The sequence below is a fragment of the Gammaproteobacteria bacterium genome (assembly GCA_029882975.1).
Lineage (GTDB): Bacteria > Pseudomonadota > Gammaproteobacteria > SZUA-152 > SZUA-152 > JAJDNG01.
This window is the reverse complement of sequence record JAOUJW010000010.1, coordinates 1-57,671: the sequence shown is the minus strand read 5'-3', so window position 1 is coordinate 57,671 and position 57,671 is coordinate 1. Positions and strand designations below refer to the sequence as shown.

Below are 57,671 nucleotides of genomic sequence, written 5' to 3'. Positions count from 1 at the left end.
CACAACGGCGAAATCAATATTTATGTGACCAGCCAGGATAAATATACAACTTGCGCCATCACAGATACGGGTATCGGCATGACCGAAGAGCAGCTTTCCCGGGTGTTTGAGGCATTTACACAAGCCGATAAGAAAACCTCGGTTAAATACGGCGGCACCGGCCTGGGGCTCACGATTTCCCGACGTTTAAGCCACCTCATGGGGGGTGATATAACGGTTACAAGCGAACTCGGACACGGCTCTACGTTCACCTTGGTTTTACCTAACGGAACCCCACATTGCATGGTGGGTTAGCCCTCGCTTCGACACCCCTCACCCATTAGTGTGAATTTTCACATTATTTCAAATATCTCCCCGCTTGCCGTCTTTTCAGTATGGAAGAGAAACCAAGAGGGAATAACCATGATATTTCAAAAATTAAAATCCAAGCTAAACGGAATCAGCGTCGCGCCGGCGTTGGTATTGATACTTGCTTTGACCACTGGATGTGGTCCGCAGACAACCGAGGATTCGGATACAGGCCAAGTGGTTATCGGGCTAACGGACGCACCTGGAGATTTTGTCAGCTACAACGTGGATGTGGTCGCCCTGGAACTCACCAAAGCCAACGGGGCGGTCATTCAGACACTCCCGGTGGCAACCCGGGTGGATTTTGCTCAATACACCGAAATGACGGAATTTCTGACTGCCGCAACTATCCCAACCGGCACCTATGTGAATGCCAAAATCACGCTGGACTACCGCAACGCCGACATACAGATTGAAGACAATAGCGGCAATGCAGTGGCTGCAGGTACTTTACAGGACGAATCCGGAAATACAATCACCACACTGGAATTGAACGTTAAGCTGGAAGACCGCAACTCTCTGTTTATTGGCCCCGGCGTTCCGGCACATTTAACATTGGATTTTGACCTGAGTGCTTCTCATTCGGTAGATCTAAGCGGTGCCACGCCGGTGGTCACGGTACAGCCTTTCTTGCAGGCGGAAGTAGATCTGGAATCGCCCAAGATTCACCGAGCCCGGGGCGCTTTAAAATCGGTGGATGTTGCAGACTCGGGGTTTCGGCTGATCATACGTCCCTTCATCCACCTGATCAGTGGCGGTGACGAAAATTTCGGTACCTTAAAAGTAACAACGAACAACGAAACCGTATATGACATTAATGGTTCCCGCCTGCAAGGCGGCGCAGGTTTGGATCTTTTGAACCAACAAAATCCGCTGATCGGTGTCATTGTATTGGGGGACTTGAAATTTAATCCCGTGCGATTTGAAGCCCGCGCCGTCATGGCCGGCTCCAGTGTACCCGGCGGAGATATGGATGTGGTCAGCGGTAATGTCATTAGTCGTAGCGGCAATGTATTTACTGTGAAAGGTGCCACCTTAGTCCGTGCCGGTGGCAGCGTTATCTTTAATGATCAGGTTCAGGTAACGGTGGGCGACAATACCGTCGTACGCAGGCAAATGTCCATGGAAACAGCAACTGCAGCAGATATATCCATAGGACAACGTATTTCCGTTTTTGGAGCACTCACCAATGCTTCATCTCAAAACCTGGAACTGGATGCTACCGACGGCTACGCTCACATGCAGTTGACCACTTTGCGTGCTACCGTGGTCAGCACTTCACCTGCCTTGGTGGTAGAGCTGCAAAGCATCGATGGCAGACGCCTCACCTTGTTTGATTTCACCGGTAGCGGCGCCCAAATGGATGCCGATCCAACTGCCTACCAAATTGACAGCGGTACTCTGGATCTGACCAATATTAACACCGGAACGGTGGTGAAACTTCGCGGATTCGTCACTCCCTTTGGTACTGCCGCTGATCCGGATTTCAGCGCACTTACCATTATTGATTTATCCAAGGTACAAGGTGTTATGGCGGTGGGTTGGCCTGCCACGTCAACAACCGCATTATCCATTGACAGCGTTGCCAATACAGTCAGTCTGGATCTAAACGGTACGGGACTGTTTCACCATTATGCCCGCGGTGGAGTCGCCATCGACCTCAAGCAATTAACAACAGCACCCGTGCTTCGCTCCAATGTATTTGATCTGGGCCTGTACTACATTCGTGACAACGGAACTTGGCAGTTGCATCTTTCCTTCAGCAACTACCTCAATGATTTGCAGGCTCGTTTGAATAACGGCAGCGCAGTTCGAGGTGTTGTAGCAACCGGGTTACTGGATGAGGACACCGGAATGCTGACTTCCGGTTTTGTAATGGTGCAGTTAAATTAAGGTAACAACTGATTTGAAAACGGCTCCCATGGGGCCGTTTTTTTAATGTATTTTTATCAACAGTTCAGTGTCTACCACCAATGCGCTTCAAACTACCCCAAACACCTGCGCTCAACATTTCGTTCGCTGCTTTCAAGGTTTTTTGAATTACTTCCAGCAAATTGTCTTTTCCGGCCCAGTGTTTAATCAGCACGTCTTTTGATACATTATTAAGCAAGCCGTGTAATACATATGCGGCCAAGGCGGTGTCGTCCACATAACCGGCGGGACCCAGTAGAATTTCCGGAACCAAATCCAGCGGAAACACGAAGTAAGTAATCGCCAAGCCCAATTTGGCTTTTTCCTGGGTGGGCACATCCGGATCCAGCGACAGTTTACACAACAAGTGAAACAGGTCCGGTGCAAATAACAAATACTCTACCCAGGGATTGCCACTGCCCTTGCGGGATTGGGACCAGGCATTGAGTTTGCCGCGCAGTTTTAAGTAAAAATCCTGTTTGTTCTTATCCATGGAATCCATAGCCTTTCCTCTGGATGTGGTGTTACAAACTATGGCAGTCTAACGCAATAAAAGTTCCACTCCATGTGCATCGTTTAATTCTGATACTTTACTTTAGCTTGGAGATTTGGAATCGGTTCCACTGTTCCAAGCTGATGTCGTTTTGAACATAGCCCCGCAACGGTGCCCCTGGGCCCAGAGCGACACATCGAATCAACAATGGTTTAAGGTCGCCGCTTGCTGAACTATTCCCCTGCGACAGCAAAGATACACTGGGAACCTCCATGCGCAGCTGTGTGTCCACAATATAAGCCATGGCAGGCTCCGCTTTGTGGGGCAAATATTTGATCCCGGCGGCACGCCAAAACTGGTAACGCTCCGCTTCCGTGGGTAAAGCCCAGTAACCATGCGGATGGAGCCGGCGACAACGTTGCTTGGCGGAATCTAATGCCATCATCGGCTCGGTGCGGGAAAAGACCAGGGGCGTGCTCCAAACCAAGCCGCTTTGCCGTTCATACCAAGCGCTCTCTCCCCCGGACAATGTTACAAAGAACCAGCCTCCGCCCAAATCCGCTCCGGTTTTAAACGCAAGTATGCCTTTAAAACGTTGCTCCAATTGTTTTAAAAAATGTTTTCTTTTGCCATCTTCACCGGGATCAACTACGGGTTTCAACACAGAACGATAGAGGTCATCGATCAAAAGCTCACCCAGAAAACTAATACCGCCATGAGTGGGTATGGGACAAAGTGACGACAACACGACTACTGTACCGATAGCAACGGCAACAGCCGTCACCGGTTTGCCTCGCCTAAGCCGCAGATAAACCTTAATGCCAATTCCAACATTAACGACCAAAGCGGTAGCGATGATAAAAATTACAGTCATATCCCCATAATTTAGTTAGTATTAGGATATTTGGCAAGGTTCAAAGAAATCGTTGAACACGTCAGTCGACGTGTTACAGAACATTACCAATGAAAATAAGACAGGACCGTCAGTACCACTGCAGTCAGCGCCACATCCACTGCCACCGTTATTGGCGCCAGCAATTTTAAAATAGGTTTTGCCGATCGGGGGTGGTCAAACAGTCCACTGTAGGTTAAATCTATATTGTATTGATGTACATTTATCTGGCGTGCGCTGATGCGGTGTTTTACTGTAATAGCTTCTTTGCCCACATACCCCAATGCAAGCAACACCGGAGCTTCGTTCGTTTTTGTTGCATATCGTACATATATTGCGTGATTACTATCCTCCGGCAAGACGACGGTCTCCGAGCTTGTTACCTGTAGCATACTCAGTTTTTCTCCGCTTGGTACACAACTTTGTTGCACAACATCCTTTTTTGTTGCTCTATATGAAGGATAATCTGAATCGGAATGATAGGTAAAACGCATGTCCGGATTGGATGGCAACGGGACTCTCAATACGTAATCAAAACGGGCGTGTTTGGAATAATCCTCCGATACTTTGGTTTGCCGGATGCAAATATAAGCCGAACCATCCTTTTCATAAGCATCCAAAACTATTGTGGAACCGGGGTCCACTTTCTGTAAGCGTTTATCAGAATCCGCTTCATGTATCAATACGGCAGTACAAGAACAAAGCGTCAAAGAGCACAAAATCAGGAATACAGTTTTCATCGGCGTCATAGGAGAACTAACGGCCGATGATGGAGGGAGTAAATAGGATGTTGCGGCTATATAGATCTTTTGTGGGCTTTTGTGATTGACATCACAAGGCTTGTGTTGCGTTCGGACATCTTTGGAGGAGATTTTCGAGCCTCACAACACCTGAGGAATACGTAGAATCTGCCCCGGTAAAAGAGTATCGTTACTGAGTTGATTCACCTGACGCAGTCGCTGCTGATCCACTTTGTATCGTCGAGCGATGGCGCTTAAAGTGTCACCTTTGCGGATTTCATACATTTGGTGGCCTCCCGCTACCTGGCTACGACTAAAATAGGTTCCGGCAACGGGATTTTTGTGGAAAAAGCTTTTAATACCCTTTACCAACGCCAAGGCCACTTTGTGCTGGTAATGCCGGCTACGCAATTTGGATTCTTCTTTGGGATTGGAAATAAAGCCGGTTTCAACCAATATTGAGGGAATATCCGGCGACTTTAGCACCACGAACCCGGCATTTTCCACTTCATCCTTATGTAATTTAGTCACCCGTTGCAGTTGTCCTAATACGGTTTCGCCTACTGAGGTGCTTGCGGCTATCGTGGCATTTTGGGACAAATCCAATAACACGGATGCCAGCAATTCGTCTTTGTCATCCAGACTGACACCGCCCAACAAATCGGAATCGTTTTGCGAGGAGGCTAACCAGCGAGCTGCTTCACTACTGGCACCTTTTTGCGATAACACGTATACCGAAGCTCCCTCTGCCATTCCATTCTCCACTGCATCGGCATGGATGGAAATAAACAAATCGGCGCGCTTGTCTCTGGCTTTTTGCATGCGGCTGCGCAGACTCACATAATAATCATCGCTGCGCACCATAACGGCTTTAATACCTTTTTCCCGGTTAAGCATATCGTGCAGGCGTCGAGAAATAGACAACACCACATCTTTTTCCGAGGTGCCGTTTTTACCCACTGCACCGGGGTCATCACCGCCATGACCGGCATCGATGGCCACAACCAAAGGGCGCAGTTGGCGGTGAGGCTTGGGTTTGACGGTTTTCAGTGCTTTTCTATCCGAGGTAACATTGTCCAAGTCCAACACCAGACGATGACCGTAATTTTGATGCGGACGGAGTAAAAAGCTTTTGGCTTTGGCGGATTGTTTCATGTCCAAGACAATGCGCAACTCATCACCGTGGGCAGCACTGCGAATACTCTTTACAACACTGTTTTTGGCATTGGGCGTGGTAACACGGTCACCCATACGAGCCTGTTTCAGATCGATCACCACGCGTAGAGGATTATTTAGGACAAACACTTTGTGTTCGACCGGCGCGCTGATATCCAATACCAGACGACTGGACTCCGGCCCGGCCCACAAACGCAGCCCTTGGATCTCAGTCAGGGGGGCTGCGGTTACGACGGCTGTTACCAGGGCTGCCACCAGACCCAGAACACCCCAAACTATGGTTTTTTTACTAGCAAACATGCCGCCTCATCTTGTTCTTTCGTGTCATGCTTGTGTTCTCCGGGCCACATCAATCGTATTGATTCGCTCGGACCTGATTCACGAGCCAATATCCAGTAGTACGGTGTCATGCAATATTTACACCTTTAACCCTATAGCATCGACCAGGAGTGTCTCAAGTATACCAGCTCAAAGCTGTCTTGCCACTTACGCTTTTTTGGTAAAAATAACAAACTTACTCAGCGACGAGTGCAAGACGGTCAATGACTCGCTGCAATTCTGCCGAGGTGGATTCCAAGGTAAGACGTCTACCGCCATTTTCATACTCCAGATAGCAGTGCAAATCCGCAGAGGGTAAGACACCTTGGCCTTTTTCCGGCCATTCAATTAAATTCAGAGCATGGCTGCCGAAGTAATCTCGTATGCCCATATATTCCAACTCTTCGGGATCGGCGAGGCGATACAAATCAAAATGATTCAACGTGACTCCTTCCAATTCATAAGGCTCCACCAAAGTATAAGTGGGACTTTTCACAGCGCCTTGGTGACCCAAAGTCCGTAAAATACCACGAACCAGTGTTGTTTTTCCGGCGCCCAAATCACCGTGTAAATACACCGTCATGCCGTTCTTCAAAACCGGGGCCAGCAATCGAGCCAAATCCATCATGGCCGTCTCATCGGCCAAATGCCAAAGACGCACCCTTATTCTCCCCTGTTGACCAAATTGCGTAAGTGCACAAATAAATCTGTAGCGAGCAATCCACGTTCCCCGGCCTGTGACGCTAGATCCGCTGCTGCTGCATGCACAGCCACCCCCTCAAGAGCCGCAGTCATGGGATCCAAGCCCTGCCCCATTAATGCTGCAATCACACCGCTGAGTACATCACCCATGCCTCCAGCGGCCATGCCGGGATTTCCTGCGGGACACAAAACGGTCTCCTTACCGTCGCTTATCAATGTGCCACACCCTTTCAAAACACACACTCCCCCATAGCGTTGCTGGATTTCCTTAATGGCATAAAACCGATCATCCTGCACCTCGTGCGTGGGACAATTGAGTAAGCGAGACGCCTCACCGGGATGCGGGGTCAATACCCATTGGGCATTTTTGTGGCCCTTTGCCGCCAACAGAGTCAGGGCATCGGCATCCAACAATAAGGGTTTATTCGTTTGAATCACGGCATCGAAAAGCGGTACCGACCAATGGTCCAGCCCTAGTCCGGGGCCAATGGCTACCACATCTACTTTGCGCAGTAAGGGTAGCAATTCCGTCGAGCTGGCCACGGCATGACTCATAAGTTCAGGCCGGGCGATATTCAGAGTACCCGCAGTATCGGGATGAGCGGCCACACTCACCAAACCCGCGCCACAGCGCAACGCGGCCTCGCCCGCCATCCGTGCAGCACCGGAAAGACCTCGAAAACCACCCACCACTAAAACATGACCGCATTGGTTCTTGTATGTGGTTTTCTTTCTTGGAGTCAGCACCGCACCGTCTTCGACCCGAAAGGAGCGACAGGAACCGGGAACTTGCTCATAAACCTCGTGTGGTACCCGCAAATCATCAAACAGAATTTCACCACAACAGTCCGGGCCGGCACCAGTGAGTAAACCTTGCTTTAAACCAATAAAGGTCACGGTGAGGTCAGCCTCAACCGCGGCGCCCAACACTCGACCGGTATCGGCGTGTAAGCCCGTTGGTATGTCCACAGAAACTACAGCCGTGGCCTGTCCCGGAGTACTCAGATCCGTACCCCGAGCTTGATTGATGTTTTCTACGGCGCTGAGCCAATCTCCGCTGACCGCTCCTTGCAAACCCGTACCCAATAGAGCATCCACAATGACATCGTACATTTCAAAGCTGTCATTTTGGAACGGCCGAATCTCCACATGGCTGCCTTCCAAGCGTTCAAAAGCCGTCAGTGCGTCACCCTTGAGCTTGGCGCGATCACCCACTTGATACACACGAGTGCGCAGACCGGCGGCATCGGCTAATCGGGCAATCACATAGCCATCTCCTGCATTATTACCCACTCCACACAGCACAGCGATGTTACGCGCACGCGGCCAACGCCGGTGTAATGCATTAAACACCGCCGCACCGGCATGTTCCATTAAGGTCATACCGGGAATGCCTTGCTCCTCAATGGTGATTCGGTCCAATTCTCTAACCTGGGCCGCCGTGTACAAAATAGCTTCAATGTTGTTGCGCTTTTGGTTCATAATTTAGTTCATAATTTGATAGTTTAATTTACGATTGTTTTTTCACTGATCCAGAAACTAAAACCAATGACCTATTTATACATTATATACCGGGGTTTACCATGACAGACTCCGGGAAACCATACTCCAACATGGATTTTTTACAACTTGTAAAAAATATCAAGTCCTGGGGCATTGAATTGGGTTTTCAGCAACTGGGAATCAGTGACATCGACCTGCAAAACGCTGAGGTCCATTTACTCAACTGGTTGGAGCGAGGCTTTCACGGACAAATGGACTATATGCAGCGCCATGGGGTAAAACGCAGCCGGCCGCAGGCAATCGAACCCGGTACCATCAGCGTTATTTGTGCACGAATGGATTATTTGCCGGAAAACATGCATACCGCGGAGGAAGTACTGCATAACGATCAGCAAGCGTATATTTCCCGCTACGCCTTGGGCCGTGACTATCACAAGCTGCTGCGAAAACGTCTACAAGCCCTGGCAAAACGCATTCAAAACCATATCGGCCCCTTCGGCTACCGGGTATTTACTGATAGCGCACCGGTGTTAGAAAAAGCTCTGGCCGAAAAAGCCGGACTGGGGTGGATTGGCAAACACAGTAATTTGATCCAACAAAATGCCGGTTCCTGGTTTTTCCTCGGGGAGATTTACACTGACCTACCCCTACCTGCCGATGACGCGGCCAGTAACCATTGCGGTACTTGTCAACAATGCCTGGACGCGTGCCCCACCCAGGCGATTGTTGCTCCCTATCAGGTGGATGCACGGCGCTGTATCTCATATCTCACCATTGAATTGAAGCAATCCATACCACCGGAATTTCGTCCTTCCCTGGGTAACCGCATCTACGGATGCGATGACTGTCAACTGGTATGCCCCTGGAACCGTTTTGCCCATATCAGTCAGGAGATGGATTTTCATAGTCGTCACAGCCTGGATCAGGCTACCCTGGTGGATTTGTTTAGCTGGACTGAGTCTCAGTTCCGAACCCGGTTTGAAGGCAGTCCCATACGTCGTATCGGCTATGAATGTTGGCTCAGAAATCTAGCGGTAGCTTTAGGCAATGCCACCCCGACAAGCGCCATCCGGCACGCCTTACTGAATCGAAAATACCACCCTTCGATTTTGGTGCGAGAACACGTAGAGTGGGCACTGGATCAACAGTCCAGACTTTAAGAATTCCCGCTGTAGACGATACAGTTTCTGATGCAAACTGTAAAAAAAGCCGTGAGAATGATGATGAAACCCAAATACATCAAAAATATCAAACACATATCTTTTATTACTGTACTGATCAGTGCGGCATTTTGGCTCAGCGCCTGCGGGAGTCAGCCGCCGCGGGTTTTGGCACCTAGCGCCGGTGCGAATCCAATCCCGGACAAGTCACAAAACCAAGTCTTACACAAACTCAATACCGTCTATGCCTCTTGGGAAGGCGTACCCTATAAATACGGTGGTAATGACAAACGCGGTATCGACTGCTCCGGCTTTATTCACGCCGCATTGAAAACCGCATTAGGCCTGGATGTCCCCCGTTCGACCCAATTGCTGGCACAAAGTGGTAAACAAATCTCAGACAAGGAACTGCGCGCGGGTGATTTGGTATTTTTCAAGACCAGTAAAAAAGACCGTCACGCGGGCATTTACCTGGCGGATGGGCGCTTTATGCATGCATCAACTTCACGCGGTGTGATGATTTCACAGCTGCAAAACCCGTACTGGCGTGACGCTTACTGGAAATCCCGCCGCATACTATAACCCTCCTTTGTGTACGCCTTTGGCAAACCTGAAGTTAACCTTAACGGCTCAAATTAGACGTTAAGTTAGACATAAGTTGCGACGATAAAACGTCTAAGACACAGTCTTGCAACCTTTTTCTTGTTCTTTAAATTTTTAGTGGTTCAGCATGAAGCGATTAATCCTCAGCCTCAGTTTGCTCGCAGTATCCCTATCCTTACAGGCCGCTGTGCAAACCACTGTGGATACCGGTCACGGTCACACATTGGAACAAGCGGCTTTCGCCCTTGTGAGCCTGTTTCTGATTAGCCTGTTGATTTATACAGCATTTCTTTTACGCCAAATACGATCCAATAGAACCGAACTGGAAAGAACCGCAGCACAATGGACTTATGCCATGGACTTTCTGGAAGACCCCATGTATCTGGTGGACCTCAACGATATTGTCCTTCGTGCCAATAAAGCATTCTACCGCCAAGTTGGTAAACCTGAAGCAGAAGTGCTGGGTAAAGATGTGAAAACCCTGATCCACTTAAAACCGGAAAAAATCCCATGCCCCGGTTGCCAGGCCCGCCTGGATCGGCGTGATGCTTTTTTTACCAAAGAAGTGGACGATCCCACTAACCCCATTGGAAAACCCATCGAAGTGACTATTCGCGTGGTCAGAGATGAATCGGGAGAACCCACCAGTATTCTTTGTGGAATCCGGGATCTATCGCATTTGCGTCATACCGAAAATGCACTGCGTGATAACCGTAAAAAACTCAATCACGCACAACGCATTGCTCGCATGAGCAGTTGGACCTGGGATTTGCGTTCTGATCTGATCAGCGGATCGGACCCGTTTTACGAAATGTTTGGGATTGACCCAAGTGATCATGTTTCGATGGATAGCTTTATCCAAGGCATACCCACGGCAGAACAACAGCAGTTTAAACAAGCCATAGCCAAAGCCGTTGAATACAAAACCGCATTAAGTATTGACCACCCCATTATCACGGAGCAAAACAAAATCCACATCATCCACCAGGAAGGTGAAATTCAGTTCGATAGCAATGGCTCAGTCATTGGTCTCTCGGCAACGGCGCAGGATGTTACTCGGCAAAAACAGACGGAATCGGAACTGATTGAGGCGAAAGAACGTGCCCAGGTAACCTTGGCCGCGATTGGTGACGCTGTACTGACGGTCAGTCCGGATGGTGTGATCGAATATGTCAATGCAGCGGCAGAATCACTTATTGGGCTAAACAACGCAGAACTCTGTGGTAAGGATTACCACAATCGTATAAGCCTTGAAAATCAGGTGACTCGCTTACGTATCAAAGACCCCATAGAACGATGCCTGGCCGGAAATGGGCATACCGTGGTTGAAAAAAGTTGTGTTTTGGTCGCCCGAGACGGCTCGGAGTATATTATTGATGTTACCGCAGCGCCCATTCGACATTTTGACAACCAAATAATGGGTTGTGTGCTGGTTTTGCATGACGTTACTCAAATGCACAACCTCACGCGCATGTTAAACCATCAGGCCACTCACGACCCCCTCACCGGCTTGATCAATCGACGTGAATTTGATGTGCGTTTGCGCCGTGCCCTGGACAATGCCCGGGTAGATGATTTGGAACACAGCTTGGTTTACATTGACTTGGATAATTTTAAAATTATCAATGACAATTGCGGTCATTTGGCCGGCGACGAACTATTGAAGCAGTTCACGATGCTTGTCCATGAAAAACTCCGGAATAATGATACATTTGCCCGCCTGGGTGGTGATGAATTTGCCATATTGCTGCATGGATGCCCGGAAAGCAAAGCAATGGACATCGTGACTTCGACTCTGGAAGCATTGAAACAGTACAAATTTCAGTGGAGTCACAACCGTTTTGACATTGGTGCCAGTTTCGGCCTTACCGCCATCAGAGCCTCCAGCAACAATTCCAACGAAGTCCTCAATGAAGCCGATTCCGCCTGCTATCTGGCAAAACGCTTGGGGCGCAATCGCATCCAGGTTTATGATCAACATAACTTTCTACTGTTGCAACACCGCGGCGAAATGCAATGGGTGCAAAAGATCAATCAGGCGTTGGAGAAAAACCGCTTTCGGCTCTATTGTCAGAAAATCATGTCATTGACGCAGGAAAGTGAGCATGGGTTTTATGAGTTTCTTCTGCGTCTGAGTGACGATTCCGGGAAAATTATCGGACCCGGCGAGTTCATACCGGCTGCCGAACGCTTTCAACTGATGCCCCTGATCGACCGTTGGGTGGTGAAAAATGTATTTCAATTTATCGCTATGAATGGCTTAGTCAACTCGGATTTTAAATGCGCCATCAATCTGTCTGCACAATCCATTTGCGATCGCGAGTTTGTTGCGTACATTATCGAACAATTACATCACTGGAATTTACAAGCGTGGCAAATTTGTTTTGAAATTACCGAAACTGCTGCCATAGACAATCTGGTGGATGCCGAACATTTTATATTCCAGTTGCGCGACTTGGGTTTTGAATTCTCCTTGGATGATTTCGGCAGTGGCATGAGTTCTTTTGCCTACCTCAAACAGCTCAAGGTAGATTATCTGAAAATAGACGGCATGTTCATAAAAGAGATTTGCAAGAACCAAGTTGACCGTACTATGGTATCCTCCATTCACGCAGTTGCTGATTTGATGGGCATTCAAACCATCGCGGAATTTGTAGAAGACAAGGAAACGACCCTGTGCCTGAAGGAACTGGGCATCAGTTACGCCCAGGGCCATGCCATCAACAAACCGCAACCGGTTGACACTCTCACGACAACCCAGGTGAAACACAACTTTTCCGCCTAAGCCGCTACAGCACCGTTACGAACTCTTGGAGAACACGTCCACCAGCCGGTGTGCCTGCTCACCCCACTGGTACACACTGATCGCCAGAATAATACAGGCGGCCCCCAGCCATACACTGAGCAAAACCGGTTCATCATTTAGTAAATGCCCAATAAGCAAGGCTAGCACGGGGGTCACCAAAGTGATTAAGGCCACTTTGTTAGCCTCTATATTTTTAAGCACATAAAAATACAAAGAAAAACCAATGACTGTTCCGAACACGCCCAAGTACATCAAAGCAGCTCCGGTTTTCAACGCAGCTGTACTGGCCAAATAATCCATGTGCAGGGAACCGTCAACAATCCACCAAGTGAGCAAATACAAGGGCACCGCAAACAGCAGACCGCCGGCCGTGATGCTTAAGGCCGGTAGTTGGGCATCGATGTTTTTCATCCATACCGCACTACCCGCATGCAGAAAAACCGCCATCAAGATACCGCACACTCCTTTCCATACATCGTTACTCAAACTTATATCGGACTGGAAAATAATGAACAAGCCGGTAATCCCCAACAAGGCTCCCAGTAACTTCGTGACACCAAAGGACTCCTTCAAAATCAATGCCGCCAAAACACCGGTGACCACCGGTGTTAATCCAAATACGGTTGCCACCAACCCAGAGGGAATGTATTGTGCGCCCCAATAAACACACAGCATGGCGCCATAGATGCCTGAACCCGCCGCCACATAGGTCCAACGGGCCTGACGCTGCCAGGATAGTTTTTTGTTGATCAGCACCAGCAGACTCAGGCAGAAAACCATCCCAATCAACATACGGCCTGCGGCACCAAATACAAATCCCCAACCCTGACTGCTCCATTGAATGGCTAAGGGTGTTGTGGACCAAATTATAATCACCCCCAAATAGGCGGCAGGAACAGACATATCAGTATCCTCATGTTTTAAGGCTGGTTTTCCGGTCTGCATGTTTAAAACCATGCGTTGAAACCGGGTAAAAAAAAAGGCCGTGGATCTTTCGGTCCGCGGCCTTTTTGAAATTCATTGTTCACTGCAGTTAATGCTTCATGATTTCCTCACGCCACGCGAGCGGGCTCCACAGAATACGGCGGATCCGATTCGCTTTCTTAGTCAGCATAAGGGTGCTCAGAAATCTCATGGGCTAAGTGTGCGCTGAGTCTTTGAAACTGTCAAGTGGGAACAGTAAGAATCAAACAAGTTTTGCTCTGTTGCAAGGTTCAGGCGTATCTTTTACATTTTTACTCAGCCGCATCGATGCGGCAACTTGCAAAAATCGTGTTTACACTTTAATAAAGTTTTTGCGATAGTGCTGCAATTCTTCGATAGAATCGCGAATATCATCCAATGCCAGATGCGCACCTTTTTTGGTCAATGTTTTGGCGACATCGGGAGCCCAGCGACTGACCAACTCTTTCAAGGTGCTCACATCCAAATTACGATAATGAAAATACGCCTCCAGTTCGGGCATACAGCGCGCCAGAAAACGTCGGTCCTGACAAATGCTGTTACCGCACATAGGCGATTTACCTTTATCAATATGCTCACTCAGAAAAGCGATGGTTTGTGCCTCGGCTTCCGCCTCGTCAATAGCGCTGGTTTTAACCCGGTCAATCAGACCCGATTTACTGTGTTGGCGGGTGTTCCATTCATCCATGCCACCGAGTATGGCATCACTCTGATGAATGGCCAAAACCGGTCCTTCCGCCAGGATGTTGAGTTCACTGTCTGTAACAATGGTCGCAATTTCGATAATACTGTCCATTTGGGTATCCAGACCCGTCATTTCCAGGTCGATCCAAATGAGATTACTGTCCTGTTTCGCCATGCTTACCTCTGTTTGATATTAGACACTTTTGTTACAGACCCATTTACGGCACGTCACTGACTAACTATAGTAACAAAGTGAATAAAAACATTCAGTGTTTTGGAAAATCGAGTATTATATCAGGCACCATGCCTAAAACTATAGATCCCAAACTATTGACAACAAACCCCTTACTGCGCAATGGGAAACCTGCGATTATCAGGAGTTTCAAGTTGGCGTTATTGGTTAGGAGCTATCAGGAGTAACCACAGATGAAACACCGATATACCTTAATAAGTTTTGCTGTAATTCTCATCGTTTGGGCCGGTGGCACAGCAGCAGCCGGTGACACTCCGGATGGGGAAAAATTGTATCAGGAACATTGTATGGGTTGTCATGATACACGTATCCATAATCGTCCCAATCGTATCGTCCACGTTTATTCAGACCTCGCAAACAGAGTGAAATTCTGTGATGCACAGGTACAGTCCGGATTCAACGCCGCGCAATTAGCCGCTGTGACCGATTATCTGAACAAACAGTTTTATAAATTCATCAAGGATTGAGCATGAGTGAAACCCAAGTTTGTGATCTGACCCAAAAAAACTGTAAACCCTGCGAAGGCGGTGTGAAACCGCTGGACAGCACCGAGATCGACAACTTAATGCCACAAATTCCTGAGTGGGAATTTATCGCGGATAAACAGGAAATCCAACGGACCTTTAAATTCAAGAATTACTATCAGACCATGGCATTCGTCAATGCGGTGGCATGGATGGCTCACCAGCAGGACCATCACCCGGACTTGGAAGTCAGTTACAATCGCTGTCTGGTCCGTTACAGCACCCATGCCATTGGCGGTTTATCAGACAACGACTTTATTTGTGCAGCTAAAGTGGATGCACTATTACAGGCATAAGGCGACGGCATGTACAGGCTTTCGGTAGTATGAGTTCTAAAACCCCCGGCAGACGCGAACGCTGGCGACAAAAACAAGTAGAGCAGGACAAAGCCCGACGTGATGCCCGGGTACAGGAAAAAACCGAACAAATACTCAATAGCAGTGAATTGGGGCCGCAACAAACCGGCCTTATTGTAGCTCACTATGGCGCCAATTTTGATGTAGTGGACCAGGAACATAAACACCACCACTGCCTCAGTCGGAAGAACCTGCCTAAACTGGTGTGCGGCGACCGTGTCTTCTGGCAATCCAGCGGCCAGGACGTGGGCGTTATCACCGCTTTGCAGGAACGCCACACACTGCTGGCGCGACCGGCATACAATAAACAACTCAAGCCCATCGCCGCCAATGTGGATTTGATTGTGGTAGTGGCGGCACCGGTTCCCGAGTTTGACCTGGATCTGATTAATCGCTATCTCATTGCCGCTCGCTTAACCGACATTGAACCACTGCTTCTGTTTAACAAAATCGATCTTCTGAACCCATCGGAACAAGAGCATCTGCGCCAGGAACTGGCGCTGTACGTTGACATTGGTTATGACGTCTGTTTCGTCAGCACCAAACAAAAAGACGGCTTACAGGCCTTATGGGAAAGCTTGGCGGATAAAACCAGTATATTCGTCGGTCAATCGGGAGTGGGCAAATCGTCCTTGATCCAAACCCTATTACCGGATAATGATATACGCATTGGTGATTTATCTGTCGCCTCCGGATTGGGTAAACACACCACCTCCGTTACCCGCTTGTATCAATTACCCAGTGGTGGCTCCATCATAGATTCTCCCGGAATTCGCGAATTTGGCCTGGGCCATGTGGCACAGGACCGCATCAGCCTGGGCTTTATTGATTTCGAATCGTTTCTAGGACAGTGCAAATTTAACAACTGCACCCATCTTAATGAACCCGGTTGCGCTATCATGAATGCGGTGGACTGCGGGAAAATTCATAAGCAGCGCTATCAAAGCTATCGCCGAATTGTACAATCATTAAGCAAACGCTAAGACCCAGTTCTCAGTTTTTACAATTCCCCCCGGTTGATCCTCACTAAATAAAGCTGCCGGCCGATAGAAATCTTAAGCGAAATAGACTGTTGGGCATCGCTCTTGCAAATACGGTCTATACTAAACGTTACATTTCATACTCACGACATTGGCACAAACGAGTGCCGACTGAATAGGTAAGGAAAATCGCATGAAAAAATTACTGCCGATTGCTCTGTCATTCGCTTTTGTGTCATCGCCCTGCTTTGCCGGTAAAAGCACTATAGATTTGGCTGCAAACTTAGGTTTAATGGATCAAGCATTATTTCAGGACCTGGTTGAGGAGTTGGGTGCAGCCTTAAGTTATAAAGCCGTGGCTCCGGCGGAATCCATGGGGTTGTTAGGTATTGATGTGGCCATTGAATTTTCGCAAACCGAAATGGGTACTCAGGGTTTAAAACGTGCCACCGGTAATCAATTTGGTACCAACTTATACCTGGCCAAAGTCCATGCCCATAAAGGCCTGCCGTTTGGCCTGGATGTGGGTGCTTCATTGACCAAAGATCCCAGCGGTAATGTGCAAAACATGGGGGCAGAACTGCGATTTGAGCTGCTTGAAGGCGGTACCTTGATGCCGGCACTGGGCCTGCGTGGGACCTACTCTGTACTTAGCGGTGTGGATCATCTGGATCTGAGCTCTATGGGACTGGAAATCGCCATTTCCAAGGGCTTTCTCATGGCCACGCCGTTTGCCGGTGTGGGTAAAGTGCGCATCACCGGAGATTCTGATCTGTTTGCCAAGGAAACCGTTGATTTAACCAAAGTGTTTGTAGGTTTGAACTTCAATATGGGCCTGTTTAACCTGGCTGCGGAAATTGATAAAACCGGTGAAAATACCACCAGTACGGCAAAATTCGGATTTCGCTTCTAAGGTAATAAACAAAGAGCAAAAAAAAGCGCGCCTCGGCGCGCTTTTTTATTGAGTTTTTTATCGTCTTATTGAGTTAGTTCAAACGGCTCAAACGTACTCATCCACTCCCAGGGCCGTCGTGAACTGCATGCGTTCCTCGGCATATTGGGTGCTTTGGTAAGCGGATATGGCATTTTTGGCCTGTAAAGCCATCTCGCCTCCCAGGCGCTGGAACTGAGCACGATCCTGGGTATATTCCATTTGAGCCGTTTGCACATAGGCTTGGGTTCTTGTTCTTTGTTGGGAGCTTTGGGCGCGCGCCTGGGGTTTTTCCTGACCATAACCCACGGCAGCCGGCTGATTTACCCGACTGACGGCTAACTTGTGGGGACGGGAAGGAAAGTTTCTCCCGCCAATACCTGAAAATTCTGCACTCATCAACGTTATTCTAATGGAATGGGATATTGTTACATTATTATTAACATTCTACCTTTGTATCGGCCGTAATGTTAAAACATTGCAAACTTTAACTGCAAAAAATGCTATCCCTGTCACATTATCTCCGAGGTTATTGCGTTCAACCGTTTTTGCCGCTATCTCCAATCCTCTACGGAAAGCAGGGCCTTTTCCAAATTTATAGCCCTGTCCAGACCAATACTCTGGTTCATGTTTTTGGCGCCCTGAAGATTGGCTCCTTCAAGATTCGCACCACTTATGGTAGCCCGGGTAAACTCCACCCGACGCATGTCCGCTCCACGCAAATCCGCACTCAATAACACACAAAACCAGAAATTGGCCTTATACAAATCTGCATCTCTCAATTTGGCATGACTGAGATTACTGTTGGAAAAGTCGACTTCTCTCAAGTTGGCTTCGTTCAGAACGGACCATTCAAAATGGGCGTGTTTGGCACTGACACCTTGCATATTGCTCTTGCTCAAATCCGCTTCGAAAAAATTAGCCTCATCCACTGTGGCTCCCCGCATTTTTGCATGACGCAAATTGGCCTCGGTAAAGTTAGAAGCAAATACATTAGCCCCTCGCAAATCCACACGCTCCATATTGGCCCGAACCATAGTGGCATTGTACATGTGGGCCTGACGCATATCAGCTCCCACCAAAATCGCCTGACTCAATTTAGCCCGAGACAAATCGGCACTATTGAAAACCACCCCTCTGAGGTCGGTACCTTCCAGGTTAGTCCCTACCAGAATGGCGTTACTCAAATCGGATTTATGAAAATTGATACCGCGTAAATCCAAGTTGGAAAGATTACTCTCACCCAAAAAGACCTGGGTCATACTGACTTCACGCAAGTTAGCACCGGCCAAATTTATGTTTCTCAGGGTAGTTCTGTCCAGTTTAGCGCCCTGCAAATTGGCACCGCTTAAATCCGCTCCATCCAATACAGCCCCGGTTAAGTCCGCCCCACTCAGATTGGCGTTTTTCAAATTCACTCCGGCCAAACCGGCAGAGACTAATCTGGCATTGGTGAGATTCGCTGCTTCCAGATTGGCATATTCCAAATTGCTGCGTTCCAGAGTAGTACCCACTAAGTAGGATTGGGACAAATTGGCCTTACGCAATTGTATAAATGACAAGTCCAATTCAGACATGCTCTTACCGCTCAGGTCCACGTGTTCGGGTAATGCGGCTGAAGCAATCGAATCGGTGATGTCATTCTTGCTAAGCGGCGTGCCGAAACGACTTTGTTTCAAGGCATTTCCGCCGCAACCCAACTGAATAATACTCCCGATCAACAACAGCGCTATTGTTTTCCACGCTGGTTTCTTGCTCAATGGCATGATAATACTCACTTTCGTTGCGGTTTCGCGACTTGGTCACGTATATACACGGGTAATGCAGCTGCCGCATCTACCGTATGGCCTAAACGCACTTGGCCTATCGCCAGGGCAGCCACACTGGCTGCTCGAGGAAAAGCTTCAACCCAGAACTCAGTACCGGTTCGTGCTTGTAATTCATGCGAATAGCTTTGCCAGCCGGAACCTATGCCGAACCAATCCCGGTGCTCAGGCGGTAACGGCAGTTTCCCCGCAGGGCAAACACCCTCTTCGCTCAATGCCGTGGCACTGTCCTCCCCACAATGGTAGTAAGCGTAATAAACTTCCTCCATTCGAGCATCAATAGCCGCAATCACGTGAGTCCGGCCGCTGCCATGAGCCAGTGCTGCAAGAGAGGAAACCGGTACCACCGGTAAATCTGTAGCATATGCCATGCCTTGAATAATGCCTGTAGCAATACGCACGCCCACAAAAGAGCCGGGGCCGCGACCAAATGCCACTGCATCCAGCTGAGGCAAACGGATTTGGGCCTCAGCCAATAGCGCCTCACACATCCCCAAAACAAGCTGAGAATGTTCCCGCGGAGCCAATCGGTATTGCTCCAAAATTTCACCGTCAAGGTACAAAGCAGCCGAACAGGCTTCCGTTGACGTATCCAAGGCCAGTATTTTCATGATAACGCTAAGACTCCTGTGGATTTTCAGATTGTTCAGCAACGGTTTGCCGGGTTTTGCAATACTGAAAAAATCGCTCCAGCCGCTCCAGTTTGCGGGTTTTGGTCATGGCAGGCAGGCTGTCTAAGAACACGCGACCGTAACTTTTACTGATCATCCGCGGATCACATATAACCAGAGCACCGGTATCGCTTTGATCCCGAATCAAGCGCCCTACGCCTTGTTTTAAACCTATAACCGCACGGGGCAATTGAATTTCCATGAAAGGATTACGTCCTTGTTGCTGCAAGGTGTCAATTCGGGCCTGTAATACGGGGTCGTCCGGCGCAGCAAAGGGTAATTTATCAATGATAACACATGACAAAGCCTCACCTTTGACGTCCACACCTTCCCAAAAACTGGAGGTACCAATAAGCACAGCGTTTCCTTGGCGTCGAAAGGAATGCAACAACTCTCCCCGCGATTGTTCCCCTTGCACCAGTAAAGGGTAATCAATATCTTTCAGCTGCGCTGCAATCTGGTTCAAGGCTCTGTAGCTGGTCACTAGAATGAAAGCCCGACCTTGACTATACCCAATCACTTGGCGAGCCAGACAGGCCACTGCATCCAGGTGCTGCGGTGTATTGGGTTCGGGAAGTTCCTCGGGAATATACAGCAAAGCCTGTCGGGTAAAATCAAAAGGACTTTCCCAACTATGTACCTGTGATGATTCCAACCCCAGCGCTTGCTGAAAATGGCTGAAATTTCCGGCTACAGATAGCGTGGCCGAGGTAAAAATCCAGGCACCCGGCTGGCTTTGCATGTAGGCACTAAACTGTTCTGCCACCCGGGTCGGTGTTTTGTGCAGCGTAAAACTGCTTTGATGGGTTTCACACCACACCACTTCGTCGCTTGGATTTTCTTGCTCGGATTGAAACTGACTCAAGCCATACAGTAATTCCTGTGCCCGGCGGCGGCAATTATCAATGCCGCCACTGCGCACCGAGGCTTCCTTTAAGCAGTCTTCCAGCGCTTCGCAATGAAACAATAGCTGTTCAAAACACTCCTGGACTTCCTCATTCTGTTTCTGGGTCCAGGCAATACGCTGCCCCACATCTCCCAGACTGAGACGCAAATCTTTCACGGACTTATCTACCGCATCACAAATGTCATGAATCTCCGCGACATCGGCTGCTTCCTCTAACATTTCCGCCCGAGTGTCTTTGGTTAACTCCAGCAGTTGGCGACCACTGACATTACTGCCAAAAAACCGACTCGCTGTTTCCGGCAAATGATGGGCTTCGTCAAAAATAAACGCATTGGCACCCGGCAATACTTCGCCGAACCCCTCGTCTCGCAAAGCCATATCTGCAAAAAATAAATGATGATTAACCACGACCAAGTCCGCATCCTGCGCGCTGCGACGTGCCTTAGCCACAAAGCAGTCACTTAAATTGGGGCAGTCGGAGCCTAGACAATTATCAACGTTGGAGGTCACTAAGGGCCACACCGCCGCATCTTCAGGTACCCCACTGACCTCGGCTATGTCTCCGCGGACGGTTCGAGGCAACCACTGGGATATGGCTTTAAAATCCTGCAATTGTTGTAAACTCAGACGGCCCTGGCGCTGTTGCTGATCGTAACGATAATGACACAGGTAGTTGGCGCGACCTTTCAACAGCGCGGTTTTCACCCCAACCCCTAATGCTTTTTTCACTAAAGGTAAGTCACGATAATAGAGTTGATCCTGCAAATTGCGAGTGCCGGTAGAAATGATCACTTTGTACTCACCAGACTGGGCTTTCAACAAGGCGGGAACCAGATAGGCAAAAGTTTTGCCGGTCCCGGTACCCGCTTCGGCGACTAGAGTACCGTGAGTTTCCAGAATCTCATTGATGAGTTGGGCCATTTCCTGTTGTGCAGGCCGAGCTGCAAAATCGGATTGGCAGTTGGCAAACGGCCCTTGCGAACCCAGCAAATCATGTACGGATACCATAGCGTCGGGTTGATTTTCCGGCAAAACCGCTATTTTACACGGAAATGTACTGGAAAGTTTAGAAACTCAGGCAGACTTAACGGATTTTTCTGTGTCTTCGCCGCTGATCGCATCACAACTCCACACCAGGCTACCGATTTTCATAAAACGAGCGACAGACAGAGCACCGCGATTACGGCGTTTCGCACTACTGCTTTTCACCGCGTCTTCGATTTCAGCGCGATCAGCCTCATAAATTTGCAGGGGTTCATAGTTATCGTTCATCAGAATCAGCATGACAGAGTCCCAGTCCTGCTCCAGTTTGATTTGTCCCACGCGCTGATTGGGCTTGGGTTGACCGGATATTGAACGGCCTTTGATTTGGATTTTCTTACCCAGGCGGGTACCGGACCCGATAGCATCGAAACCGGTAGACTCACTGGCATCCACAACCGGCTGCAGATTCATCAGCCTGACTACATCATGGACGGCGATTTCATTGCTGATACCCAGGGGCTTACCGGTTGCCTGGCGATATTGCGTTGCCAACTTTCGCGCCTGCTGCATCAGTTTATCTACGTCATACACATCCATGAATATTTTCCTATATAAAACACGTAGTTACATGTAATTCTACCTTAGCGCCCTTGCAACATATTGACCTGGTTAATTATGGTTTGATTTTGGGTTTTTAACAAACGGTCATTGGGTGCCAATGCAGTGGATTTAGACGCTAAACTTCGGGCCATATCCAATTTCCCCTGTTGTAAGCGCAATAAAGCCAAGCGATACCACAACTGGGCATTGCGCGGCTCAATGCGCAAAGCCCGCTCCAGTACGGCGGCAGCGCGCTCAGAATTTCCCGCCCGTTCCTCGGTTTTTGCCTGGCTCAGTAAAGCCAGAACCGTACCACTGGTGGGGTTGGAAGAAATCTCCGGAGCCAAATCCACGTTTTGCTCCTGTCCTTCGTCTACACGGTAAAAAGGGTCTATGCTCACTCCCTCATCATCCACTCGAATGCCGTCATTTAAACCTGTGGTGCCATGCTCTGTGGTGGCTGTCATGGTACATGCTTGCAAACCAACCAAGGTAAGCCCAAGCAGAGAAATTCCTAGGGATTTAAAACATTTTTTCCGATTCATTGCTGTTCCTGCTGCTGTGATGCGGCCAGTGTTTCCTGGTCACGTGTTTCTTTGACCCTGTCACAGTCGGTAAATTCCTCGTTCACCGTATCTTTTATAAACGGTAAGCGTACAGTATGCCCACATCCACCCGATATGTATTCCACGTTTTCGGGGACTGTATGGATAGGTGACTCGGTATTAATGGACTTAAAAATATCGGCCCATACCCGCAGAGCACCCTGAGACCCGGTTAACCCGGCCGGCTGATTGTCATCCATCCCCATCCAGACCACTCCCAGCTTGTCTCCGGTAAAGCCAACAAACCAACTATCGCGCAAATCATTACTGGTGCCCGTTTTTGAGGCAATACTCACAGACTCCCTCACATATTTATAGACTGCCCTTCCGGTTCCTGCACGGGTGGTGTATTGCATGATGGAATTGAGCAAATAAACCGGCTGGGGTTCCAAAACTTTCTCCACAGACCAGGGATAACGTTGCAGTGGATTGCCTTTTGCAGTCAACACTTCACGTATTGCGCGCACCGGTGTTCGAAAACCGCCGGAGGCCAGTGTATGGTACATCTGCACCACTTCAATAGGCGATAAGGCCGCAGCCCCTAACAGCAGGGATGGATAATTGGGTAAGTCTCTTTGTACTCCCATCTTGTTCATGGTTTTGATGATATTAGGTATACCCAAATCCAAACCCAGGCGAGCCGTAGACAAATTGTATGAATGGGATAAAGCTTGATACACAGGCACCCAACCGTGAGTTTTCTTGTCAAAATTTTGCGGTTCCCAATAAGTACCGCCCCCCATATCCAGCTTCATTGGCCCATCATCCAACAAGGTGCCGGGGTTATATTTTTGCGATTGACTCAGCGCGGTCAAAAATACCGCGGGTTTTACCAGTGAACCTATAGGACGCACGGCATCCAAAGCTCGGTTAAAACCGGCAAACTGTGGGTTGCGCCCCCCTACGACCGCCAATACCTCACCACCATCCACACTAACGATCACACTGGCCGCCTGCAAACGGGAACCGGGAAGATCCTTCCATTTACCCAGTATTTCCGTTCGATGGGACAGAGCTTTTTCAGTTTCGAATTGAATCAAGGGGTCCAATGTGGTGAATATTTGCAGACCTTCAGAGTTAAGATCGGTCTCTTTATAGTCGCGCCGCAGTTGTCTGCGCACCAAATCCATAAATGCGGGATAGGAGGTAATATTACTCTTAGCCAGGGATACCACGTCCAACGGAAATTCTTTGGCCTCTTCGGCTGTGTCAGCACCAATAATTCCGCGTTGCATCATCAGATCCAAAACCAGATCACGGCGGGCCAGTGCCCGCTTTTCCTGCCTGCGGGGTGAGTAATAAGACGGCCCTTTGACCATAGCCACCATCAACGCTAACTGGTCCGGCCGTAATAAATGCAATGGCTTCTCAAAATAAAAATAGCTGGCCAGACCAAAACCGTGAATAGAACGACGTCCATCCTGCCCCAAAAATATTTCGTTGGCGTAGGCCTCGAGAATTTCGTCCTTGTCGTAATGTATTTCCAGTAACAAGGACATAATGGCCTCGTTAATTTTGCGAACCAGGGAACGCTCACTGCTCAAAAAAAAGTTTTTCACCAATTGTTGGGTTAATGTACTGCCGCCTTGGACCGTTGCACCGGCACGAATATTGGCCCACAACGCCCGCGCAATCCCTTTGGGAGAAATACCTAAATGACTATAAAAATCCCGGTCTTCCACCGCAATTAGTGTCTGCACTAAGACATCAGGCAATTCCTCGCGTTTGAGCAAAACGCGATCTTCTGTGTGGCTGGGGTAAATTCGACCGATAATACCGGGATCCAATCGGGCAATAGGTAAATCCAAACCCGAATTGGCGTTGTACAGACTTTCCAACTGGTTACGCCCAAAATTCAGACGCAGAGGCAAAGAAGGTTCACTGCCATCCCAAAAGGTGAATGCTCGCGTAATTACCCGAAAGTGATTGCCATTACGAAAATAACTGCCCGGCGCATCAGGGTTCATCGACGGACGATAAGCCAAAACCTTCAACTCAGTTTCAAACTGATCCGCATTTAAACTTACCTTGGGATACAATTCTAATGGCCGGGCATATACTTTAGCGGGAATCGCCCAGCGTTTACCTTCAAATTGAGTCCGGATCTGGAAATCCAGATAAGCGACATACATCACACCAACAACAAACGATAAACCAAATAATATCAATATCTTACGTTTGTGTTCCCGTAGCAGATTCAACATCCGGATTATTTAACCTCAATTTTATAAATCACGCCGTTATAGGCAATTACGTATAATTCGCCCTGTGTGTCTTCAGCAAAAGAGGCAATATTCAAATCGGTTTGCAACATCACTTGAGGTCCTCCATTCGCTGAGGGCGCATATTGGGATTTTTCTTTAGAATTCAAAGCCCAAATCGTGCCACTGCAAAAATCGCCAAAAATATACCATCCTTGCAAGGATGCAATTTCTTCGCCGCGATAGACATAACCACCGGTTATAGAACAACCAAATTTGTGGTTATACTCCCAAATCGGGGCCTGAAAACTGGGGCTTGCACAGTTTTCGTCCTTATAACACTGGTTCCCCTCCAATACATTCCAACCGTAGTTCCCCCCTTTGATGAGCCGATTGACTTCCTCCCAATGATTTTGTCCCACATCAGCAACCCAGAGATCACCGTTACTTTTATCGAAACTCCAACGCCAGGGATTACGCAAACCCCAAGCATAAATTTCCGGTCGTGCAACTTTGGAATTGGCAAAGGGATTATCCTTGGGAATGGTATAAGGTAATTGCCGCACATCCAGTCTGAGCATAGCTCCCAGCAATGTAGAAGTATTCTGCCCATGTCCCCTGGGGTCCCCCCCGGAACCGCCGTCCCCCAGTCCCAGCATCAAATAGCCGTCAGGTGAAAACCCGATTTGACCACCATTGTGATTGGAATAGGGTTGATCAACTTGCAGAATAATCTCTTCCCTATCCTTGTCCGCACTGACACTGTCGGAGGCAAGCCTGGATACGATGGAAACCAATTTGAAGTTATTATCAGACCCCGTATAAGATACATAGATATAACCGTTGTCATTAAACTTGGGGTCAAATGCCATGCCCAATAATCCGCTCTCATTGTAACTGGCATTTACTCGGTCCGTAATATCCAGATACAGGCTTTTTACATAGACATTGGCATCGTTTCGAGCCAAACGAACAATACGCCCCGGCTTTTCTACTACATACCAAACATCAAACTGCCCCGGATCCGGCAGTAAAGCCACGGGTTGTTCAAATCCGTCGAACACCTTTACCAATTTTAGGTGCAGCGATTCTCCATTAATTTGCAAATGCACCGTGCCTTTATCAAAGCAGGCAGCCAACGAAGCTACGCACACAGCCGCCACCACGACCAATCCAACCCTACTCCATTTCATCAGATAATCTCCGGTAATCCAGGGAAGTTCTGATTAATTCCTGGCTGAGGTATGACCTCGATTGTACAATTCGTGATACACTCAATTCGTTCAAACAAAACTACCATATGAGTTTCCCCCATTATGAATTCACGTTTTGAAGCACTAAGACAAATGGAATCTTTTACTGAAAGCATGTTCAACCGCATTATTGCCTTTCAGGAAAAACAACATCCGGCCTGGGATTCTACCCTTTCATTTGATCAACGCATCAAAGGGCTGCCGCTGCACTATCTCATTTTCAGTGCCCACGATCGAGATCCGCAACTGTATGGACCAACAATTGCGCATTATTATCCTTTACGAGAAGAAATTCAAAAAATTGCTTATTATTGGCAACAAACCGGTGCCAAGCGGCTGGCGGATTTTTATTGTGGCAATGGATTCATGGGGAGTTTAATTGCACGCGAGGGTGTAAACACCTTGGGCCTGTCACAATACACGGCCAAACCCAATCAAATAGAACGTTTCCACGATAGCGATTGCTATGAATTCAGTTCCAACACCTTGGAACAATCCCAATGTGATGCCGTGTTTGTGGCTTGGCCACCCGCAGATATCAACCCTACACCACATATTGTTACCGCGCGACCCAAATTGCTTATTTATGTTTATACGGATCATTGCCATCCTGAAACCAAACAACGTCAATGCGGTGCCAGTGATATGTTTGACCTACTGTCAGAACAGTATGTATTGTTGGATCAGTGGAGTATCACCCGACCGGAAAACCTGCTGCATGAAATTTGGCCGGATATGACGCCCAACCCGGAAGAACAACGCCATACCCGAATTTATGTTTTGCCACAGTTTCAGGATATCCCTCTCCCCACTGAACTGCCCGCCAAAACGGAGTACCCCTGGGAAACAGACCACAATATGGCCATGTTGGCTTTGGAAGCCAAACGCCAACTGCAAACACAAGGCATTTTGGCATAGCAATACACTATTAACTATCCCGCGATTGTGACTGACACACCTGACTTAGCCGCAGTTGAGCTTTTCATAACAGAAGAAGCTCTTGAACCTCAAGCACAGGTTCTGGCAAAGGAATGGCAACTATCCTATGGAGGCTGTCAAGCAGAGCACTCCGGGATTCCCGCCTTATGGCTGGTAGCAGATGCAGATACCGACTATCGTTTGGAACTCAGCCATAGCATCCAAGACGCCAAACCGCTGTGGGTCAACTTTAACTCGGGTCGCACCGCGTATCGTGTCAAACACGGCGGCGGCCGACACCAAGCCATCGCCAAAGCCATTGGTATTAAGGCGGACCTCAAGCCTCATGTCATTGACGCCACCGCCGGACTGGGGCGCGATGGGTTTATACTGGCAAAATTGGGCTGCCGGGTCGACTATGTGGAACGTTCTGCAATCACAGCTCTTTTGCTGCAGGATGGTTTGCGCCGAGCACTAATGGAGGCTGACTTGAGCTGGGTGCAACAACGCATCACACTGCATTGCCGGGATAGTATTGCCTACCTCCGGGAGCATTCGGCCGACGTGGTCTACATGGACCCCATGTATCCCGAGAAAACCAAAAGTGCACTGGTAAAAAAAGAGATGCGTATCCTGCGCACTTTAGTGGGTAAAGACACGGATTCCGCCGAACTGCTTAACGTGGCTCTAACCCGCGCACGAAAACGGGTGGTTGTAAAACGCCCCAAAGGTGCGGCCCCCATCACCGCGGCGCCATTCAGGCCCAGCCATTGTATAGAAACCAAATCTACTCGCTACGATGTGTATATGATTCACGCCGATAATAATCGACATAAACCATAACAACTTATTTCAAACGCACTTCGTAGCGTTGCTTAGCCCAGCCATGCACTTTGTCATGAGCCTCGACAAACACGGATTTCATTCCCGAGGGTATTATCACTTCCGGCAAGCCTCGGGTGAAAGGCTGCTCATCCACATGGGGATGATATAGTGTGCGCGTCCCCAACTCCTTGCCATCGGCCGTTACTATCCGCCAGGCATCCGCATAGTGGTTCCAGCCCTCATCATCATGCTTTAGGGTCACATTGAAATGCCAACCTGACGCCCGCTTCATAGCCTGTACTTTGACAATTTTAACTTCACCCGCTGTCACCGATGCGCTTAATAAAGCCAAAATAACGGTAACTATCGGCATTTTCCACATAAATTTCTCCAACGCGATTAACTCTTGTGCACACTGTACCGCAGCGGCTCCATTGAATCAAACCCTAATCAAACCCTAATCAAACCCTAAAGCAGGGCTGCGATGCGGGGTATCTGAGCCGGCATCACTCCATCGTCGGCGCCAAACCCAATATCCGACTCAACCATGCACCTCTTCTTATTCGGTAGCCTTGTTTTCCGACACTGGAGGCCTATAAATAATTTTTGCATCCACAAATGTAAATTATATTAAAGATCTTGACTACTGTACCGATTTTAGTGGGACTTGCAAATTCGGCAAGTGTGTTCTGACACAAACTGACTTCACGGTAATATCCACCCGGACTGTCTGAACCGGCTCCGGAAGAGCCCCAAGTATGATTCGTGCTTATTGTACGCCGCTCATAATGTGCATTACGCCAGGAACTGACTTTTTGCTTCATGTCTACGGCGCTTCAGACTCCTCCACCAGATGAGGAGAACATGATGCACAAAACTGATTATCGAACCTACGACGGAACCCTGAACAACCTTGAGAACCGGTGGTTGGGTAGCAGCTATTCGCAATTTTTTCGTCTGGGATATGCTGATTATGCAGACCGCATAGCACAACCGGCCGTGCGCGGTGAAACAAACCCCAACCCGCGTTTGATCAGTAATCGAGTTTGCAGAGAAAACTATATTAAATTCAATGCCAACGGTCTGACCGACTATATTTGGGCCTGGGGACAATTTCTACACCATGAAATCGAATGCACCGGAATCTCGAATTCAGAACATTGGAATATTCCGGTATTGCGCGGAGACCCAAAATTTCCACATGGCGGCCTGATAGAATTTGTACGCTCCGGTTTTGACCAAAATACGGGCAGCAGTCCTGAAAATCCCAGAGAACAACTCAATCTGGTTTCGTCTTTTATTGATGGTTCCAACATTTACGGATCGAACGACACCCATGCCCGCTACCTACGATGCCATGAAGGGAATGGAAAACTACTCACATCCAGCCACAAACATGGCATGTTGTTGCCTTTAGAGAGAAGCCGCAAGCAAGCATCTCGTTTTATTACCGGCGACCATCGCGCCAATCAAAATGCCATACTTAGCAGTTTACACACCCTATTTGTTTTGGAACATAACCGCCTATGTGACGAACTGCATATCCTCTACCCGGGCATACGCGGACAAGACGAACAACTTTATCAGCTGTCCCGGGCAATGGTCGTTGGCATGATGCAGCGGATAAGTTATGAGGAATTTTTACCTATCCTGCTTGGCAGGGATGCTCTGCCGGACTACCAGGGTTATTGCGCCGAAACGATCCCCACGATAAGTAACTTTTTTACCTCCGCTTGTTTTCGAGTGGCCCATAGCATGTTCTCCAGCATGATTCCATTGGGAAACAACGGCCACACCATCGCCTTGGGAAAGTTATATTACAATTCGCAAATACTGGTTGAAAATGGCATAGAACCCATATTATCCGGCCTCTATCAGCAAACGATGCGTGAAGTAGACGGTCAGTTGGTTGACGATGCCAGAAATTATATGCTCACGGGAATGGGTGACGAAAAACTCATCGACCTCGCCGCCTTAAATATACAAAGAGGTAGAGATTTTGGTTTGCCGGACTTTAACAGTTGTCGCAAGATAATGGGACTGACGCCCCATGAGGACTTTCAGTCCTTAAGCTCTAATACCTGGTTATCCAACCAGCTGGAAAAGCTCTATGGAACCATCGATTCGGTTGACCCATGGATTGGCTCATTAGTGGAAGATCACATTGATGGTGCCAATGTTGGTGAATTTACCCATAAAGTTCTTGTAGACCAGTTTCAGCGACTTCGGGACGGTGACCGTTTTTGGCACCAGGTCGACCCCATATTTTCGGAAAAACCGGAGCTGCTGTGGATAGTTCAAAACACCCGCTTGGCGGATGTCATCCGCCGAAATACCGGCTTGCAGCACATCCCGGACACGCTGTTCGTAAGACGCTGAGGTCAAGGTTCGATGAGGTTAACGATACTACAGAGCCGGCTCCATAACCGAGCCATCACCATAAACGGGTGTTTGCAGGCAGTCTTTCAATAATACAGTGAAACAACTGCCTTCACCTACCCGGCTGGTTATTGAAATATGGCCATTAAGCATTTGAGTAAATTTTTGCGAAATCGCCAACCCAAGCCCCGTACCCTCGTGCATGCGACTATCGCCGCTATCTCCTTGCTGGAAAGCGTCAAATATCAACGAGAGATGTTTCTCAGGTATTCCAATACCGGTATCCTTCACTTCGATGACCAGGTCCTTATTTCGAGTTTTACAGGAAACACTCACTCCACCCTGCTCAGTAAACTTCAATGCATTGCTCAACAGATTCAATAAAATTTGATATAGTTTTTGCCTATCGCTGCGGATTTCAATAATTTCCTGCCGCGATTCAGTTTGTAAATCCAAACCCTTTTCCACATACAAAACTTTTACCTGCTCCATGGTGTCATCTAACAACTCCCAGACGTTGAATCGAGACCATTCTACCTGACTCTTACCCGCCTCAATTTTAGATAGATCCAGTATATTGTTGATGAGTTCCAAAAGATGGCGGGCACTGTCATCCACCATTTTCAGTTGCTTGTTCTGGATTTCGTTAGTGGGACCGGCCATGCCGGAGCGAATAATTCCGGTAAATCCAATAATCGAATTTAGCGGGGTACGTAACTCATGACTCATATTAGATAGAAAATCCGATTTCGCCATATTGGCTTTTTCTGCGTCGTTTATCGCGATCAACAATCTCTCTTCGTTGTTTTTGCGCTCGGAAATATTGCTCAGCGTGCCTATGACACGCTGCGGTGTACCGTCAATGTTTCGTAAAATCACCTTACCACGACTCAGGACCCATAAATAATCACCATTTTTACAACGAAGTCGGTGTTCACTTTCGTAATAATCTGTTTCACCGCATAAATGCTTCTCAAATGCTTCCAGAGCAGTGGATTTGTCCTCCGGGTGCAAGCGCGATTGCCATTGCTGCATATCATTACCTATGCCATTCTTGGCATAACCTAACATGCGCTTCCACTGAGTGGAATAAAACACCTGATCGTTGACAATATCCCAATCCCAGACACCATCACCCGTACCTTCGAGGGCAAAACGCCAACGCTCCTGGCTTTCACGCAGCTCCCGGGTACGGTGTTTGACCTCCTCCTCCAAATCGCTATTCATAGTTTGCAGCTGGGTAAAACTTTGACTCAACTTTGAGGCCATATCCGTCAATGTGTTGCTTAGGTGTACATGTTCGTAAATTTTACCTGCGGGAATGTTGGGTTTTTCTCCGGCAAAGATTTTATCCGACATGTAGTGACCGGCAGCGGCCAATTTGCTCAGCGGCTGACTAAGCCAACGGCTCAAAGCTCGAGCCAATGCTGTGCCTGCAAAGGTCAACACCGCGAGTAAGGAAAATAGACTTAATCGCCCTTGCTCTAACTTTCGTACCAGGGGTACAGCTGAGTGTTCCAAAACCAAGCGTTGTTCGGTATTAACCGCAACACGAATAGTGTATCGCCCCTGCTTCCACCGCTGCATCTCGGGCATTTCACCGCCCGGCAACCAAATACTCAAACCGTTTTCCAATATTTCTACATCACCTTGTTCCCGCCCAAGACTAAACAAAGCACCTTGGCTCGCCAACACAGCATCGTCGGGTCCAAGCAAACCCACCGCCAGGCTTGAGTCGTGCTTGGGAATACTTATCCGTAAACGATCAGCTTCGGTAAGATTAGGGGATTGATCCTCTAAATTAGCCGCTATGGTGTTTGCCTGCCAATAGAGTTTGTCCGCCAAAAATCGCTCCTGCACTATCCGCTGTTGATAACTCTCGTATAATATGGGAGAAAAACCTGCTGCCAATACGGTCATTAGTAAAACTTGAAACAATAGTACAGATAATGTGGCCGGTGGTAACTTCCACTGACGCCCTTTGTCTGAAAGTTGTAGAGATAGAAAAATCAGACCTGCAATGATCGCATTAAAAACGCCATTTAAGGACTGTTTCAGGGCAATCAGCAGCGTCGATTCCCAACTCATCGCCAAAACCTGGCCATAACACACCAACACCAAAGGAACTCCCAACAATAACCAATAGGCCACATCTACCAACACCAGATTTCTATGGCCCCGCTGATAAAACCAGCCAACACACAGGGCCTCTGCGGTAAAAATGATCATGGCATATGGGTGTCCCCACAGAAACAAGGTGTACATTCCACCTGCCAATGCCGCCACGGTGGCATGACCGGTTCCGAACAGGGCAATACTCAACATCACTGCAATGGAACCGAAGATAAAATCCACGCCATAAAACAACGGCAAGTTCAGGACATTTCCCAAAACAGCCAGACTCGCCGGGATAATCAGATACAGAACAGAAAACCGATTGGCTGATTGCATCAATGCATTCACAAGACAATCCAATGTTGGAGTTATTGGATTGTATATAGACTAAAACCGGGGAAAGGTAAATTAGTGTGTATAAAATGAAACAATTTGTGAGTGGAATTGCTTAACAAGCCAAAACGCCCGGGGAATCGGGCGTTTTGCATTAAAGAACGCGTTGAATTAAGATTTTATCGAATCTATATAATCTGACAATTTGTTTGCATCGATAATATTGCTCCAACTTTTTGCACCCGCATCGTCTAATTTTTTCTTCCATTTTTCCATGCGACTGCGATAACGTTCCGGATCGGCACTATCTTTATTTAGCTTAATCACGTTCATTGCCGCAATATGAATACCGGAAAACTCATTGTCTTTGAACTTTCGGCGCACGCCACTGGGCAATTCTTCTTTCATATCACTGAAAATGAAAATGAGTTGAGTTCCGGATTTGGTATCCTTCAAATAGTCGGAGCACAACATCATGGCACCACTGATATCCGTATGCTTTGATCGCATGGTGTCTTTGGCAAATTTTTCCAATTTTTCTGAAAAAGCCAGTTTTTGTTTTTGCACCTCTGTCGGACGATAGTCCAACGTCATTTTGGTAACCAGATTTTTCTGTGTATAGCTATTACTATCAATTGCCACCAGGAAAATCCCATCTCCAGGCACCATTTTAGGAAGTAACCCGGCCTTAATGATCTTGACCATGCTTTTCTTCTCTTTGGCATAAGTCCCGGATATATCAGCCAAAGCACAGATGGAAGTCTCGTAAGCCTTGTTGTCGGAACAACCGGTAATCAATAACGAACCGGCCATCATCAAAGAAACAGTAATCTTTTTCATGCTGTGCGACTCACTGCTGATCCGTTTTTACCTTTCACCATTTCTGCAACCTTTGCAGGGACAATGGTATACACATCAAAAACATGCACGCTTACCTTGAACAAACCTTCAAATAAGTGTGCTAACGCGTTTGCAAGATGTCCCAACATAACAACAAGCATGGTATACATACGAGCAAAAGCATGCTGACTGGCCTCGATAAACATTTCCAAAGGAATAGCGATCATGGCTAATATCCATGGAAGAACAAAACCTAAAGTAGCCTGGCCGACAACGGTAATGCTCAAGCCACCGGATTCCGCACCCATACTGGGCTTAGCTTTAACACCGGCTAATGCTTGCTCCAGTAACATATTGGATTCAGCCAAATGCTCACGCAACACAGCTAAAGATGCTTCAACGGATGACAGAAAAAACAAACCCACCAAGGTACCCCAAAAAATAATCTTCTTTTTGCCGCTGGTCATCGCGCCGATTTGTGGAAAGGTATTGGTAACACCAATGGCTTCCATAAGGAAAATACCCAGAACCAACTCCAAAACAACGACAACCAATGCGGAAATTTCGGAAACCGCCATACCCGCCACACGAGTTCCCTGAGGAACCAGTTCTGACATGGGTAAGGCAATGAGATTAAAATTGATAAATGCACCCGCGATACCGGCACCGATAACAATGAGAGATACGATAAACAGTTTCGTTACCCGAGAAGACAGCATATCAACAGAATCAGGATCTCCCTTGTTTAATTTACTGTACTCGTTCATGTACTTATCAATGCGGCTATTGGTCTCAATAACCTGCTCAATTTTTGTACTGATGTCCTTGCCGATTTTTTCCATGCGTTTCCAAACCGGCGCCATAGTGCTCAAGATTTTGTGGCGTTTACCGGCAATATCACGATACTCCGCCAGTGCTTTCTTCTCACTGGCAACTGCGGACTTGTGAATCTCGCCAAGCATTTTCTCAATAATGCGATCACCGGCCGAAGATTGTGCTCGTGAAATGGTTTCAATCACATCACCCCATCCGGGTGCCTGCGGTGAAGACTGACCACAATCTTTATAGTCTTTTTCGATTTTGGTAATTTCTTCGTCAAGCTTCAATTGCAGCTTGGGATAATCGGCTAAGGTTTTTGTATTGGTGGATTCAATTTTAGCGAATTCCTGCAATATTTTGTTCTGGATATTGGCCACACCGGATTCCAACAAGACCTTACGATCTTTTTCCCGCATTTTCTCAGCAGCCCGTTTAGTCCACTCAGCGAAACGGCGAAATCCACCGGCCGTCCCATCCGACAAAGCTTGAAACATTTTATGCACCGGCTCTCTGGCAAAAAACAGAAATACCATGCTTAGGGCAACCCAAATAGCTATCGATAAAGCAGGCATACTCGGTATAATGTATAAACTTTGCATTGTCTTTATTTCCCGCGTCTGGTCTTAAAAATGAAAAACTTCCTCGAAGCCCTGCAGCCCTGTGGCTCATGGGGAGGATCTAAGAAAGGTGCGCGTAGGAAGCGATCTTGAACCCTGACCACCTGAAATCACAGCGCCGTTCTATTCCTAAACTTCAGAGGTTTTTCAGCGTACAAGCATTAGCGTCCCCGATTTTCAATTCTTAACCAAATCGCAGACATAATGATTTTCACAGGGAATCAATGCAAAAAAACATTAACGCTATCACACAAAAACTGGAAAGAGATCTCATATTACATATTCTAATATTCATATCTCAAACCGACATTTTGATCGTGTTGCAACATACCCTGATGAAGATCTTCAAAACTGCTGCAACCCAGTTGCCCCAAGGTCCGGTCAATTTCATTCATAATAATCTGTAAAGCATGATCCACACCGGCTTCACCCCCTGCCGCTAAACCATAGAGAGTGGCTCGACCTATCATTACTGCATTGGCACCCATAGCGAGAGCTTTCACTACGTCTGCGCCACGACGAAAGCCGCTGTCAACGATCACCGTCATGCGATCAGCCACGGCGTTAGCTATTTGAGGTAATACATCTATCGGCGCCACGCAGGAGTCCAACTGACGCCCACCGTGGTTAGTTAATATGATACCGTCACACCCAGCCTCTGCAGCCCGTCGGGCATCTTCCGCACTTAACACACCCTTGATCAGTAATTTGCGCGGCCATAAATCCCGTATCCATTTCACATCCTCCCAGGAAATATCCGGCGCAAACAATTTAGGAAAAAAAGCCACTCCTCCGGATGCGCTTCGGGCTTCCGGTGGCATGTATTCCACGATATTGTCAAACCAAGGAATACCATGTCGCAATACGTTTAAAACCCAGCGCGGATGCCGTGCCACATCCAGCATGTTCTGCCATTTGAGTTTTCCCGGATAACGGTAGTTACGTCGATCCCACTCACGATATCCAAACACATTGGCATCGCTGGTAAACACCAAGGCCTCATATCCCGCTTTATCTGCACGTTCAACAATATTTCGTGCAACGGCTCTGTCCTTCATCACGTACAGTTGCATCCACAATCGCCCGGCGGCCTCTTTTGCTACATTCTCCAAACTCACATTGGATACAGTGCTTAAAGTAAAGGGAATACCTACTCTGGCTGCGGCTCGAGCCAGATCCACGTCCCCGCGATAACGCAACATTCCATTTAAGCCTGTAGGCGCAATAACTAAAGGTGCATTACAAGACTTACCCAGTAAAGAAATTCGTTGATGGCGTTGACTGGTATCCACCAGGGTATTGGGTATAAACCGATAAGCCGCTAAAGCCTCGACATTGTGTTGCAATGCTTGTTCATCTTCGGCGCCGCCTTCGACATACTCAATGGCAAAACGAGGTACGCAGCGCAAGGCGATATTGCGTAACTCGGCAATGCTCAGTGCCCTCTGAAACGAGGAGCCGGAATACAGTTTTCTTTGCAATATTTTGTCTTCCGGCATTTTCTTTCCCCTAACTATTTGATGCTTAAACTCGAATTACAACGCTACCGCTCTTGTGCCCTTGTCCAACGTACTGATATGCCTCCACGATTTGTTCAAAAGGGTATTCTGCGCCAATGACGGCTTTGAATTTTGAACAAGCCATCAGTTGATGAATCAAATCCAGGCTTTCTTGAAGTTTAACAGGAACTGGAAAAACGGTCTTTTTTGATTGAAGCAATGGTTTTATTACGAATGTCACGGTGGGTAAAAACAAGTTCTGAGACCAATCACCCAGTTCAGAAGAAAGATAGACCCCTCCCGGCTTTAGCAGTCCATAGCACTGAAAAAAGGAACTTTTACCGGCTGTGTCGAATACGAAATCAAACCGGCGTCCGCATTGGGTGAAATCCTCTGCCGTATAATCGATAACATCTATAGCCCCCAAGGAAAGAGCCGCCTCTTTTTTTTCGGCCGAACAAACCGCCGTCACCAAAACCCCAAAATGTACCAATAACTGTAGCGCAGCCGATCCAATACCACCAACTGCACCAATTACAAGAACCCGTTGTCCTGCTTCGATAGTAACTTTGTTGATGAAATTATAGGCGTAGTGAACCCCCTCCAAACCAGCAACCGCATGACTGAAGCTTATTCCGTCAGGGATCAACCGGACAAATTCTTCCGGACTTGTTAAATATTGAGCATGAGCGTTGGTACCGGAATCACTAAATCCAAATACCCTGTCCCCGGGTTTGAACTGAGTCACCCGTTCACCCACACTGAGTACTTCTCCTGAAAACTCTGTTCCCGGTATGGGTCTTTTGGGTCCAAACACACCGGTGATCAATCGGGCGAAAAATGGAATGCCTTTTACTGTCGCATAATCGGTCCGATTGACCGTCGTGGCGACAACACGTATCAGAAGCTCAATATCCTTAGGGTGTGGCTCGTTTGTTTCAACAATGCTCAGTACTTGAGTCGGGTCTCCGTAGTGGGTATACCTTAAAGCCTTCAATTTGATCTCCTTATGTAAACCACAAAACTGTTGCTACGATATAAATAAATTGTTACAAATTCCTTGGAACCTTATCGTGGTTTATTTCGTTCTACTCTCAGCGCTGTTGTGTGTGCACTTGTCGAACTGATTATAATCCATACAAGTGTAATATCATGACACTCCAGCATCCGACATTGCGTGTTAACTTTATTATTTGTTAACGATTAGATACCCAGGAGGGAAGGAATCCATGAAATCTGTCATACTGTCATTTATTGTTCTTTGTGTCACCAGTATCAACGCATTTGCCATTGACGTGACTGTGCCCGGCGTCAACCCCGTAGCCCCGGTGCGTTCTGCCTATTTTACCGTTCGTCCCGATCTAAGACGATGCGTCTCTCCCATTTGTGGCGGTTGGTACGTCAGCGCTGTCAATCTTAGAGCGTTCCAATGCCCGGATGGCAGTGTGAGAACGGAATGTTATGTCAGTACCGATACAATCAATATTCCCAACTTAAGTCCGGATCAGATCCTGGAATTGCGTCAAGCCATGCAGGAGTCCCGTGCTTTAGTGGCAGCAGTCGTGAGCAAAGCTAAAGCCTATGGCCTATTGGAAATCAATTCGGCCTGGATAGCAGCCACTGCGCAGAAACCGGTGGGGGAGTTTGTTAGCGTGCGCGACAACGGTATTCGTTGCATCACCTCTCCTTGCCCCAGTTACGATGCCACCGTACTCAATAAAAACGTCAGCAAGAATCTGGCGGGATTTGATTTGAGCGCGGTTAATGCCGGCGAAGAGCAACTCAAACAAGCCTATGCAGCAATCAGCAGCGATGATGGCTTACCCATGGCCGGTACGTATACTCAAGTCGTCGGCCCTGCCGGCACGGCCGCAGCAATCAACGCGAACCAGTTTTATCTCAAACTGGAAAATACCCAACCCCGTTTCTGTGCTCCCACCGGTTGTTCCGGACAAATCTGTTCGGATACTGACGTTATTTCCACTTGCGAATGGAGACCGGAATATGCCTGTTACCAGAACGCCCAGTGTTCCACCCAAGCCAACGGTGAATGCGGCTGGGTGATGGATGAGGAACTGCGCCGTTGTTTGGCTAATGCCGGCGGTACTTCATTGTTACGCAACGCCCCCACCCAATAGACCCTGAACCGGCTCTTCCGACACTCGTCAAGGAGGAGCCGGTCAACTCAAGCTGCACCATAATCTACCGTTATACAGCCCCTTTGCATTCTCTTAGTGCCCTGCCGGTTTACCCCATTGTTCCCAAAATTACTAATTTAACTTATTTTTTCAATGGCTTAGCACTATGTTGATTATTGGTTTGTAACTTGCAATTTTTCTGCAAGCACTTTTAAAAAATGAAACTGTATTTAGGGGAGATTGAAATGGCGTACCTAGCACCTTCGGAATTTGTCACCAAAATGGTGGATGCCGGTGAATCAAAAATATACATGTCTACAAGGGATACGTTAATCCGGGCCTATATGGCCGGTGCTATTCTAGGGTTGGCGGCCGTGTTTGCCATTACCGTTGCCGTTACCACGGGGTCGCCAATCTTAGGGGCGGTTTTGTTCCCGGTAGGATTTTGCATGCTGTATCTGATGGGATTTGATTTGCTCACCGGCGTATTTGTTTTAACACCATTAGCATGGCTGGATAAACGTCCGGGTGTAACCATCAATGCCATATTGAAAAACTGGGGATTGGTATTTGTCGGCAATTTTGCCGGCGCGCTCACTACAGCGGTAATGATGGCCATTGTGTTTACCTACGGTTTTTCGGTGGAACCCGGTGCCGTGGGCCAGAAAATTGCCGGTGTGGGTGAGGCCCGCACTCTGGGTTATGCCGAACATGGAGTGGCCGGTTGGTTTACCGTGTTCCTTCGCGGCATGTTGTGTAATTGGATGGTATCCATGGGAGTGGTGGGAGCCATGATTTCCACAACTGTGAGTGGTAAGGTTTTGGCCATGTGGATGCCCATCATGCTGTTCTTCTTCATGGGATTCGAGCATTCTGTGGTCAATATGTTCTTGTTTCCCTCGGCCATGATCATGGGTGGTGATTTCTCAGTCATGCAATACTTCTGGTGGAATGAAATTCCAACTGCATTAGGCAATTTGATCGGCGGCCTGGCATTCACAGGACTGACCTTATACAGCACGCACGTGCGCACAGCCCCCGCCCGCGCACTTAAATAAACCAAGGATAATGGCTCATGCCTCCGGTGAATACACCGGGGGTAAGGGTTGTGGCTTGCGCATGACTAAACAACTCAGTGTATCCATCGGTCAATACTCCAATAAGGGCCGAAAACAAATCAATCAAGACTTCCATGGTGTTGTCATACCCGAAGGTTCGGCCTTACCCAGTAAAGGCATTGCCATCGCTTTGGCGGACGGTATCAGCAGCAGTGAAGTCAGCCAGTTTGCCAGTGAATCGGCCGTAAAGGGTTTCTTGCATGACTATTACTGTACATCCGATGCCTGGTCTGTAAAAACCTCTGCGCAGAAAGTACTCTATGCGACTAACTCCTGGTTGTATGCGCAAACACGACAGAGCCGGTTTCGTTATGAAAAAGACAAGGGCTACGTGTGTACTTTCAGTGCGTTGATTCTAAAGTCCACTACCGCCTATATATTCCATGCCGGTGACACCCGGATTTATCAATTACATAACAACTCACTGGAACAACTCACCGAAGATCATAGGTTGTGGATAGATCACCACACCAGTTATCTCAACCGGGCCCTGGGGGTGAATCCGCAATTGGAAATCGACTATCGATCCCTACCACTGCAAGAAGGGGATGTCTTTTTGTTAAGCACAGATGGTGTGCACGAATACTGGGATAACAGCCATATTGTTCAGCTTGTCCGCGACCACAGCCAACACCTGGACCTGGCCGCCCGGTTGATTGTAGAGCATGCACTGGAGCAAGGGAGTGAAGACAATCTGTCTCTGCAAATCGTGCGCGTGGACCAATTACCCTGTCATAATGCAGACGAAGTTTACCAGCAACTCACTCAACGCCCCTTCCCACCTGAACTGGCACCCAGGTTGGAATTCGACGGTTACACTATCTTACGTGAGATATACATCAGCAGTCGCAGCCACGTTTTTTTAGCAGAAGACAATCAAAGTAAGGAACCATTGATAATAAAAACCCCCTCAGTAGAACAACGGTCTGACACCAACTATTTGGAGCGGTTTTTAATGGAAGAATGGGTAGCCCGACGCATCAACAGTGTCCATGTACTCAAGTCATGCGACCCTTCTCGAAAACGTAATTACCTGTACATCGCCACCGAATACATAGAAGGCCAGACCCTGGCTCAATGGATGATAGACAATCCCAAACCGGATGTGGAAACCGTGAGAGATATTGTGGAACAAGCTGCCAAAGGTATACAGGCTTTCCATCGACTGGAAATGTTACACCAGGACCTTAGACCCAATAACATCATGATTGATCGTAACGGGACCGTAAAAATCATAGATTTCGGTTCAACTCGTGTGGCCGGTGTGATGGAAATCAACACACCGTTACAACGTCATGAGATTCTCGGGGTCGCTCAATACACTGCACCGGAGTATTTCTTAGGTGAAGGCGGCAGCACGCGTTCGGATCAGTTTTCATTGGCCGTCATATGTTATCAAATGCTCAGTGGCAGACTGCCGTATGGTACGGAAGTCGCCAAATCTCGCACTAAAGCCACACAACGAAAACTTCGCTACCAATCCGTACTATCCGAAGACCGGGAAATTCCCGCTTGGATAGATGCCACCCTGCGTAAGGCGACGCACCTGGATCCATACAAGCGATATGATGAACTGTCGGAATTTGTTTTTGACCTGCGTCATCCTAACCGGGATTTTATTAAGCAGGCCCAAGCGCCATTAATGGAACGCAATCCAGTGGCTTTTTGGCAAGGCGTATCGCTGGCTTTGACAATTGGCATTCTAATTTTATTGTTTCACAACCACCTCTAAAAAGGAGACAACGATGAATCGTGATGAAGTAAGCCAATTAATTCTCGAACGTAAACGCAAGAAAAAACTTAAGTGGACTCACATTGCTGAAGTGGTCGGCCATAGTAAAGAGTGGACAACCGCAGCAATGCTGGGACAGATGACTTTAACAACAGAACAAGCAAGCGCTGTTGGAACTTTGCTTGAGCTACCCGATGAAGCCGTGGAAATACTACAAACTGTTCCGTATAAAGGATCCTTACCCACGGCTGTGCCCACCGACCCATTGATTTATCGATTCTATGAACTCATTAATGTCTATGGCGTAACATTTAAGGAATTAATACACGAGGAATTCGGCGATGGCATCATGAGTGCTATCGACTTTTCTATGGATATTAGCCGAGAGCCGGACCCTAAAGGAGACCGAGTTCACATCGTGATGAGTGGCAAATTCTTACCTTACAAAACCTACTAAAAACTGAACATATTCGATGACTTGTGAGCCTTCTGAACCTTCAACGAATAAACAGCCCTCAGCTATCAATAAAGCCTTTAGCGGCGGGTAAGAAATACCCGCCCGCTCCTTTTGACGATACCCCCTCCAATGAAATCCCTAAAACTTCTAGGGGAAGTGGCCGATAATGTGACTAGATTGTAAACAGGCGTCGCTGCGAGTGGTTTGTGGTGGCCAAGCTCCACAGAACTCATCGTGTAGGACACATAGTGAAACCACGCATTCTACTCATAGAACTGTCAATCACACGGCGTCACGCTGCGGCTATTGTACTCAACGAACAGACGTACGAACTCACCACCGCATCCAGCTTTCCAGCGGCCTTAAATGAAGTTGCGGTCACTAATAAGCATATCACCAAATTTGACGCAGTGGTCTTCGGCTGGCCAGGACGAACCGATCCCCATGCCGATGAGCTACTGAGCCTGTTGGAAGAACCCCAAAATCGGCAAATTGCTGTTTTGGTACTGGCAGATCAGGCTGACACCTCCAAACTCAACTGGGTCACCAAACGCGAACGCTCTGCTTTGTTGTTGTGGGAAGACTACCAGGAAACCGAAACATCCTTATCGGCTTTGTTGCAGTCTGTTACGACATCCAAAACTGATGATACTGGTGAAACCAAACCCGTGGAAAATCCCGGAGCCATAAAAATTCTGTTTGTCGATGACTCCCCTACCGTCCGGGTCGCATTTCGACGGTTATTGACAGAAGCAGGCTACGAAACCGACACAGCGTCTTCCGTAAATGAGGCTATGGATTTGGCAATGGAAAAACCGTATGACATAGCCATTATCGACTATTTCATGCCTGAAGATACGGGCGATGTCCTGTGCCGACGTCTACGCGACGAGCCTCGTACTTGCAATATTTCCACGGCGATTATCACGGGCACCTACCTGGAACGTGCCATTACCGACTCTTTGGAAGCCGGCGCAGTGGAATGCATGTTTAAAAACGAAGCCACGGAGTTGTTTCTGGCTCGTGTCGATGCCATGAGTCGAACGATAAACGGCAGACGCAAAATCGAACAAGAGCGCAATCGCTTAGAAGGCATATTGCAATCTGTCGGTGACGGAGTATATGGCCTGGATGACACAGGAAGTATTAGCTTTATTAACCCTGCCGCCTTACAGATATTGGGTTACGTAGCAGCAGAGGAACTGATCGGTGAAAACCCCTGTGTATTCCATACCTCACAGAGCGGTTCCAATGTGGAAAACTGCAAGTTGACGCGAGCCTATAACGAAGGCGTTCCTCTACATTCCTTGGAAACCTTTTTTCGCCACAAATCCAATACTCAAGTTCCGGTTGAGTGCACCATATTACCCATGCTGTTGCAGGGCAAAAAAGCCGGTAGTGTAGTGGCATTTCGGGACATTACCGAGCGGCGCGAACTGGAAAACGAACTTAAATGGCAAGCCAACCATGACAGTTTAACCAAACTACCCAACCGGGCTTACTTTGAACACCAACTAAATAGTGAAATTAAACGCCTGCAACGCAGCGAAGAAATCAGCGCCTTACTGTATCTGGACTTGGACCGATTTAAATATCTTAACGATACTGCCGGACATGCCACCGGTGATCGTCTGTTGGTCGAGGTCAGCAAAAAACTCACCACACGTTTGCGTGCCTCCGACTTTCTGGCCCGCCTTGGCGGAGATGAATTCGCCATTATTCTGCGCAACATCGAACCCGCCAGCATATTGGAAATAGCGGATGGCTTCCGGCGAGCACTGGATGACTATGAGTTTGAGTGCGCAGGAAAATACTACAAAATCGGTTTAACCGCCGGCGTCAACATCCTGGACAAATATGCTCTATCTCCAGGTGACGCTATGGCATGTGCAGATATCGCCTGCTATATCGCCAAAGGTAACGGGCGCAATCAAACTCATTTGTACGACAGACATCAAGATGGAAAAGCCGCCATGGACATGGAGTTGGGTTGGTCTGAACGTTTACACAAAGCGATAAAAAACAATGAATTTCTGCTGTACTACCAGCCTATTTTATCCTTACAGGAACTACCTGATATCCTTCCGGTAAAAGAGGGAGAACTGTGGCAACACTATTGTCAACAAAACAACGCAGCCCGGTATTATGAAGTTCTGATTCGGCTGCCGGACTACAAAAGCGATGTCATACCCCCTTCCGCTTTCGTTCCCACGGCCGAACGTTTCAATATGATGAATAAAATAGACCGATGGGTCATTACGCGAGCCGTGGAAAACATAAAGAACTATCAATTGAATCCAAACACGGTTCTATCCATAAACTTGTCCGCCCAATCGCTGGAGGACACTGATCTTAAAACCTTTATCCAGGATTTGCTACAGCAACACCAGGTCAGCGCCAAACAGCTCAATTTCGAAATCACCGAAACCACGGCCATATCCAACATAAGCGCTGCCAATGCTCTAATTTCGGATGTCAGCAGTTTAGGTTGCCGTTTTTCTCTGGACGACTTCGGTAGTGGTTATTGCTCCTTCTCTCATTTAAAAAATCTTCCCGTGGATTTTATAAAAATTGACGGCCTGTTTGTTCAGGGACTGCTCTCAGACCCAATGGATGGAGAAATCATTCGTTCTATCGTCAATATTGCCCACACGGTAGGCAAGAAAACCATTGCCGAATACGTTGACAACCCGGAAACCCTCAACGCCCTGAAACAAACCGGTGTAGACTATGTACAAGGGTATTATATCCAAAGACCGGGCTTGGAGATCGGCTAGGCTTATACCCTATTCGCCGGCGACACCCACTGACGGTCTCTTTGGTACACCCATACCGCCAGCGACACGATTAACAGTTCCATCAAAAATACCCAGTGGAATATAAAATTCCAGACCCACCAGTCAAAACGAGCCGTAATGGGTACCCAAACCACATAAGCATCACTCAGCGGGTAAAACCAGTAAATGCCCCCGGCGACAGAATCCAGCACCAAATGTAAACAAGTGTTCACTCCAAGTATGATACTGACGGCCGCGGGGATCTTTCGCAGTAACCGTGTCCCGATTCCGTACACCAACGCAGACACTGTGAGCCAGAAAAACGGCATGTGCGTCCAATAACTGTGGTGCGGGTTTTGGCGATTGTCCAGCGTATAGAAATACAGCAAATCCAAGTCCGGTAAGATACTGCAAAAAATGCCGAAACCTACGTACGGGACCAACTTGGACGACAGCTCGCGGTTCTCATTGCTGCGAATGAAATGCCGTGTCCATAGATATCCGGCACAAGCATGGGCGATAAACATCAAACACCTTCCTTCAGGGGTGGCTCTAATATTGGTTTGCTCATCATTTGATGCCAATCGATACGACGGGTGGCATACATGGCAAATCCCAACACCAGAAACAAACCCAAGCTACCGATCAACAAAGAATAATTTTGTTCTTGCAAGAGTGAAAGCAAATACAGATACAGGACGGTCAATCCTACACCAATGATGGCAACCCGCTTGGGGGTACGAACAACCACATAGGAGTAACTACTGACCATAGTCACTACTGCCGCAGCGGCAATAGCATAAGCCCAATAAAACCCCAAATGCTCAGAAAGAGAAAGCTCCAGCAAATAGAACATACACAAGCCGGCACCGATGAACAGATATTGCATCAGATGCAAGCGTAAACCCACCATCAATTCCATAATCCAAATTACGGCGAAGGTGAGTGCAAAAAACACCAGTTGATACTTCAAACTTCGCTGAGTCATGCGGTAGTTATCAACAGGCCTTATGAGTTCCACCCCCACCATGGAATCGCTCAGATGTTCCTTAATAGAGGAGAAATCACGAGTTTTTTGCGGATAGTTACGCCCCAGGTAAGGAATTTGCCATTGGGACCGAAATCCGGCGTCAGTCACTTCCCGTGTCGTGGGTAGCCATTTACCCTGAAAACTGGGATCCTTCCACGGTGCAATAATTTCTATTAAACTGTTATTACCCAAAGGAGCGAAATACAGGGATTTGCTGCCATTCAGTAATAGTTCAAACTCAAATGTATAGTGGTCTTGGCTGCCCTCAAACTGGTTCAATGGAACATGGTAGCCCTCCTTGTTTCCCACAACTTGATCTGTCCCCGGTAAAAACTGCAGTTTGCCTCCATTCCAATCCAGAGAAGCTTGTTTTTGAATTGACCGCGCATCCGACACCGGCATGATCAAACGGGCTTTTTTCCAAAGTACGTCTTTCTGCTGAATCTCCCAATCCGAAAAATCCGGTTCGTTGAAATATCCTTCAAATCGAATTTTACTTTTATATAGAGGAACTTCGAAAATACCCCGGTACCGCGTTTCACTGTGCAGATTACCGGTAACCCGGTATTCTTGAGGAAAAAACACGGCTTTTTCAATATACGTTTTTAGCTCTTTCTTACCCGTTTCAGCATTGTGCCATAGCCGTTTCACTTTATACGGAATAACCAGCATAGGACCGGAAACAAACTGCTCTCCCCCCCATTTGGATTGCACCTCCTCAATCGCACCGCGTTCGGTAGATTGACGCTCGTACACTAAAGAACGAATTGTATTTATCGGTATCTGCAATAAGATTATCAGAAATACAACTAAAAATGCTTTTCCGGCAGGATTTTCATTCAACCAAGAAAATATTGAATTACCCATAACAATGACCCTATCGAATTGATTATTCTTATTACAGCAAAACAAAATGGCAAAGTTCAGGAACAATTATGACGAATAATGGCAATGCGATTCCGGGACTAATTCCTTGCAATTTGACAAAACCGCTATACACTACGTGCCACTTATGGAATTGGATAACCGGACCCCCGTTCACATCATCGGAATTTTTCCTCAAGCTTTAGGCAAGCACGCCGCATTATAGGTTCCGGCAATGACTTCTTAGAATTTTGTATGAATGACATAAAAATAAACGATTCACTGTCCCTCACTAATGACGATATTAGTTTTCACCCATTATTTTCCTCGGGACCGGGCGGACAGAATATCAATAAAAATATGACTGCGATTCAGTTACGTTTTGATATCTTACGCTGTCATCGATTGCCGGAAGACGTGCAACAACGATTAATTACACTGGCCGGTTCGCGGGTGAATCGTGATAATGAACTGGTCATCACAGCACGACGACACCGAAGTCAGGAACGAAACAAACGCGAGGCAGTAGAACGTTTGGTGCATTTCATTCAACGTGCAGCGGAAAAACCCAAGCCCAGGTTAAAAAAGCGCCGCTCGGTCGCGGATAATCAGGCTCGTTTGGATCAGAAAAAACGTCGCGGTGATAGGAAATCCATGCGCCGGCGGGTGGATTATTAAACCGAAAGGGATGCCAGGCGCACGATGGTGTTGATGGAATACGCTTGGTCGTTTCATTTGAAAAGTTGGAGGTATTCTCCACCTGTCGCACAGTGGATTACGCAAGCCCCCACCCCACGCTTGCACACACATCAATCTTGCAAGCGCAGACTGGGTTAGAGCAGCGCAATCCGGTAACCGTCTTAAAGATACATACCGCTCTCAAGCAACAGAACGTGATCAAAGCAATGCATACACTTCGGTCTTGCCTGCTAGTGTTCAGACTTCGAAGTCAATTTCACTTTGGTCGTTTCCTTGTTGCCACAAGTATCTTTGGCTTTGTATTTAACACTGTAATGGCCTTTTTCGGCGTGACGATTTGACAGACGAAACGTGAAGTCATCCAACACTTCCACTTCTGAGTCTTTACCCGAATGGGTGCCATAGACACCAAGCAGGTTTAGCATCACTTCCGGGTCTTCATCCTGCACGGATACGTTTACTTTGAGTGTAATTCGATTGGCATCCTTGGCCACGACCTGAAGCTCCGTTGTGAGTTTCGGTTCATCCCGGTCCATGCAAAACCGTGCAACGACCGGATCGTGATCCGACCAACGATTGCGATAATGGTATTCAGAATTTACATGGACGATGTCCACTTCTGCCATGTTATGTTCAGCGAGTTCTTCACTCACCAAAATGTGATCCAATAGCTGCGAATTGCCTTCGAAAATGAAAGAATACTGTTCGTTTTGTGGCAGTCGCTGCAACAGATTTTCCATATCATCAACAGACGTCAGCGTTTGTACGGCACTGGAAAAAGCAAAATCATTTAAATCACCTAGAACGACTATATTGGCGTCATCATCCAAGGCCAGAATATTTTCCACAAACCCGGCCACGATAAGCGCCTGTCGGCCGCGGATGTTTTCTGACGGGCGCATGGGCGGTTGCACCCGACCGAACAATGGATCATCCCCGCCTTTGGAGTTAAAGTGATTCACTATTAGGAACACTTTTCTATTGTTAAACATAAACTCCGCCGCCAGCGGTTTGCGACTATCCGCAAAAGCCGGGTTAGTGGGATCAATTCGCCCGGGACTGAAGCTGAGTTGTACACCATCCGCGCCTTTGCTAAGGGAAGTAGCGGTAACCGCATCCCCGCCCGGTCGCTCAGTCAGAACCACTCGATCCGCCTGGTATAAGAATCCGACGCGAATATTAGCACCCGGTTGCCCGCCATCTTGATTGTCCTCGGGTGCAATATCACGGTAGGTATACACTGGACCGCCGGCAGCAATTATGGCGTCGATCAATGTATTGGCAGTATCCTGGGCGGCAGTGACAGCATCATTACGGCTACCGCTGCTGTCCTGAATTTCCTGCAAGCCTATAATATCCGGGCTCTTAAGATTATTGACAATTTGTCCGGCCAAACCGTTGATCTTATTGATTGGGCTACCCGCATTGAGATTTTCGACATTAAAACCTGCCACGGTAAGCCGGGTTGCACTGCTTTGCAATGGCGTAACTTCTCTGGATAAATTTCCTCTCAACACAGCAGGTAACGGCTCCATGTTTAAAACTTTAAAATTACCAAAACTGTAATCCACAACGCCCAGCACGGGTGCTGTAAAGGCATCGCCCACGGAAACTCGGGGTTCATTGAAAATTATTGCATCATCGATAATTATACGTTCAGGATTATAGTCCTCGGCGCTGATACTGATACCGCCTCTTGAGTTTAATCCGCTGGCATTGGCTCCATTATCCCCAACGACCGTGATTTCACCAAAACGATTGCTGTCCACCACAATAGCGTCGTCGATCTGTACCAACATAGCTTCCAAACTTTCGTAAAAATCCAGACCATCGCTTTCAGGGGTAAAATCACCACTATTGGCATCACCATTGGAGTCGCTATCTATACTGCTGTCTGGAGGTATACGTCCACCAGATCCAATAATCACGGGCAAGGGTAAAACGTTAGCCTTGGATAAGATCTTAATCTGTGGCTGAATAATCTCTGTGGTGGCCAGATTTCCAGCAGAAAATCCACCGGGATAAAACTCCACCACGGTACCGGTAACTTCCACCTTATCTCCCACTACAACCCCATGGCCGGAACCGGCGAACACCAAAATGGCGTCAGATGTGGCCGGGTCCGAATCTCCTTGCAGGTCTTGTAAGTAAAAGCTGGAGGAGCGACTGGCTGTCACCACACCTTGGGTACTTACTTTTTCTCCTACATAAGGAGAGACGTGAGCAGCGCCCTGAATTTGGTAGATTGCTAAATTAATGGCAGGTGGTTCAATAAGTGGTAAGGCATTGACTATACCGGGGGTGTTTAACGCCTCACCTTGTTCCGGCGTGCCGTTGAAACCGGGTAGGCCTTCACCGTGAAAGTCATTGCGAACCCAGTCGCCGCTACTGTCGGTGTCGCCGGCGTTGGGTATGCGCGAGGCAGCGCCCACCGTATTGGTACCGCCATCAAACCCAGCCGTTAATACCACAGAGGTATACGTGTGATCCGCGGTGCCGCCGTCATGAACGGCGACAGCGTCTGCTATACGACTCCAGGGAGTTATATCCAACGTACCATTGTCATCCGTATCCAGATCCTGACCCAAAAGACCGCTAAACTGATCCACCAACAAAAGTGTCACGCTACCGTTCTCTAGTGCGTTATTGAGAAAACCGGTATACCAAATACCGGAGGCATCAGTATTACCCACAGAGAACACCGCATCGATGCTGCCGCTGTTGGGGCTGTCCCCTTCTATTGCGATAATAGTGTAGGTGGAATAATCTGTATTAACACCGCCGCTGATTTCTACGTATTCTGATGTATCGCTTCCAGTGTGATTAAAAACAAATTCATTGATCAGCGGCTCGGCCATAACGGCAGTTGCACTGAAAAACGTAAGCAGTAAGACGGTTTTTTTTAGTGACTCCACTATAACTGCTGCCATCCTTAACGTCATTCTAGTTATCATTATCGAGCTCCTAACGCTTGATACGCCGCGCCGTTATTATTTTCAGAGTTTGGATTATAAACCAAACCATCCCGACAAAAGCAAGCGGACACGAAAATGTCCGACTCTGGCGGCTAATCCATAAACAATTGCACACCATTTTGCCTAAGCAATGTACAACTCTCAAGAAATGAGTCCTGTGGCAATCATATAAAAGACACTGTCTGCAGATTGCGCGGCACCGATTTACCGAATGGTGGATGAAATGTAATTTTATTGTGTCTTACGCCCCACAGGTAAACAACCCTATGCTAGGGTGATTTACTCTGCTGCAACCGAATCGATTCCTGTAGTAAATCTGTAACTCACTCAAACCTCTGCTGTACTACGCGCTGTATCATACGCTGTATAACACGCTGCATAACACGTTGTATAACAACAGGAGCTCATATGGACGCACTAAACTATCGAGACACGCAGATTATGTTTGAGGAATCCTCCTCACCCAAGCTTCTTATCAGCGGCAAAGAAACGCCTGTCAGCATCGACCCGGAATCCAAAGAATGTTACTCCGATGAATTACCCTATTGTACCTTTCAATCCATACAAGACCTGGCCCAGGCTCTGGTCGACAACCGCTTAGGCCAATAGGGAGGACTTCTGATGAGAATCCGGAAAAATGCTGCGTTATTATCCGACGCCGAATGGAAGCGCTATTTAAATGCTGTCGTCGCCCTGAAACACACTTTCCCGGCCGGATCCGGTGTGAGTATTTACGACCAGTTTGTAGCTATGCATTGGTGTGTCTGGGGACTCGGATTGGGCGGTACAGGACCGGCCGCAGGGGTGGATGGTGCCCACAACGGTCCGGCGTTTCTCCCCTGGCATCGGGAATACCTACGCCGTTACGAAGAAGCCCTGGCGGCCGTGGACCCACAAGTCAGCCTACCCTATTGGAACTGGGGCTTTGGTACCGACGAGGAAACCAACGACTTGTTTGTGGACGACCACATGGGTCCAAGAGGCGGTATCATCAGCAGTGGCTATTTTGCCTCGAGTCCAACTCCACAAAACCCGTTGGGATGGAGCATCCACCCGGATTTACAGGCATTCTCCGCCACCCTTAGACGCACCGGAACCGCCGGACCGGGATCCTTACCCACCGCAGACGCCATCATTGAAACGATGGAAATGAATACTTACAGCAGTTTTCGCCCGGCACTCGAAGGAGGCTCCGGACTGACCGCTACACACAACTCTATGCACAATGGTGTACACGGCTGGGTGGGCGGCGATATGGGCCGGATGACTTCTCCCAATGATCCCATCTTTTTCATGCATCACGCTCAAATCGACCGTATTTGGGCCATGTGGCAACAACGCCATCCGGGAGTGGCACATTACAACGACGCCGACATTTTTGTGGGTCAAGGCCATGGTCCCAATGACAATATGTGGCCCTGGGATGCTGCGGCTTCAACGCCTACCTCCGCCACTGTAGCCACAGCACTGACTATGGTACCCACGGAAGCCATGGTGGATGTGGTGACACCAACTGATGTGCTGAACACGCGGGATCTGGGATACCTCTACGATGGTGAAGAAACCCAGTTTGAATTCAACACCACCGCAACATCGGTAACCCACCAATGGTCCACCATAAACCTGAATGTGGATTATGGAAACGCCCCCTGTGCCTTAGCGGATATGCAAACCTTTGCCGGCAATAATACGGCATCGGTGCGAATCCAAAATGCAACAGCGGACCATTTGCAGGTCTCGGTGCAAGAGGAAAAGTCCAGGGACCGGGAAGTGACGCATGTTGCCGAAGCCATAGGCTATTTGATGGGAAACCCCGGTTTAATCTATAACGCATCCGGGCGGGTCATTGGTGAAATTGCCAAACTGCGTATGGGTCAGCCGGGTCGCAAACAATGGGAACGAGTGACATTGAGAAACAGTTACCAGTCTCCGGTGGTGATCGCCAAGATTAGCAGCTTCAACGGCGATCAACCGGCACAAATTCGTTTGCAATCCACGGACCATGACTTTTTTGAATTGCAAATCGAGGAATGGGCTTACCTGGATGGAATCCACAACTTTGAAGATATCAGCTTTTTGGTACTGGAATCCGGCAGCCACCGCATGCGTAATGGCACACTTTTGGAAGCCGGAACAACATCAACCAACCATAACTGGAAAACCGTAAATTTCAACAGCATGTTTACTACGGCACCAACAGTGTTGAGCCAATGCATGACCCGCAATGGCACAGACCCGGTGGTCACGCGACAACGTAACATTAATCCCGGTAGTTGTGATTTGCGTTTGCAGGAGGAAGAAGCCAAACTCAGCGGCCGCCATGTCAACGAAACCGTTGCTTACATTGCTTTAGCGCAACCCTAAACATACGGCACCGGGTTTTCCAGGCAAATGAAAACCCTCCGCCCGCTGCCGGGCGGAGGGTTGTGTTTTATTCCGATTTAGCAGTTGCAGCCACGGCCTCGCTTTGGGCAATCTCTTCCCGAACCTGATCCATATCGATGGTTTTCACTTGGGTTATTAATTCTTCCATTGCACTTTGTGGTAAGGCACCGGCATTTGAAAAAATAATGATTTGCTCACGAAAAACCATCAAGGTAGGAATGGAACGTATTTGAAAATGAGCAGCCAGTTCCTGTTGCTCTTCAGTGTTCACTTTGGCAAATGTCACGTCCGGATTGGCCTCAGCCACGGCTTCGAACACCGGAGCGAATGATTTGCAGGGACCACACCAAGGCGCCCAGAAATCGACGATAACCATGTCATTGTTGTTAATAATGTCTGTAAAATTGTCTTTCGTAACTGCCGTGACCATAGCTTCGCCTCTTTAATATTCAGATAATTAGTATTTTCTAATATATAGGTTCGAAAAATTATTACAAGCTTTACGGCAAAATGGAATAAATAGAGGAAACTTTAATAATTACAATATGATACAGATATTTCCTAAAACAGCTCCATAGGTTCATTCGCACCTTCGACAAAATCGTTTCTAACCTTAGTTCGGGTAGCCCCTCCCCAATGGTCCGAATTAACACTGAGCCCGCTCAGTTTAGCGCGCAATGTTTCACCCAGCTTAATCAAATCTTCGCGAGATACACCGTGCAAACAACTCGCTTTCAAGGCTTCGCCATTTAGTTCGGCTAAGCCGTTGACGGAATACTGGGCCTGTTTTGCGGCCTCGCTTTGGGAATGAACTGAACAATTAATGTTTTCCGCCACCGTATTAATATTTTGTACTGCCACAACAATTTGCATGAGTTGTTGCTGAACATTATCAGAGTGTTGCACGGTGGCATCCGTTCTGGCACTGCTGCTGTCCATGGTCTGAGATACTCTCTGGGTACCGCTTTGAATCCGCTCAATCATCACTTGAACTTCGGAGGTGGAAACCCGGGTCTGCTCTGCCAGTGCGCGGACTTCATCGGCGACAACCGCAAAGCCTCTACCCTGTTCTCCGGCTCTGGCAGCCTCTATTGCCGCGTTCAAAGCTAAAAGATTTGTTTGCTCTGCAATACCGCTAATGACTTCCAATACACGATTAATTTTATCGGTATCGCTTTTTAACTGCGCCAATTCATCCACACACCGGCTTATATCGGACGCCAATTCGTTGATACTGAGAACTGCGTCCCCTACCACCGACTGGCACTGCTGCACCACAACTTCGGTTGAATGGACGGTCTCGTCAATCGCTTTTACATTGTCCCGCACTTGAATCCCGGCTTCATTCATCTCATGCATGGAGCGAGTAACCGTTTCACTCAATTGGGTAAGCATGGACGTTTTTTGGGTGATATTACTGTAGGTTTCTCCCAATTCTTTCGACATGGGAATCAGCCGACCACAGGATTGCGCCACACTATCGACCCGCTTAAGTATAGTGTCGTTATATTTGTTTATTGTGTTTACCAAAGGTTGCAACAATGTATATTTGCCTGGATCGAGGGCTTGTTTGAAATCCAGCACCTCTTGCGAGCTCTGCTGGTTGAAATATGCCTCTATCGAGTCTGTTTGACGCTGCAAGTGCTTCATCAGAGCCACAAAAACCGAGATCAAAACCATATCCTGAAGCAGCATTACTGCAAACATAGTGGCATCAATTTCGGTTACAAACAGCAATAATGCGTTGCAAAGCACCAGCATTACAGCAGCAACCCCTACGATTCCATTCTTATCCATAATGATCTAAATGTTGTGATAATGGGTATCAATATAACGGCGCCATATCTTTCCCTCTAAAGTCTACATCAATAAATGATTGTAAATTCAACAGTTCAGATTAAAGGTATTGATTCCTATAAGGAACCTTCACTTAATTCATTCGATGTAGGCACCGCGCCGTTGTAGAATCAACAAAACCACGTCCGCTAAACGCCCAAAGCCGGTGATGACCGGCCTTGGTTTTGCCAGCTGTACTAACAGCAGATGGCTATCGTTGAAAATTATCTTTGGAAATCACTGTAAGGCTCTGGAAATATTCTCCGTAAACCGTTTTACATCCAGAAAAATCAAACCCAATTTTGCTTTGGGCCGCGCTAACACCGTAACCACGGTATCCGGCCCGGCATGAGTCATTAATACATAACCGGACTTACCTTTTATCATCAATTGTTCCAACTCGCCCCGGGCCAGTTCCTGTGCCGTACGTTCGCCCAAGGACAACATAGCTGCACTCATGGCCCCCACTTTATCCTGATCCAGAGATTTTTCACTCACGGCCGCTAAGGTCAATCCGTCTCCGGATATAACCGCGGAAGCTTCGATATCGGCGGAGGAATCATTCAGTTCAGCCAAAATAGAACCCATGATGTCTGCTCTCATTGTTTTTACTCCTGACAACATCAATTCCAGGGACCTATGCCTCACCATAACGGTGAGTCAAAGCCCAAACAAATTCGGTCAGTACCGGCGCATTAAACCTCGGCACACCCTGCACAAGCAATACAAACCGCTGCCCTCCTATATATAAAGACCAAAAACCCAGCTGACTGTTACCAAAAGCATCGGGGATAGCCCAGGCATCGTAGTTCAAAGCCAGTCCGCTGCTAAGAAAGTCACTGTACTTTTTCTGTAGACCGGACAAGTCCGCGCTCAATGCCGCTAAATATTCAGCCTGTTCCTGGTCAAAACCGCATTGGGAAATGTAAAACCCTTCCTGGTCCGCCAACAACGCTTTTTTATCTCCGGACAACATCCCCAGCATTTGAGGCAACACCTGCTCCAAGGGGCCGCTATAAACACGCCGTGCAGCTGAACAGCCTTGTAACCACCCCAAGGTCTGCATGTGGTGCAATAACTCCACCATATCTTTGCGGTTACCTAGGCCGCAAATATTCGCCAATAACTCCAAGTCCACCTTGGGACTGGATTTCAACTGAAACAGGGTTTGCAATAACTGCCGTTCGGGGTCGTCGGTATCTGCCGATATAGTGTAAAAGGTGCCCGCAGGCGTAGGATACAAATACAGGTTTTGTTTGATTCGATACGCAGGCATGTTTTACCCTACAGCACAGGGGTCCAATGAAAACACCAATGCTTTAATTAAAGAGGCAATATCCTCCTTTCTTCGAGCATCTACGCTAAATACGGGGTAATTCAATCCCAAAGCCTGCAGTTGATCGTGGTACTGGTCTATGGTGGGTTTTGCGTTAATATCCATTCGGGTTACACCAATAGCCACGTGGGTATCCTGAATAAACGAATCAAAACGAGACAGGAAGTAGCTTAAGTCCGTAAACGGTTTAGGCCGTGTATTGTCTAATAGCAGCACCAACCCCAATCCGCCTTTGGTTAAGATTTCCCACATAAAGTCAAAACGCTCCTGGCCGGGAGTACCGTATAAATGGACACACTCGCTACCATTTAAATTTACCTTACCGTAGTCCATAGCCACTGTAGTTTTGTTTTTAGCCAGTTGAACTTCATCAGTGGCTTTTTCCTCAGTGGATACCGGCGGAATATCACTAATACTGCTGATGGCCGTTGTTTTCCCGGCACCTACCGGCCCGGTAAATATGATCTTGTAGCTGGACATAAGAATAATTACCACTCCTACACATCGCGAAAGCGATTAACAATGAGCTTGAATATATTTCTGTGCGAATGCGCTGCCAAAACGGGCTCTTGCTCTGAAAAGCCTTGTTGTGGTGCCGGTGACGACTTACCCATTAAGCCCGCCGCCAACGCAGCAGAATAAAAAACCAAAATGTAGCGCAAGGGTATGTTCAGTATATCCGCCGTATGTAAGATGGACGTACTTTGTCGGGTCCATAAGGCGGCAATTCGATACGCATAAGGCGTCAGAGCATTGCGGGACAAATCGGGCCAACGACGCAACTTTACCGGTGCGTACAAACTGGTCCCCTCGGGCACGCGCCCCAGACTGGTTCGCAAGGCTAACTTCCACAAAAACTGTTCCATAGGCATGCGCAATTCAGCCGAGTTGTCTCCCTGCCTATGACGCTTTAATACAGTAATTTTGACTTGCTCCGGTGACAACCGAACCAACGACAAGGCATACAAGTGGCGCAGGTTTTTTTCTACACCAATTTCATTATCCTGGAAATACACCGTAATAGGCCTCCAAGGCCCTTCCAATCTCACATCACAACGACGATATATGGCTTCCCTATAGGCCTTTTGCACATATCCCAGCAACAGTTCTTGTGGCCGGTATTGTATCTGGGCCAATGCGCTCGGATCATCCGCAGCAAATTTAAAATCCGCTTTGGTTATATACATAATGCCGGATTCGTTGGCACTGGGAAGCGACTCAAAGGCCGATTCTTTAGCCACGGGTTTCACAAATTGTGATGCCGCTCCGGTTTTGTCTTTATAAAAAAGAACTTTACCGGAAGAGTCCTGATTGTCGGCACTCGTGGGTACGGTCGGGCTATTGTTACTGTGACTTAAATGGTGAATGGCCGCGCCTTGCGGACGAGGAGTATGAGTACTCGTTAGCTGTGAATTGGCCACCAATTTGGGGCGGCTCTCTTTAGCCTGCACAAATACCGCAGCCTGGTTTAAAGCGCGAGTCAAACTGGCGATATGGAATGGTTTTCGAACAAAAAAAGTACCGGCAATATTTTTATAGACATCGGATAATACGATGGTGGGTCGATTGGGATAGATCACGGTACTTTT

Annotated in this window: 51 protein-coding genes (1 of these 51 running past the window's edge); 20 read left to right on the top strand and 31 right to left on the bottom strand. The window is 47.9% G+C overall.

Annotation, left to right across the window (positions count from 1 at the left end; all coding sequences use genetic code 11):
• Together OEY58_09360 and OEY58_09355 are read left to right on the top strand one after the other, a co-directional pair.
• On the top strand, positions 1-294 hold the end of the coding sequence (locus OEY58_09360) for a HAMP domain-containing histidine kinase (GenBank protein ID MDH5325654.1). Its footprint begins 1,164 nt before the window's first position; the window shows 294 of its 1,458 coding nt (coding positions 1,165-1,458); its start codon lies beyond the left edge, outside the window; it ends in the stop codon at positions 292-294.
• Positions 295-402: 108 nt separating this feature from the next.
• A complete protein-coding gene (locus OEY58_09355) occupies positions 403-2,241 on the top strand; it encodes a DUF4382 domain-containing protein (GenBank protein ID MDH5325653.1) in 1,839 nt (612 codons plus the stop codon).
• Positions 2,242-2,305: 64 nt separating this feature from the next.
• Here OEY58_09355 and OEY58_09350 read toward each other — a convergent pair whose 3' ends face one another.
• The 6 genes from OEY58_09350 to OEY58_09325 all read right to left on the bottom strand — a co-directional run bounded on the left by OEY58_09350 (position 2,306) and on the right by OEY58_09325 (position 8,062).
• On the bottom strand, positions 2,306-2,761 hold the full coding sequence (locus tag OEY58_09350; protein MDH5325652.1) for a DUF1232 domain-containing protein: 456 nt from the start codon (positions 2,759-2,761) through the stop codon (positions 2,306-2,308).
• 88 nt (positions 2,762-2,849) lie between these two features.
• The gene (locus OEY58_09345) at positions 2,850-3,626 is read right to left on the bottom strand and encodes a hypothetical protein (protein ID MDH5325651.1); all 777 of its coding nucleotides are present in this window, start codon (positions 3,624-3,626) and stop codon (positions 2,850-2,852) included.
• An 83-nt stretch (positions 3,627-3,709) separates the two neighbouring features.
• Positions 3,710-4,384 carry a hypothetical protein gene (locus tag OEY58_09340; GenBank protein ID MDH5325650.1) on the bottom strand — a complete coding sequence of 225 codons (675 nt, stop codon included), beginning with the start codon at positions 4,382-4,384 and terminating at the stop codon, positions 3,710-3,712.
• A 141-nt stretch (positions 4,385-4,525) separates the two neighbouring features.
• Positions 4,526-5,860, bottom strand: coding sequence for an N-acetylmuramoyl-L-alanine amidase (locus OEY58_09335; protein ID MDH5325649.1), 1,335 nt, complete (start codon positions 5,858-5,860; stop codon positions 4,526-4,528).
• 214 nt (positions 5,861-6,074) lie between these two features.
• Positions 6,075-6,545 carry a tRNA (adenosine(37)-N6)-threonylcarbamoyltransferase complex ATPase subunit type 1 TsaE gene (tsaE, locus tag OEY58_09330; protein ID MDH5325648.1) on the bottom strand — a complete coding sequence of 157 codons (471 nt, stop codon included), beginning with the start codon at positions 6,543-6,545 and terminating at the stop codon, positions 6,075-6,077.
• Positions 6,542-8,062 (bottom strand): NAD(P)H-hydrate dehydratase, encoded by a 1,521-nt coding sequence (locus OEY58_09325; protein MDH5325647.1) that lies wholly within the window; start codon positions 8,060-8,062, stop codon positions 6,542-6,544. The genes tsaE and OEY58_09325 overlap by 4 nt, the downstream gene beginning before the upstream one ends.
• A gap of 101 nt (positions 8,063-8,163) precedes the next feature.
• Between OEY58_09325 and queG the strand changes: the two genes are divergently transcribed.
• From queG to OEY58_09310, 3 genes are all read left to right on the top strand, one after another.
• A complete protein-coding gene (gene queG, locus OEY58_09320; GenBank protein ID MDH5325646.1) occupies positions 8,164-9,243 on the top strand; it encodes a tRNA epoxyqueuosine(34) reductase QueG in 1,080 nt (359 codons plus the stop codon).
• Positions 9,244-9,273: 30 nt separating this feature from the next.
• Positions 9,274-9,825, top strand: coding sequence for an NlpC/P60 family protein (locus OEY58_09315; GenBank protein MDH5325645.1), 552 nt, complete (start codon positions 9,274-9,276; stop codon positions 9,823-9,825).
• A gap of 148 nt (positions 9,826-9,973) precedes the next feature.
• On the top strand, positions 9,974-12,631 hold the full coding sequence (locus tag OEY58_09310; protein ID MDH5325644.1) for an EAL domain-containing protein: 2,658 nt from the start codon (positions 9,974-9,976) through the stop codon (positions 12,629-12,631).
• A 15-nt stretch (positions 12,632-12,646) separates the two neighbouring features.
• Here the strand turns inward: OEY58_09310 and OEY58_09305 are convergent, their stop codons facing one another.
• Both OEY58_09305 and orn read right to left on the bottom strand, forming a co-directional pair.
• The gene (locus OEY58_09305) at positions 12,647-13,555 is read right to left on the bottom strand and encodes a DMT family transporter (protein MDH5325643.1); all 909 of its coding nucleotides are present in this window, start codon (positions 13,553-13,555) and stop codon (positions 12,647-12,649) included.
• Positions 13,556-13,928: 373 nt separating this feature from the next.
• On the bottom strand, positions 13,929-14,474 hold the full coding sequence (gene orn, locus OEY58_09300) for an oligoribonuclease (GenBank protein MDH5325642.1): 546 nt from the start codon (positions 14,472-14,474) through the stop codon (positions 13,929-13,931).
• 251 nt (positions 14,475-14,725) lie between these two features.
• Here orn and OEY58_09295 point away from each other — a divergent pair, with 251 nt between their 5' ends.
• The 4 genes from OEY58_09295 to OEY58_09280 all read left to right on the top strand — a co-directional run bounded on the left by OEY58_09295 (position 14,726) and on the right by OEY58_09280 (position 17,325).
• Entirely contained in the window at positions 14,726-15,019 is a 294-nt protein-coding gene (locus tag OEY58_09295) for a hypothetical protein (protein MDH5325641.1), read from the top strand.
• A gap of 2 nt (positions 15,020-15,021) precedes the next feature.
• Positions 15,022-15,372 carry a 4a-hydroxytetrahydrobiopterin dehydratase gene (locus OEY58_09290; protein MDH5325640.1) on the top strand — a complete coding sequence of 117 codons (351 nt, stop codon included), beginning with the start codon at positions 15,022-15,024 and terminating at the stop codon, positions 15,370-15,372.
• Between the two features lie 29 nt (positions 15,373-15,401).
• Positions 15,402-16,415 (top strand): small ribosomal subunit biogenesis GTPase RsgA, encoded by a 1,014-nt coding sequence (gene rsgA / locus OEY58_09285; protein ID MDH5325639.1) that lies wholly within the window; start codon positions 15,402-15,404, stop codon positions 16,413-16,415.
• Positions 16,416-16,605: 190 nt separating this feature from the next.
• Entirely contained in the window at positions 16,606-17,325 is a 720-nt protein-coding gene (locus OEY58_09280; GenBank protein ID MDH5325638.1) for a hypothetical protein, read from the top strand.
• 87 nt (positions 17,326-17,412) lie between these two features.
• Here the strand turns inward: OEY58_09280 and OEY58_09275 are convergent, their stop codons facing one another.
• From OEY58_09275 to OEY58_09240, 8 genes are all read right to left on the bottom strand, one after another.
• Complete coding sequence (locus OEY58_09275) at positions 17,413-17,742, bottom strand: hypothetical protein (GenBank protein ID MDH5325637.1); 330 nt, start codon at positions 17,740-17,742, stop codon at positions 17,413-17,415.
• Between the two features lie 155 nt (positions 17,743-17,897).
• The gene (locus OEY58_09270) at positions 17,898-19,109 is read right to left on the bottom strand and encodes a pentapeptide repeat-containing protein (protein MDH5325636.1); all 1,212 of its coding nucleotides are present in this window, start codon (positions 19,107-19,109) and stop codon (positions 17,898-17,900) included.
• A gap of 8 nt (positions 19,110-19,117) precedes the next feature.
• A complete protein-coding gene (gene tsaB / locus OEY58_09265) occupies positions 19,118-19,780 on the bottom strand; it encodes a tRNA (adenosine(37)-N6)-threonylcarbamoyltransferase complex dimerization subunit type 1 TsaB (GenBank protein MDH5325635.1) in 663 nt (220 codons plus the stop codon).
• Positions 19,781-19,787: 7 nt separating this feature from the next.
• Positions 19,788-21,755, bottom strand: a complete 1,968-nt coding sequence (locus OEY58_09260; GenBank protein ID MDH5325634.1) for an ATP-dependent DNA helicase — start codon at positions 21,753-21,755, stop codon at positions 19,788-19,790.
• A 66-nt stretch (positions 21,756-21,821) separates the two neighbouring features.
• Entirely contained in the window at positions 21,822-22,328 is a 507-nt protein-coding gene (locus OEY58_09255; GenBank protein ID MDH5325633.1) for a hypothetical protein, read from the bottom strand.
• Between the two features lie 44 nt (positions 22,329-22,372).
• Complete coding sequence (locus tag OEY58_09250) at positions 22,373-22,876, bottom strand: tetratricopeptide repeat protein (protein ID MDH5325632.1); 504 nt, start codon at positions 22,874-22,876, stop codon at positions 22,373-22,375.
• Positions 22,873-25,140, bottom strand: coding sequence for a penicillin-binding protein 1B (gene mrcB, locus OEY58_09245; protein MDH5325631.1), 2,268 nt, complete (start codon positions 25,138-25,140; stop codon positions 22,873-22,875). Before mrcB ends, OEY58_09250 begins: the two co-directional genes overlap by 4 nt.
• 5 nt (positions 25,141-25,145) lie before the next feature.
• Positions 25,146-26,330, bottom strand: a complete 1,185-nt coding sequence (locus tag OEY58_09240) for a PQQ-dependent sugar dehydrogenase (GenBank protein ID MDH5325630.1) — start codon at positions 26,328-26,330, stop codon at positions 25,146-25,148.
• Positions 26,331-26,453: 123 nt separating this feature from the next.
• Here OEY58_09240 and OEY58_09235 point away from each other — a divergent pair, with 123 nt between their 5' ends.
• A complete protein-coding gene (locus tag OEY58_09235) occupies positions 26,454-27,308 on the top strand; it encodes a hypothetical protein (GenBank protein ID MDH5325629.1) in 855 nt (284 codons plus the stop codon).
• Positions 27,309-27,335: 27 nt separating this feature from the next.
• Positions 27,336-28,151, top strand: a complete 816-nt coding sequence (locus OEY58_09230) for a class I SAM-dependent methyltransferase (protein MDH5325628.1) — start codon at positions 27,336-27,338, stop codon at positions 28,149-28,151.
• Positions 28,152-28,155: 4 nt separating this feature from the next.
• On the opposite strand, the gene OEY58_09225 is transcribed toward OEY58_09230, so the two are convergent.
• The gene (locus OEY58_09225) at positions 28,156-28,515 is read right to left on the bottom strand and encodes a hypothetical protein (GenBank protein ID MDH5325627.1); all 360 of its coding nucleotides are present in this window, start codon (positions 28,513-28,515) and stop codon (positions 28,156-28,158) included.
• 482 nt (positions 28,516-28,997) lie between these two features.
• Between OEY58_09225 and OEY58_09220 the strand changes: the two genes are divergently transcribed.
• A complete protein-coding gene (locus OEY58_09220; GenBank protein MDH5325626.1) occupies positions 28,998-30,512 on the top strand; it encodes a peroxidase in 1,515 nt (504 codons plus the stop codon).
• 27 nt (positions 30,513-30,539) lie between these two features.
• On the opposite strand, the gene OEY58_09215 is transcribed toward OEY58_09220, so the two are convergent.
• From OEY58_09215 to OEY58_09195, 5 genes are all read right to left on the bottom strand, one after another.
• Complete coding sequence (locus OEY58_09215) at positions 30,540-32,975, bottom strand: PAS domain-containing sensor histidine kinase (protein ID MDH5325625.1); 2,436 nt, start codon at positions 32,973-32,975, stop codon at positions 30,540-30,542.
• Between the two features lie 156 nt (positions 32,976-33,131).
• Positions 33,132-33,800 carry a hypothetical protein gene (locus OEY58_09210; protein ID MDH5325624.1) on the bottom strand — a complete coding sequence of 223 codons (669 nt, stop codon included), beginning with the start codon at positions 33,798-33,800 and terminating at the stop codon, positions 33,132-33,134.
• Positions 33,797-35,218, bottom strand: a complete 1,422-nt coding sequence (locus OEY58_09205) for a hypothetical protein (GenBank protein MDH5325623.1) — start codon at positions 35,216-35,218, stop codon at positions 33,797-33,799. The genes OEY58_09210 and OEY58_09205 overlap by 4 nt, the downstream gene beginning before the upstream one ends.
• Positions 35,219-35,520: 302 nt before the next feature.
• Entirely contained in the window at positions 35,521-36,735 is a 1,215-nt protein-coding gene (locus tag OEY58_09200) for an alpha-hydroxy-acid oxidizing protein (GenBank protein MDH5325622.1), read from the bottom strand.
• A 25-nt stretch (positions 36,736-36,760) separates the two neighbouring features.
• Positions 36,761-37,732, bottom strand: coding sequence for an NAD(P)-dependent alcohol dehydrogenase (locus OEY58_09195; GenBank protein MDH5325621.1), 972 nt, complete (start codon positions 37,730-37,732; stop codon positions 36,761-36,763).
• A 232-nt stretch (positions 37,733-37,964) separates the two neighbouring features.
• Between OEY58_09195 and OEY58_09190 the strand changes: the two genes are divergently transcribed.
• The 5 genes from OEY58_09190 (at position 37,965) to OEY58_09170 (ending at position 44,957) form a co-directional block, all read left to right on the top strand.
• Complete coding sequence (locus tag OEY58_09190; protein MDH5325620.1) at positions 37,965-38,873, top strand: hypothetical protein; 909 nt, start codon at positions 37,965-37,967, stop codon at positions 38,871-38,873.
• A 245-nt stretch (positions 38,874-39,118) separates the two neighbouring features.
• Positions 39,119-39,931 carry a formate/nitrite transporter family protein gene (locus OEY58_09185; GenBank protein ID MDH5325619.1) on the top strand — a complete coding sequence of 271 codons (813 nt, stop codon included), beginning with the start codon at positions 39,119-39,121 and terminating at the stop codon, positions 39,929-39,931.
• A gap of 61 nt (positions 39,932-39,992) precedes the next feature.
• The gene (locus tag OEY58_09180) at positions 39,993-41,723 is read left to right on the top strand and encodes a bifunctional protein-serine/threonine kinase/phosphatase (protein MDH5325618.1); all 1,731 of its coding nucleotides are present in this window, start codon (positions 39,993-39,995) and stop codon (positions 41,721-41,723) included.
• A 13-nt stretch (positions 41,724-41,736) separates the two neighbouring features.
• Positions 41,737-42,180 carry a cyanase gene (gene cynS / locus OEY58_09175; protein ID MDH5325617.1) on the top strand — a complete coding sequence of 148 codons (444 nt, stop codon included), beginning with the start codon at positions 41,737-41,739 and terminating at the stop codon, positions 42,178-42,180.
• A gap of 248 nt (positions 42,181-42,428) precedes the next feature.
• Positions 42,429-44,957, top strand: a complete 2,529-nt coding sequence (locus tag OEY58_09170) for an EAL domain-containing protein (GenBank protein ID MDH5325616.1) — start codon at positions 42,429-42,431, stop codon at positions 44,955-44,957.
• Between the two features lie 2 nt (positions 44,958-44,959).
• On the opposite strand, the gene OEY58_09165 is transcribed toward OEY58_09170, so the two are convergent.
• Both OEY58_09165 and creD read right to left on the bottom strand, forming a co-directional pair.
• Positions 44,960-45,484 carry a metal-dependent hydrolase gene (locus tag OEY58_09165; protein ID MDH5325615.1) on the bottom strand — a complete coding sequence of 175 codons (525 nt, stop codon included), beginning with the start codon at positions 45,482-45,484 and terminating at the stop codon, positions 44,960-44,962.
• Positions 45,484-46,854 (bottom strand): cell envelope integrity protein CreD, encoded by a 1,371-nt coding sequence (gene creD / locus OEY58_09160; protein ID MDH5325614.1) that lies wholly within the window; start codon positions 46,852-46,854, stop codon positions 45,484-45,486. Before creD ends, OEY58_09165 begins: the two co-directional genes overlap by 1 nt.
• Before the next feature lie 252 nt (positions 46,855-47,106).
• Here creD and arfB point away from each other — a divergent pair, with 252 nt between their 5' ends.
• A complete protein-coding gene (gene arfB, locus OEY58_09155) occupies positions 47,107-47,529 on the top strand; it encodes an alternative ribosome rescue aminoacyl-tRNA hydrolase ArfB (GenBank protein ID MDH5325613.1) in 423 nt (140 codons plus the stop codon).
• A 251-nt stretch (positions 47,530-47,780) separates the two neighbouring features.
• Here arfB and OEY58_09150 read toward each other — a convergent pair whose 3' ends face one another.
• Positions 47,781-50,480 carry an endonuclease/exonuclease/phosphatase family protein gene (locus OEY58_09150; GenBank protein MDH5325612.1) on the bottom strand — a complete coding sequence of 900 codons (2,700 nt, stop codon included), beginning with the start codon at positions 50,478-50,480 and terminating at the stop codon, positions 47,781-47,783.
• Positions 50,481-50,933: 453 nt separating this feature from the next.
• Here OEY58_09150 and OEY58_09145 point away from each other — a divergent pair, with 453 nt between their 5' ends.
• Entirely contained in the window at positions 50,934-51,134 is a 201-nt protein-coding gene (locus OEY58_09145) for a hypothetical protein (protein ID MDH5325611.1), read from the top strand.
• 12 nt (positions 51,135-51,146) lie between these two features.
• Positions 51,147-52,889, top strand: coding sequence for a tyrosinase family protein (locus OEY58_09140; protein MDH5325610.1), 1,743 nt, complete (start codon positions 51,147-51,149; stop codon positions 52,887-52,889).
• Positions 52,890-52,956: 67 nt separating this feature from the next.
• Here OEY58_09140 and trxA read toward each other — a convergent pair whose 3' ends face one another.
• The 6 genes from trxA to OEY58_09110 form a co-directional block, all read right to left on the bottom strand.
• The gene (gene trxA, locus OEY58_09135; protein MDH5325609.1) at positions 52,957-53,340 is read right to left on the bottom strand and encodes a thioredoxin; all 384 of its coding nucleotides are present in this window, start codon (positions 53,338-53,340) and stop codon (positions 52,957-52,959) included.
• 131 nt (positions 53,341-53,471) lie between these two features.
• Positions 53,472-54,707 (bottom strand): methyl-accepting chemotaxis protein, encoded by a 1,236-nt coding sequence (locus tag OEY58_09130; GenBank protein MDH5325608.1) that lies wholly within the window; start codon positions 54,705-54,707, stop codon positions 53,472-53,474.
• Positions 54,708-54,983: 276 nt separating this feature from the next.
• Positions 54,984-55,349 (bottom strand): roadblock/LC7 domain-containing protein, encoded by a 366-nt coding sequence (locus OEY58_09125; protein MDH5325607.1) that lies wholly within the window; start codon positions 55,347-55,349, stop codon positions 54,984-54,986.
• 34 nt (positions 55,350-55,383) lie between these two features.
• A complete protein-coding gene (locus OEY58_09120; protein MDH5325606.1) occupies positions 55,384-56,022 on the bottom strand; it encodes a hypothetical protein in 639 nt (212 codons plus the stop codon).
• Positions 56,023-56,025: 3 nt separating this feature from the next.
• Positions 56,026-56,562: an ATP/GTP-binding protein gene (locus OEY58_09115; protein MDH5325605.1), complete on the bottom strand. Its 537-nt coding sequence runs from the start codon at positions 56,560-56,562 to the stop codon at positions 56,026-56,028.
• Between the two features lie 17 nt (positions 56,563-56,579).
• Positions 56,580-57,671: hypothetical protein (locus OEY58_09110; GenBank protein MDH5325604.1), on the bottom strand; the 1,092-nt coding region annotated here is incomplete at its 5' end.

Bases quoted from the DNA above. Each gene is read 5' to 3' on its own strand.
- OEY58_09355 (MDH5325653.1), top strand. From the start codon at position 403: ATGATATTTCAAAAATTAAAATCCAAGCTAAACGGAATCAGCGTCGCG.
- OEY58_09350 (MDH5325652.1), bottom strand. From the start codon at position 2,761: ATGGATTCCATGGATAAGAACAAACAGGATTTTTACTTAAAACTGCGC.
- OEY58_09345 (MDH5325651.1), bottom strand. From the start codon at position 3,626: ATGACTGTAATTTTTATCATCGCTACCGCTTTGGTCGTTAATGTTGGA.
- OEY58_09340 (MDH5325650.1), bottom strand. From the start codon at position 4,384: ATGAAAACTGTATTCCTGATTTTGTGCTCTTTGACGCTTTGTTCTTGT.
- OEY58_09335 (MDH5325649.1), bottom strand. From the start codon at position 5,860: ATGTTTGCTAGTAAAAAAACCATAGTTTGGGGTGTTCTGGGTCTGGTG.
- OEY58_09325 (MDH5325647.1), bottom strand. From the start codon at position 8,062: ATGAACCAAAAGCGCAACAACATTGAAGCTATTTTGTACACGGCGGCC.
- queG (MDH5325646.1), top strand. From the start codon at position 8,164: ATGACAGACTCCGGGAAACCATACTCCAACATGGATTTTTTACAACTT.
- OEY58_09315 (MDH5325645.1), top strand. From the start codon at position 9,274: ATGCAAACTGTAAAAAAAGCCGTGAGAATGATGATGAAACCCAAATAC.
- OEY58_09310 (MDH5325644.1), top strand. From the start codon at position 9,974: ATGAAGCGATTAATCCTCAGCCTCAGTTTGCTCGCAGTATCCCTATCC.
- OEY58_09305 (MDH5325643.1), bottom strand. From the start codon at position 13,555: ATGTCTGTTCCTGCCGCCTATTTGGGGGTGATTATAATTTGGTCCACA.
- orn (MDH5325642.1), bottom strand. From the start codon at position 14,474: ATGGCGAAACAGGACAGTAATCTCATTTGGATCGACCTGGAAATGACG.
- OEY58_09295 (MDH5325641.1), top strand. From the start codon at position 14,726: ATGAAACACCGATATACCTTAATAAGTTTTGCTGTAATTCTCATCGTT.
- OEY58_09290 (MDH5325640.1), top strand. From the start codon at position 15,022: ATGAGTGAAACCCAAGTTTGTGATCTGACCCAAAAAAACTGTAAACCC.
- rsgA (MDH5325639.1), top strand. From the start codon at position 15,402: ATGAGTTCTAAAACCCCCGGCAGACGCGAACGCTGGCGACAAAAACAA.
- OEY58_09280 (MDH5325638.1), top strand. From the start codon at position 16,606: ATGAAAAAATTACTGCCGATTGCTCTGTCATTCGCTTTTGTGTCATCG.
- OEY58_09275 (MDH5325637.1), bottom strand. From the start codon at position 17,742: ATGAGTGCAGAATTTTCAGGTATTGGCGGGAGAAACTTTCCTTCCCGT.
- OEY58_09270 (MDH5325636.1), bottom strand. From the start codon at position 19,109: ATGCCATTGAGCAAGAAACCAGCGTGGAAAACAATAGCGCTGTTGTTG.
- tsaB (MDH5325635.1), bottom strand. From the start codon at position 19,780: ATGAAAATACTGGCCTTGGATACGTCAACGGAAGCCTGTTCGGCTGCT.
- OEY58_09260 (MDH5325634.1), bottom strand. From the start codon at position 21,755: ATGGTATCCGTACATGATTTGCTGGGTTCGCAAGGGCCGTTTGCCAAC.
- OEY58_09255 (MDH5325633.1), bottom strand. From the start codon at position 22,328: ATGGATGTGTATGACGTAGATAAACTGATGCAGCAGGCGCGAAAGTTG.
- OEY58_09250 (MDH5325632.1), bottom strand. From the start codon at position 22,876: ATGAATCGGAAAAAATGTTTTAAATCCCTAGGAATTTCTCTGCTTGGG.
- mrcB (MDH5325631.1), bottom strand. From the start codon at position 25,140: ATGTTGAATCTGCTACGGGAACACAAACGTAAGATATTGATATTATTT.
- OEY58_09240 (MDH5325630.1), bottom strand. From the start codon at position 26,330: ATGAAATGGAGTAGGGTTGGATTGGTCGTGGTGGCGGCTGTGTGCGTA.
- OEY58_09235 (MDH5325629.1), top strand. From the start codon at position 26,454: ATGAATTCACGTTTTGAAGCACTAAGACAAATGGAATCTTTTACTGAA.
- OEY58_09225 (MDH5325627.1), bottom strand. From the start codon at position 28,515: ATGTGGAAAATGCCGATAGTTACCGTTATTTTGGCTTTATTAAGCGCA.
- OEY58_09220 (MDH5325626.1), top strand. From the start codon at position 28,998: ATGATGCACAAAACTGATTATCGAACCTACGACGGAACCCTGAACAAC.
- OEY58_09210 (MDH5325624.1), bottom strand. From the start codon at position 33,800: ATGAAAAAGATTACTGTTTCTTTGATGATGGCCGGTTCGTTATTGATT.
- OEY58_09205 (MDH5325623.1), bottom strand. From the start codon at position 35,218: ATGCAAAGTTTATACATTATACCGAGTATGCCTGCTTTATCGATAGCT.
- OEY58_09200 (MDH5325622.1), bottom strand. From the start codon at position 36,735: ATGCCGGAAGACAAAATATTGCAAAGAAAACTGTATTCCGGCTCCTCG.
- OEY58_09190 (MDH5325620.1), top strand. From the start codon at position 37,965: ATGAAATCTGTCATACTGTCATTTATTGTTCTTTGTGTCACCAGTATC.
- OEY58_09185 (MDH5325619.1), top strand. From the start codon at position 39,119: ATGGCGTACCTAGCACCTTCGGAATTTGTCACCAAAATGGTGGATGCC.
- OEY58_09180 (MDH5325618.1), top strand. From the start codon at position 39,993: ATGACTAAACAACTCAGTGTATCCATCGGTCAATACTCCAATAAGGGC.
- cynS (MDH5325617.1), top strand. From the start codon at position 41,737: ATGAATCGTGATGAAGTAAGCCAATTAATTCTCGAACGTAAACGCAAG.
- OEY58_09165 (MDH5325615.1), bottom strand. From the start codon at position 45,484: ATGTTTATCGCCCATGCTTGTGCCGGATATCTATGGACACGGCATTTC.
- creD (MDH5325614.1), bottom strand. From the start codon at position 46,854: ATGGGTAATTCAATATTTTCTTGGTTGAATGAAAATCCTGCCGGAAAA.
- arfB (MDH5325613.1), top strand. From the start codon at position 47,107: ATGAATGACATAAAAATAAACGATTCACTGTCCCTCACTAATGACGAT.
- OEY58_09150 (MDH5325612.1), bottom strand. From the start codon at position 50,480: ATGGCAGCAGTTATAGTGGAGTCACTAAAAAAAACCGTCTTACTGCTT.
- OEY58_09145 (MDH5325611.1), top strand. From the start codon at position 50,934: ATGGACGCACTAAACTATCGAGACACGCAGATTATGTTTGAGGAATCC.
- OEY58_09140 (MDH5325610.1), top strand. From the start codon at position 51,147: ATGAGAATCCGGAAAAATGCTGCGTTATTATCCGACGCCGAATGGAAG.
- trxA (MDH5325609.1), bottom strand. From the start codon at position 53,340: ATGGTCACGGCAGTTACGAAAGACAATTTTACAGACATTATTAACAAC.
- OEY58_09130 (MDH5325608.1), bottom strand. From the start codon at position 54,707: ATGGATAAGAATGGAATCGTAGGGGTTGCTGCTGTAATGCTGGTGCTT.
- OEY58_09125 (MDH5325607.1), bottom strand. From the start codon at position 55,349: ATGAGAGCAGACATCATGGGTTCTATTTTGGCTGAACTGAATGATTCC.
- OEY58_09120 (MDH5325606.1), bottom strand. From the start codon at position 56,022: ATGCCTGCGTATCGAATCAAACAAAACCTGTATTTGTATCCTACGCCT.
- OEY58_09115 (MDH5325605.1), bottom strand. From the start codon at position 56,562: ATGTCCAGCTACAAGATCATATTTACCGGGCCGGTAGGTGCCGGGAAA.